This window comes from Solwaraspora sp. WMMD406 (genome assembly GCF_029626025.1).
Lineage (GTDB): Bacteria > Actinomycetota > Actinomycetes > Mycobacteriales > Micromonosporaceae > Micromonospora_E.
Genome location: NZ_JARUBF010000001.1, coordinates 5,596,647 through 5,654,317 on the forward strand (window position 1 = coordinate 5,596,647; position 57,671 = coordinate 5,654,317).

49 protein-coding genes, 1 pseudogene and 1 riboswitch (2 of these 51 cut by a window edge) are annotated in these 57,671 nt (G+C 70.9%); of the genes and pseudogenes, 19 read left to right on the forward strand and 31 right to left on the reverse strand.

The window, feature by feature from the left end; genetic code table 11:
* Positions 1-44 carry the 5' portion of a MoxR family ATPase gene (locus O7632_RS24760; protein WP_278117636.1) on the reverse strand. It extends 1,000 nt beyond the left edge of the window, so 44 of the gene's 1,044 nt are visible here — the first part of the coding sequence; it begins with the start codon at positions 42-44; its stop codon lies beyond the left edge, outside the window.
* Between the two features lie 291 nt (positions 45-335).
* Between O7632_RS24760 and O7632_RS24765 the strand changes: the two genes are divergently transcribed.
* Positions 336-1,265 (forward strand): endonuclease/exonuclease/phosphatase family protein, encoded by a 930-nt coding sequence (locus O7632_RS24765; protein WP_278120355.1) that lies wholly within the window; start codon positions 336-338, stop codon positions 1,263-1,265.
* 37 nt (positions 1,266-1,302) lie between these two features.
* Here the strand turns inward: O7632_RS24765 and cimA are convergent, their stop codons facing one another.
* The gene (gene cimA, locus O7632_RS24770; RefSeq protein WP_278117638.1) at positions 1,303-2,907 is read right to left on the reverse strand and encodes a citramalate synthase; all 1,605 of its coding nucleotides are present in this window, start codon (positions 2,905-2,907) and stop codon (positions 1,303-1,305) included.
* A gap of 427 nt (positions 2,908-3,334) precedes the next feature.
* Here cimA and O7632_RS24775 point away from each other — a divergent pair, with 427 nt between their 5' ends.
* Together O7632_RS24775 and O7632_RS24780 are read left to right on the forward strand one after the other, a co-directional pair.
* The gene (locus O7632_RS24775; RefSeq protein ID WP_278117640.1) at positions 3,335-3,811 is read left to right on the forward strand and encodes a PRC-barrel domain-containing protein; all 477 of its coding nucleotides are present in this window, start codon (positions 3,335-3,337) and stop codon (positions 3,809-3,811) included.
* Positions 3,812-3,944: 133 nt separating this feature from the next.
* A complete protein-coding gene (locus O7632_RS24780) occupies positions 3,945-4,685 on the forward strand; it encodes a tyrosine-protein phosphatase (protein WP_278117642.1) in 741 nt (246 codons plus the stop codon).
* A 41-nt stretch (positions 4,686-4,726) separates the two neighbouring features.
* Here the strand turns inward: O7632_RS24780 and O7632_RS24785 are convergent, their stop codons facing one another.
* Together O7632_RS24785 and O7632_RS24790 are read right to left on the reverse strand one after the other, a co-directional pair.
* The gene (locus O7632_RS24785; protein ID WP_278120356.1) at positions 4,727-5,824 is read right to left on the reverse strand and encodes a branched-chain amino acid aminotransferase; all 1,098 of its coding nucleotides are present in this window, start codon (positions 5,822-5,824) and stop codon (positions 4,727-4,729) included.
* A gap of 491 nt (positions 5,825-6,315) precedes the next feature.
* Complete coding sequence (locus O7632_RS24790; protein ID WP_278120357.1) at positions 6,316-7,347, reverse strand: 3-isopropylmalate dehydrogenase; 1,032 nt, start codon at positions 7,345-7,347, stop codon at positions 6,316-6,318.
* Between the two features lie 250 nt (positions 7,348-7,597).
* On the opposite strand from O7632_RS24790, the gene O7632_RS32315 reads away from it, so the two are divergent.
* From O7632_RS32315 to O7632_RS24805, 4 genes are all read left to right on the forward strand, one after another.
* A complete protein-coding gene (locus O7632_RS32315) occupies positions 7,598-7,834 on the forward strand; it encodes a transposase domain-containing protein (RefSeq protein WP_347403598.1) in 237 nt (78 codons plus the stop codon).
* A complete protein-coding gene (locus tag O7632_RS24795) occupies positions 7,822-8,955 on the forward strand; it encodes an IS4 family transposase (RefSeq protein WP_347403599.1) in 1,134 nt (377 codons plus the stop codon). Before O7632_RS32315 ends, O7632_RS24795 begins: the two co-directional genes overlap by 13 nt.
* A 116-nt stretch (positions 8,956-9,071) precedes the next feature.
* Positions 9,072-9,977, forward strand: a complete 906-nt coding sequence (locus O7632_RS24800; protein ID WP_278117644.1) for an FAD:protein FMN transferase — start codon at positions 9,072-9,074, stop codon at positions 9,975-9,977.
* Between the two features lie 404 nt (positions 9,978-10,381).
* A complete protein-coding gene (locus tag O7632_RS24805) occupies positions 10,382-10,750 on the forward strand; it encodes a hypothetical protein (protein ID WP_278117646.1) in 369 nt (122 codons plus the stop codon).
* A 57-nt stretch (positions 10,751-10,807) separates the two neighbouring features.
* On the opposite strand, the gene serA is transcribed toward O7632_RS24805, so the two are convergent.
* The 6 genes from serA to O7632_RS24835 form a co-directional block, all read right to left on the reverse strand.
* Complete coding sequence (serA, locus tag O7632_RS24810; protein ID WP_278117648.1) at positions 10,808-12,406, reverse strand: phosphoglycerate dehydrogenase; 1,599 nt, start codon at positions 12,404-12,406, stop codon at positions 10,808-10,810.
* Positions 12,407-12,671: 265 nt separating this feature from the next.
* Positions 12,672-13,907 carry a mannosyl-3-phosphoglycerate synthase gene (gene mpgS / locus O7632_RS24815; RefSeq protein WP_278117650.1) on the reverse strand — a complete coding sequence of 412 codons (1,236 nt, stop codon included), beginning with the start codon at positions 13,905-13,907 and terminating at the stop codon, positions 12,672-12,674.
* A gap of 234 nt (positions 13,908-14,141) precedes the next feature.
* Positions 14,142-15,155, reverse strand: a complete 1,014-nt coding sequence (gene ilvC / locus O7632_RS24820; protein ID WP_278117652.1) for a ketol-acid reductoisomerase — start codon at positions 15,153-15,155, stop codon at positions 14,142-14,144.
* Positions 15,156-15,300: 145 nt separating this feature from the next.
* The gene (ilvN, locus tag O7632_RS24825) at positions 15,301-15,816 is read right to left on the reverse strand and encodes an acetolactate synthase small subunit (protein WP_278117654.1); all 516 of its coding nucleotides are present in this window, start codon (positions 15,814-15,816) and stop codon (positions 15,301-15,303) included.
* Between the two features lie 91 nt (positions 15,817-15,907).
* Complete coding sequence (locus O7632_RS24830; protein WP_278117656.1) at positions 15,908-17,812, reverse strand: acetolactate synthase large subunit; 1,905 nt, start codon at positions 17,810-17,812, stop codon at positions 15,908-15,910.
* Between the two features lie 255 nt (positions 17,813-18,067).
* Positions 18,068-20,014, reverse strand: a complete 1,947-nt coding sequence (locus tag O7632_RS24835; RefSeq protein WP_278120358.1) for a bifunctional diguanylate cyclase/phosphodiesterase — start codon at positions 20,012-20,014, stop codon at positions 18,068-18,070.
* A gap of 164 nt (positions 20,015-20,178) precedes the next feature.
* Here O7632_RS24835 and ilvD point away from each other — a divergent pair, with 164 nt between their 5' ends.
* Together ilvD and dinB are read left to right on the forward strand one after the other, a co-directional pair.
* Positions 20,179-22,026 (forward strand): dihydroxy-acid dehydratase, encoded by a 1,848-nt coding sequence (ilvD, locus tag O7632_RS24840; protein ID WP_278117658.1) that lies wholly within the window; start codon positions 20,179-20,181, stop codon positions 22,024-22,026.
* Between the two features lie 89 nt (positions 22,027-22,115).
* Positions 22,116-23,378 (forward strand): DNA polymerase IV, encoded by a 1,263-nt coding sequence (dinB, locus tag O7632_RS24845; protein WP_278117659.1) that lies wholly within the window; start codon positions 22,116-22,118, stop codon positions 23,376-23,378.
* A 69-nt stretch (positions 23,379-23,447) separates the two neighbouring features.
* Here dinB and O7632_RS24850 read toward each other — a convergent pair whose 3' ends face one another.
* Positions 23,448-24,035, reverse strand: coding sequence for a hypothetical protein (locus O7632_RS24850; protein ID WP_278117660.1), 588 nt, complete (start codon positions 24,033-24,035; stop codon positions 23,448-23,450).
* Positions 24,036-24,422: 387 nt separating this feature from the next.
* Between O7632_RS24850 and O7632_RS24855 the strand changes: the two genes are divergently transcribed.
* Entirely contained in the window at positions 24,423-24,737 is a 315-nt protein-coding gene (locus tag O7632_RS24855) for a hypothetical protein (RefSeq protein ID WP_278117663.1), read from the forward strand.
* On the opposite strand, the gene O7632_RS24860 is transcribed toward O7632_RS24855, so the two are convergent.
* From O7632_RS24860 to O7632_RS24900, 9 genes are all read right to left on the reverse strand, one after another.
* Positions 24,718-25,290: a GNAT family N-acetyltransferase gene (locus O7632_RS24860; protein ID WP_278117664.1), complete on the reverse strand. Its 573-nt coding sequence runs from the start codon at positions 25,288-25,290 to the stop codon at positions 24,718-24,720. The genes O7632_RS24855 and O7632_RS24860 overlap by 20 nt on opposite strands.
* Positions 25,291-25,351: 61 nt before the next feature.
* A complete protein-coding gene (locus tag O7632_RS24865) occupies positions 25,352-26,938 on the reverse strand; it encodes a sigma-70 family RNA polymerase sigma factor (protein ID WP_278117666.1) in 1,587 nt (528 codons plus the stop codon).
* Between the two features lie 37 nt (positions 26,939-26,975).
* A complete protein-coding gene (locus tag O7632_RS24870) occupies positions 26,976-27,860 on the reverse strand; it encodes a hypothetical protein (protein ID WP_278117668.1) in 885 nt (294 codons plus the stop codon).
* 359 nt (positions 27,861-28,219) lie between these two features.
* A complete protein-coding gene (locus tag O7632_RS24875) occupies positions 28,220-30,232 on the reverse strand; it encodes a cellulase family glycosylhydrolase (RefSeq protein ID WP_278117670.1) in 2,013 nt (670 codons plus the stop codon).
* A 33-nt stretch (positions 30,233-30,265) separates the two neighbouring features.
* Complete coding sequence (locus O7632_RS24880) at positions 30,266-31,201, reverse strand: ROK family protein (protein WP_278117672.1); 936 nt, start codon at positions 31,199-31,201, stop codon at positions 30,266-30,268.
* Positions 31,198-33,669 (reverse strand): glycoside hydrolase family 2 protein, encoded by a 2,472-nt coding sequence (locus O7632_RS24885; RefSeq protein WP_278117673.1) that lies wholly within the window; start codon positions 33,667-33,669, stop codon positions 31,198-31,200. Before O7632_RS24885 ends, O7632_RS24880 begins: the two co-directional genes overlap by 4 nt.
* A 55-nt stretch (positions 33,670-33,724) precedes the next feature.
* A complete protein-coding gene (locus O7632_RS24890; RefSeq protein ID WP_278120359.1) occupies positions 33,725-34,567 on the reverse strand; it encodes a carbohydrate ABC transporter permease in 843 nt (280 codons plus the stop codon).
* A gap of 110 nt (positions 34,568-34,677) precedes the next feature.
* The gene (locus O7632_RS24895) at positions 34,678-35,706 is read right to left on the reverse strand and encodes a sugar ABC transporter permease (protein WP_278117675.1); all 1,029 of its coding nucleotides are present in this window, start codon (positions 35,704-35,706) and stop codon (positions 34,678-34,680) included.
* 100 nt (positions 35,707-35,806) lie between these two features.
* Positions 35,807-37,030 carry an extracellular solute-binding protein gene (locus O7632_RS24900; protein ID WP_347403600.1) on the reverse strand — a complete coding sequence of 408 codons (1,224 nt, stop codon included), beginning with the start codon at positions 37,028-37,030 and terminating at the stop codon, positions 35,807-35,809.
* Positions 37,031-37,400: 370 nt separating this feature from the next.
* On the opposite strand from O7632_RS24900, the gene O7632_RS24905 reads away from it, so the two are divergent.
* Positions 37,401-38,420: a LacI family DNA-binding transcriptional regulator gene (locus tag O7632_RS24905; protein ID WP_278117679.1), complete on the forward strand. Its 1,020-nt coding sequence runs from the start codon at positions 37,401-37,403 to the stop codon at positions 38,418-38,420.
* A gap of 130 nt (positions 38,421-38,550) precedes the next feature.
* A riboswitch (ZMP/ZTP riboswitch) is annotated at positions 38,551-38,636 on the forward strand.
* Between the two features lie 71 nt (positions 38,637-38,707).
* The gene (gene glyA / locus O7632_RS24910) at positions 38,708-39,973 is read left to right on the forward strand and encodes a serine hydroxymethyltransferase (RefSeq protein WP_278117681.1); all 1,266 of its coding nucleotides are present in this window, start codon (positions 38,708-38,710) and stop codon (positions 39,971-39,973) included.
* A gap of 31 nt (positions 39,974-40,004) precedes the next feature.
* Here the strand turns inward: glyA and O7632_RS24915 are convergent, their stop codons facing one another.
* Positions 40,005-43,115, reverse strand: coding sequence for a GGDEF domain-containing phosphodiesterase (locus O7632_RS24915; protein WP_278117683.1), 3,111 nt, complete (start codon positions 43,113-43,115; stop codon positions 40,005-40,007).
* Here O7632_RS24915 and O7632_RS24920 point away from each other — a divergent pair.
* Positions 43,109-43,474, forward strand: a pseudogene (locus tag O7632_RS24920) (PH domain-containing protein); the annotation flags it as partial. The gene O7632_RS24915 and the pseudogene O7632_RS24920 overlap by 7 nt on opposite strands.
* 113 nt (positions 43,475-43,587) lie before the next feature.
* Here O7632_RS24920 and O7632_RS24925 read toward each other — a convergent pair.
* Positions 43,588-44,514, reverse strand: a complete 927-nt coding sequence (locus O7632_RS24925) for a 2-hydroxyacid dehydrogenase (RefSeq protein ID WP_278117685.1) — start codon at positions 44,512-44,514, stop codon at positions 43,588-43,590.
* 87 nt (positions 44,515-44,601) lie between these two features.
* Between O7632_RS24925 and O7632_RS24930 the strand changes: the two genes are divergently transcribed.
* On the forward strand, positions 44,602-45,081 hold the full coding sequence (locus O7632_RS24930) for a GNAT family N-acetyltransferase (RefSeq protein WP_278117686.1): 480 nt from the start codon (positions 44,602-44,604) through the stop codon (positions 45,079-45,081).
* An 80-nt stretch (positions 45,082-45,161) separates the two neighbouring features.
* Here the strand turns inward: O7632_RS24930 and O7632_RS24935 are convergent, their stop codons facing one another.
* A complete protein-coding gene (locus O7632_RS24935; protein WP_278117688.1) occupies positions 45,162-45,461 on the reverse strand; it encodes a DUF1540 domain-containing protein in 300 nt (99 codons plus the stop codon).
* Between the two features lie 289 nt (positions 45,462-45,750).
* Here O7632_RS24935 and O7632_RS24940 point away from each other — a divergent pair, with 289 nt between their 5' ends.
* Positions 45,751-46,851 carry a PQQ-dependent sugar dehydrogenase gene (locus O7632_RS24940; protein WP_278120360.1) on the forward strand — a complete coding sequence of 367 codons (1,101 nt, stop codon included), beginning with the start codon at positions 45,751-45,753 and terminating at the stop codon, positions 46,849-46,851.
* 88 nt (positions 46,852-46,939) lie between these two features.
* Entirely contained in the window at positions 46,940-48,604 is a 1,665-nt protein-coding gene (locus tag O7632_RS24945) for a metallophosphoesterase (RefSeq protein WP_278117689.1), read from the forward strand.
* 126 nt (positions 48,605-48,730) lie between these two features.
* On the opposite strand, the gene O7632_RS24950 is transcribed toward O7632_RS24945, so the two are convergent.
* On the reverse strand, positions 48,731-49,162 hold the full coding sequence (locus O7632_RS24950; RefSeq protein ID WP_278120362.1) for a DUF2000 domain-containing protein: 432 nt from the start codon (positions 49,160-49,162) through the stop codon (positions 48,731-48,733).
* A gap of 71 nt (positions 49,163-49,233) precedes the next feature.
* Between O7632_RS24950 and O7632_RS24955 the strand changes: the two genes are divergently transcribed.
* Positions 49,234-50,211, forward strand: coding sequence for a helix-turn-helix domain-containing protein (locus tag O7632_RS24955; protein ID WP_278117691.1), 978 nt, complete (start codon positions 49,234-49,236; stop codon positions 50,209-50,211).
* Between the two features lie 230 nt (positions 50,212-50,441).
* Here O7632_RS24955 and O7632_RS24960 read toward each other — a convergent pair whose 3' ends face one another.
* A complete protein-coding gene (locus tag O7632_RS24960) occupies positions 50,442-50,708 on the reverse strand; it encodes a hypothetical protein (RefSeq protein WP_278117692.1) in 267 nt (88 codons plus the stop codon).
* A 246-nt stretch (positions 50,709-50,954) separates the two neighbouring features.
* Between O7632_RS24960 and O7632_RS24965 the strand changes: the two genes are divergently transcribed.
* Positions 50,955-51,746 carry a helix-turn-helix transcriptional regulator gene (locus O7632_RS24965; protein WP_278117693.1) on the forward strand — a complete coding sequence of 264 codons (792 nt, stop codon included), beginning with the start codon at positions 50,955-50,957 and terminating at the stop codon, positions 51,744-51,746.
* Positions 51,737-51,931, forward strand: coding sequence for a DUF397 domain-containing protein (locus O7632_RS24970; protein WP_278117695.1), 195 nt, complete (start codon positions 51,737-51,739; stop codon positions 51,929-51,931). The genes O7632_RS24965 and O7632_RS24970 overlap by 10 nt, the downstream gene beginning before the upstream one ends.
* A 29-nt stretch (positions 51,932-51,960) precedes the next feature.
* On the opposite strand, the gene O7632_RS24975 is transcribed toward O7632_RS24970, so the two are convergent.
* The 6 genes from O7632_RS24975 to gatC all read right to left on the reverse strand — a co-directional run.
* Positions 51,961-52,458 carry a hypothetical protein gene (locus tag O7632_RS24975; RefSeq protein WP_278117696.1) on the reverse strand — a complete coding sequence of 166 codons (498 nt, stop codon included), beginning with the start codon at positions 52,456-52,458 and terminating at the stop codon, positions 51,961-51,963.
* A 96-nt stretch (positions 52,459-52,554) separates the two neighbouring features.
* Positions 52,555-54,054 (reverse strand): Asp-tRNA(Asn)/Glu-tRNA(Gln) amidotransferase subunit GatB, encoded by a 1,500-nt coding sequence (gatB, locus tag O7632_RS24980; RefSeq protein ID WP_278117698.1) that lies wholly within the window; start codon positions 54,052-54,054, stop codon positions 52,555-52,557.
* 63 nt (positions 54,055-54,117) lie between these two features.
* The gene (locus O7632_RS24985) at positions 54,118-54,750 is read right to left on the reverse strand and encodes a DUF4276 family protein (RefSeq protein ID WP_278117700.1); all 633 of its coding nucleotides are present in this window, start codon (positions 54,748-54,750) and stop codon (positions 54,118-54,120) included.
* Positions 54,750-56,138 carry an AAA family ATPase gene (locus tag O7632_RS24990; protein WP_278117702.1) on the reverse strand — a complete coding sequence of 463 codons (1,389 nt, stop codon included), beginning with the start codon at positions 56,136-56,138 and terminating at the stop codon, positions 54,750-54,752. Before O7632_RS24990 ends, O7632_RS24985 begins: the two co-directional genes overlap by 1 nt.
* 7 nt (positions 56,139-56,145) lie before the next feature.
* Entirely contained in the window at positions 56,146-57,624 is a 1,479-nt protein-coding gene (gene gatA / locus O7632_RS24995; protein WP_278117704.1) for an Asp-tRNA(Asn)/Glu-tRNA(Gln) amidotransferase subunit GatA, read from the reverse strand.
* Positions 57,625-57,627: 3 nt separating this feature from the next.
* Positions 57,628-57,671, reverse strand: partial view of an Asp-tRNA(Asn)/Glu-tRNA(Gln) amidotransferase subunit GatC gene (gene gatC / locus O7632_RS25000; RefSeq protein ID WP_123600383.1) — the 3' end only. Its footprint extends 256 nt past the window's final position; only the last 44 of its 300 coding nucleotides appear in the window; the start codon falls outside the window, past its right edge; its stop codon occupies positions 57,628-57,630.

Genomic DNA, 57,671 nt, shown 5'->3' on the forward strand with positions numbered 1-57,671 from the left:
GTGCCAACTGCAAGGTCCGTGGTGATCTGTGGCTCGGTCGTCATAGCACCGTCCTCGACACTGGTCGTCAATGCCGGGCCGGTCCGATGTCGGGCGTGCCCGGCGCCCGCCGGGGGTTGCCCCGGATCGCCGCGGTCTAACGCCGCCGCACCGCTCCGACCGGGTGAACCGTGCCATCGGCTCGGGAGCACCGGGGCGGCTGACCGGCGGCTCCGGGTCGGGTGGCGCGGTGGAAAGCCGATACGGTGCGCGGTGTGGATGTACGGACCGAATCCGCGCCGGCAGCGGCGACCAGCGCCTGGCGGCGCGCCTGGCGGGCCTGGTGGGCCTGGCTACTGGTGCTGCCCGGCCTCGGCTGGGCGCTGATCCGCCTCGTCGGCTGGGAACCGGGTCCGCTGGTCCCGCTGCTCGCCTTCACCCCGTACGTCGCGGCCTGGGCGGTGCTGCCGCTGGTGCTGTCGGTGGCGCTGCGCCGGTGGTGGGCCGGGGCGGCGGCCGCACTGGCCGTCGCGCTGCTGGCGATCGCGGTCCTGCCCCGGATGGTGCCCGACGGTTCCGCGACGGACCAGGCGGTGACGGACCGGACCCGGATCCGGGTGGCGACGGTGAATCTGCTTGCCGGAGCGGCGGATCTGTCGGTGGTGATGGAGCTGCTGCGCCGCGAGCGGGTCGACGTGCTGATGATGCAGGAGTTCACCCCGGACGCCGAGGCCGAACTGGACCGGCTCGGGGTGGTCGAATCGCTGCCGTACCGCCGGGCGGACGCCGAGGTGGGCACCACCGGGTCGGCGGTCTACTCCCGCTTTCCGCTCACCGACGTCGGCGTGCGCCGCAACGAGGGCGGCTTCGCCCAGTCGTACGGCACGATCCAGCCGCCGGGCTCCCCGCCGCTGCTGGTCGAGTCGGCGCACCCGATGGCCCCGTACGCGTGGCACACGCTCGAGCTGTGGCGTACCGACCTGGCCGCCCAGCCGCGTCCCGACCCGGACTCGGCACCGCGGATCCTGGCCGGGGACTTCAACGCGACCCTGGACCACGCGGCGCTGCGTCGGCTGATCGCGGCCGGCTACGTCGACGCGGCGGCGGCGACCGGCCACGGGCTGGTCGGCACCTGGGGGCCGTACGACGGCAGCTGGATTCCGCCGGTGACCCTGGACCGGGTGCTGGTCGACCGCCGGATCGGGGTCGACTCGGTGGTGGTACACACGGTGCCCGGCAGCGACCATCGGATGGTCGTCGCCGGGCTGGTGCTGCCACCACCGTGAACCCGCGTCCCGGGCCGCGCCGGGTGTCCCGAAGGACTCAGACGGCGGCGGAGGTCCGGGCCCGCTCCAGACCGTAGGTAAGGGCGTCGACCAGGGCGTGCCAGCTGGCCTCGACGACGTTCTCGTGTACGCCGACCGTGGTCCAGTCCCGGGCGTTGCCGTCGACCGTCTCGACCAGCACCCGGGTGATCGCCCCGGTGCCGTGGCTGCCTTCGAGGATCCGCACCTTGTAGTCGGCCAGCTGGAAGTCGGCCAGATCGGGGTAGTGACTGCGCAAGGCGACCCGCAGCGCCTCGTCGAGGGCGTTGACCGGGCCGTTGCCCTCGGCGGTAGCGATCACCCGCTCGCCGCGTACCCGGACCTTGACGGTGGCCTCGGAGACGACCGCGCCGTCCTCGCGGTGCTCGACCAGCACCCGGTAGGACTCCAGGGCGAACGGCCGGACGGTGGCCGGGCCGCCGTCGGCGGCGAGTTCGGAGCGGACGAGCAGTTCGAACGACGCGTCGGCGGCTTCGAAGGACCAGCCCCCGGCTTCGAGTGCCTTGACCCGTTTGGTGACCCGGGACAGGGCCTCCGGATGGCCGGCCAGGTCCAGACCGAGTTCACGACTCTTCAACTCGATGCTGGCCCGGCCGGCCATCTCGGTCACCAGGATCCGCATGTCGTTGCCGACAACCGACGGGTCGACGTGGTTGTACAGCAGCGGATCCACCTTGATCGCACTCGCGTGCAGCCCCGCCTTGTGAGCGAAGGCGGCGGCCCCGACGTAGGCCTGGTGGGTGTCGGGGGCGATGTTGGCGATCTCTGCGATGGCGTGCGAGACGCGCACCATCTGCCCCAGGCAGCCGTCCGGTAGGACCGGCAGCCCGAGCTTGAGTTGCAGGTTGGCGACGACGGCGAACAGGTCGGCGTTGCCGGGCCGTTCGCCGTAGCCGTTGGCGGTGCCCTGGAAGTGGCGTACGCCGGCTTCGACGGCGGCGATGGTGTTGGCCACCGCGCAGGAGGTGTCGTTCTGGCAGTGGATGCCGAGCCGGTCGGCACCGAGCCCGGTCCGCCCGACCAGGTCGGTGATGGCCGCGCCGATCTGGGACGGCAGCATGCCGCCGTTGGTGTCGCACATCACGACGACCTCGGCGCCGGCTTCGGCGGCGGCCGCGACCACGGACGCGGTGTACGCCGGATCGTGCCGGAACCCGTCGAAAAAGTGTTCGCAGTCGAGGAAGACCCGTCGGCCCTCGGCGACGAAGTGCGCGACGGTCTCGGCGACCATCGCCAGGTTCTCGGCACCGCTGGTCCGCAGCGCCCGTTCGACGTGCCGGATGTCGGACTTGGCGACCAGGCACACGGCTGGGGTCTCGGCGTCGAGCAGGGCCCGGACCTGCGGGTCCTCGGTGATCCGTACGCCGGCCTTGCGGGTGGCACCGAACGCGACCAGGACGGCGTGCCGCAGGTCGAGTTCGGTGCGGGCTCTGCGGAAGAACTCGGTGTCCTTGGGCATCGCTCCGGGCCAGCCACCCTCGATGAAGCCGACGCCGAAGTCGTCGAGCAGCCGCGCGACCGCGAGTTTGTCGACCACCGAGTAGCTGATACCTTCCCGCTGCGCTCCGTCACGCAGCGTGGTGTCGTAGACCTGAAAAGTCATGGTGTTCCCTTTCGCTGGGGTCGTCGCGCCGCGCGCCGTCGGGGCATCGGGCCGCAGGCGTGGGTCGCGCCGCTGGATGCCGCGATCGGCCGGCTGATCGGCCGTGGAGTTCCGCCGCCCTGGTCACCTGGGTCGGCCGGCAAACGACGGCCAACAAAAAGACCCCCCGCGAATGCGGGAGGTCTGCGCGCTCGGCGGGCGGGTGCCGGGCGCGCTAGCAGCCAATAATGAGTACGAGGCGAGTCACGCTGGGTACTCTGCCACCGATCCGGGATTCGCCGGTAGTCGAATCCACATCTCGGGACGACGTGGTTCCGGTCAACGAGACGACCTGGCTCCGGTCCACCACAGGTGTAGATATCGACTGATCTGGGTACGTCGTGACGGACAACGAATTCCGTTCCGCCGAGCGAAGGAGTGAGGTCACATGGACAGGCTCGATCCGCAGACCACCCCAGCGCAGGCCACCGATCCGATGCCGTACGACGGTCAGGACACGGTTGCCGGGGGCACCCCGGCCGGCGCGTTCGATCCGTGGCGCTACCGCGACGACGCGGGGGTCGACGGAGCCAACCTGGTCGGCTACAAGGTCGAAGCGACCGACGGCGGTATCGGCAAGATCGACGCCGCCAGCGACGACGTGCAGACCCACTACCTGGTCGTCGACACCGGCCCCTGGATCTTTGGCAAGAAGGTCCTGCTGCCGGCGGGCGTGGTCAACCACGTCGACCACGACGAGGAGAAGGTGTACGTCGACCGGAGCAAGGACCAGATCAAGGAAGCCCCGGAGTACGACGAGACGCACGGCTCGGAACCCGGCTACCACGACAAGCTGGGCAGCTACTACGCCGGCACCTACGGCGGTGCCCCGGTCCCACCGATCGCCCCCGGGCGACTGCTGTAATCCACCGCCGCGGGCTGAGCACGAACAAACGCATCGTAGGCGGACGCGCGGCGGTCCGCGACGACGACGGTGACGTCGATCGTCGCGGACCGCCGCGCGTCCGTCGGGCGGCCGACTCGCTACCGTGGACGCCATGGATGTCGCCCCCGTCTCGCGTTCGCTCGCTTTCTCCACCATGTTCAACTTCCGCGACATCGGCGGCTACCAGGGCCTCGACGGCCGTACGGTCCGCTGGCAGCGCGTCTATCGCGCCGACTCCCCGCACCGGTTGGACACCGACGACGAGGCCGCGTTCACCGCGCTCGGCGTACGGACCGTGATCGACCTTCGCCGACCGGCCGAGATCGACCAGTACGGCCGCATCCGGCACGCCGACGGGCTGGACTATCACAACGTCCACCTGGTGCACCAGGACTGGAATGAGATCCCGTACTCCGAAGACCAGGGTGCCGCGCGCTACCTGGCCGACCGTTACCACGATCTGGCCGAGCAGGCGGCCGACGGCATCGTCGCGGCGATCTCCCTGATCGCCGAGGAGCAGACCGCCCCGACCGTGGTGCATTGCATGGCCGGCAAGGACCGCACCGGGGTGGTCTGCGCGATGACGCTGTCCCTGCTGGGGGTCCGGGACTCGGTGATCGCCGAGGACTACGCGTTGAGTACGGCCGGCAGCGACCGGCTGCTGGCCTGGCTGCATACCCAGCACGAGACCAAGAGCCTGGTGCCGGTGCCGTACTTCTCCTGCCCGGCGGAGGCGATGCAGATGTTCCTGACGGAACTCGGCCAGCGCCATGGCTCGGTGGAGGGATATCTGCGCGACGCCGGGCTGCCGGGCGACCGGATCGTCGCGCTGCGGGAGCACCTGCTGAGCTGAGTTCAGCCGAGCGGCTTCGCCCGCAGCGCGACCGGTCCGGATCAGGCGACCCGGTGCACCCACCCGTCCTGGTCGGCCACCCGGCCACGCTGGATGTCCACCAGCGTCTGGCGCAGTGCCATGGTCACCTCGCCGGGGCCGCCGTCGGCGACCACGAACTCGCCCTCCGGGGAACGGACCCGGCCGATCGGGGTGATCACGGCGGCGGTCCCGCACGCGAAGGTCTCCCGCAGCTTGCCGCTGGCCGCGTCGGCCCGCCACTCGTCGATGCCGACCGGTCGTTCGGTCACCTCGTGCCCGGCCCGGCGGGCCAGGGTGATCACGGATTCGCGGGTGATGCCCGGCAGGATCGCGCCGGTCAACGGGGGCGTGGCGATCGAGCCGTCGTCGTAGACGAAGAAGACGTTCATCCCGCCGAGTTCGTCGACGTATCGCCGCTGCACGGCGTCGAGGAAGACCACCTGGTCGCAGCCGTGCTCCATCGCCTCGGCCTGGGCCACCAACGAGGCGGCGTAGTTGCCGCCGCACTTGGCCGCCCCGGTGCCGCCGGGCGCGGCCCGGGTGTAGTGCGGTGAGGCCCACACCGTCACCGGTTTGACCCCACCGGAAAAGTAGGAACCGACCGGTGAGGCGATCACCACGTAGAGATATTCGCGGGCCGGTCGCACGCCGAGGAAAGCTTCACTGGCGAACATGAACGGACGGAGGTAGAGGCTGCCGTCCTCACCATCGGGAATCCACTGTCGATCAGTGGTGATCAGGTGTCGCAGGGAGTCCAAAAAGGTCTGTTCGGGTAGCGCCGGCATCGCCATCCGGGCGGCGGAGGCGACGAATCGGGCGGCGTTGGCGTCGGGTCGGAACAGGGTCACCCCGCCGTCCGCCGCCTGGTATGCCTTGAGACCTTCGAAGATCTCCTGGGCGTAGTGCAGCACGGCCGTGGCCGGGTCCATCGGGATCGGGCCACGCGGCTCGACCCGCGCGTCGTACCAGCCCTTGCCCTCGGCGTACCGAATCGTGACCATGTGGTCGGTGAAGATCTGACCGAATCCGGGATTGGCCAGCAGCGCGGCGCGTTCCCCGGCAGCTACCGGGTGCGGATTTGGACGGATCTCGAAATCGAGTTTGTCACCGCCGATCATCGGGCTGACCTCCATGGCGAGAATTGACGAAGCTGTGTCATGCAATTTACCCCGAACGTTCGTTCAGCGGGAGCCGCGACGGGCTGGCGGTCCCGCACGGTGTCGGCGTGCTCCCGGTGTACGGCCGGGACCAGTTGGCTGGCGTCAGCCGGGCCGACGAGATCTCGCCGGCCGGCGGTAGGGTCGTGATGAGGCCGTGGACGAGGAGGATGGCCGCGCGCCACCAGGTCGGCGGGCACACGACCGACCGGGCCGAACCCACCGGGGTGGGCCGGCTCGGGCGGGAATGCGGTGCGGCTGTCGACGGCACCGTCGAACTTCCGTCGACCCGACGAACCCGTCGCTCTCGCGACCCGACCAGGTCACCGATGGAGGCTGCGGTCGACTCCGACCAGTGGCCGGGTCGTCGGTCGACGTCTCGGGCGTGGTCGGCTGTCCGTCTCCGCGCCGGTCGATCGGTCATCGCCCGGTGCCGGAGACTGGATGGATGGTCAGCCCGTGGCGTGGGCGGCGAGCCGGTCGCCGATCTCGGCGGTACGCAGCGGGGCTCCCGGGGTACGGGAGGCCAACTCGGCCGCGACCGCCCCGGCTACTCGCTCGGCCGCAGCGGGATGTCCCAGGTGATCGAGCATCAGGGAGGTGGACAGGACGGCGGCGACCGGGTCGGCGACGCCCTTGCCCGCGATGTCCGGAGCGGATCCGTGCACCGGCTCGAACATGGACGGGTACCGCCGCTCGGGATTGATGCACCCGCTGGCGGCCAGTCCGATCCCACCGGTCACCGCCGCGGCGATGTCGGTGAGGATGTCACCGAACAGGTTGTCGGTGACCACGACGTCGTACCGCTGAGGGTGGGTGACCATGAACATGGCCGCGGCGTCGACGTGCTGGTATTCGGTTTCGATCCCGGGGAAGTCCGCCTTGACGGCGGCGAACGCGCGCGACCACAGCGAACCCGCGTGGGTCAGCACGTTGGTCTTGTGCACCAGTGTCACCTTGCGCCGCTCGCGGCGCTGCGCCCGGGTGAACGCGTCCCGGATCACCCGTTCGACGCCGTGCCGGGTGTTGAGGCTCTCCTCGGTGGCGACCTCGGCCGGCGTGTCGCGGTGCAGGGTGCCCCCGGCGCCGGCGTACAGACCCTCGGTGCCCTCGCGGACCACCACGAAGTCGATCTCGCCGGGCTTGACCCCGCCGAGCGGGCTGGCCGTACCCGCCCAGAGTCGGGCCGGACGCAGGTTGACGTACTGATCGAAGGCGAAGCGGAGTTTGAGCAACAGGCCTCGCTCCAGGACGCCGGGCGGGACCGTGGGGTCACCGACCGCGCCGAGCAGGATGGCGTCGTGACCGGCGAGTTCGTCGAGCACCGAGTCGGGCAGCACTTCGCCGGTACGGTGGTAACGGGCGGCACCGAGGTCGTACTCGGTGGTCTCCACACCGGGGAGCACCGCGTCGACGACCTTGCGGGCCTGCGCGGTCACCTCGGACCCGATGCCGTCGCCGGCCACCACCGCGATCCGCGCCATCGCCACGTCCACTCCCTCGCCCACATCGGTCAACGCCTAGCGAACGTTAAGCGATCATCCCGGTTGCCGGTACGGACGTCCCACCATTCGGACTGCATCGGACCAGATCCACGCCTTCCGGGCTAGGGCCAACGCCGCTCGGTTAAGCCGTTGCGGCAGCGGTCAAGGGTGTGTCGGTCGGACATGGGAAAGCGGAGTTCCTGTAACGAGGTGAGTCACTCCAAGACGCCTCGAGACCAGGAACTCCGCTTTGGTCGATCAGATTGCCATAACTCGGACGGTGCGGGTAGCCGCAGGTGTGTTCGCGCCGGGTCATCTGGGTGAGTTGACCCAGTTCCTGCCCTTCGAGATGGTCGATGAGGTCCTTGCCGCGACCCGTCGTACCCAGCAGCGGATCCGGCTACTCCCGGCCCGGGTCGTGGTCTACCTCGTCCTCGCAGGCTGCTTGTTCGCCGAACTCGGCTACGGGCAGGTGTGGCGGAACTGACCGCCGGTCTGACCGGGCTGGATCTGACCGAGCCGGCCTCAGGCACGTTACGGGAGGCGCGTCAGCGGCTCGGGTCGACGCCGTTGCGGGCCCTGTTCGATCTGCTGCGCGGCCCGGCGGTCACCACGGCGACGCACGCCGTGCGGTGGCGGGGCCTGCTGGTGACAGCGATCGACGGGACCACGATGTCGGTCGCCGACGCCGAGGCGGTCCGGGTCCGTTACCGCAAACAACGGGGTAACCACGGCGGCGCGGGCTACCCGGCACTACGGCTGAGTGTCCTGCTGACCTGCGGCACCCGCTCGATCATCGACGCCGTGTTCGCTCCACTCGGCACCAGCGAACTCGACCAGGCCCGCTCCCTGGCCCGGAGCCTGGCCGCCGGGATGCTGCTGTTGGCCGACCGTAACTACGCCGCCGCCGACCTCATCCAGACACTCGCCGCCACCAGGGCCGACCTGCTGATCCGCTGCAAGAACGGCCGCCGCCTGCCGGTGATCCGCCGGTACCACGACGGATCCTGGCTGTCGACCATCGGCACGGTACGGGTGCGGGTCGTGGACGCTGAGATCAGCGTCCAGACCATCGACGGCGTCCGCACGGGCGGCTACCGGCTGATCACCACCCTGCTCGACCCACGCACCCACCCGGCCGGCGAACTGATAAAGCTGTACCACCGCCGGTGGGAGGTCGAAACCGCCTACCTGGAGATCAAATCCAGCATCCTCGGCGGCCGGGTCCTGCGCGCGCGTACTCCCGACGGCATCGACCAGGAGGTCTACGCCCTGCTGGTCGTCTACCAGATCCTGCGTAACGCCATGACCGACGCCACCGACAGCCGGCCCGGCACCGGCCCTGACCGGGCCAGCTTCACCACCGCCCTGAACGCCGCCCGCGACCAGGTCACCCACGCCGCCGGCGTCCTCGCCGACACCGTCATCGACCTGGTCGGCGCCATCGGTCGTGCGGTTCTGGCCCACCTGCTACCTGAGCGTCGGATCCGGGTGAAGACCCGCATGATCAAACGCTCGAACTCCAAGTACCAAGCCCGCGGACCCAACGTAGACCGACGCAGCTACAAAGCCACCATAGCCATCGATATAATCACAAACACTTGCTAACCATCCACCCGCCCTAACCGAGCGGCGTTGGGGCTAGGGCAGGTCCGGAACTGCCAGACGCCCAGCAAGCACACAGCGGGGCTTAACACCACGCTCACCCCACCCGACTACCGTAGGTGACGACCGGGAACCGGGCACCGGTGAAGGAGACACGACGATGGCGACACCCCGCGCCGCCCAGCCAGTCCCACCCGACCTCGAGGTGGGTCCGGTCGGCCCGGCACACCGCGCGACGACGCGGTTCGCCGCCGGTCGTGGTCGCCCGGCACACCGTCACCACCTCGACCAGCGACTACCAACTGATCCTCGTGGCCGGCGAGCGAATCGGTCGGCGCGGCCTGAGTGAGGCGATCAGCGACGCCGTCGCCGAGCTACGGGCCATCGACGTCACCTACAGCCCGCTACGGCGCAACAGCCTGGTCTCGCTGCTGCGCCGGGGCGAGGTCTCCGCCGAGGTCTACCCGCCGCTGGCGGACATCGTCGGACGGTGCGAGGCGATGCGCACGGCGACCGACGGATGGTTCGACCCATGGGCGGTCCCCGGCGGCTTCGACCCGGCGGGCATGATCAAAGGATGGGCGATCGAACGGGCGGCGAGCCGGTTACGCGCCGCCGGGATCTGCGACTACGCCGTGGTCAGCGGCGGTGACCTGACCGTACGTGGACACGCGCCGCACGGCGGGCCGTGGCGGATCGCGCTGCGGCAGTCCTCGTCCGCCGCGTCGGGCGGCACCCGGACGACGATCGTGACCATGGTGGACGGCGCGATCGGCACGTCCGGGATGACCAACCGGCGTGGGCCGGTGATCGACCCGCGAACCGGCGCGGCGGTGCACCGGGCCGGCGCGGCGATGGTGCTCGGCGCCGACCTGGCCATCGCCGACGGGTACGCCACGGCGCTCTACGCCGCCGGGACCGCCGGCCACGCCTGGTTTCCCACAGTGGACGGCTATCGGCCCCTCGGGCTGGTGGATGTGGACAGTGCCCCGTCGGCGGCCGGGCGACTGGTGGACCCCGACTGACATCCGGCCCCGGCCAGCTCCCGCGACCTCGGCAATGATCACGGGAGCTGACCGGCGACACGTGCGCTTGGCGCGCGCACCGGGGGTGCCGGGTCACCCGACGGACGGCGGTGCGGTCGGACGTCACCCGAAGACGTGACCGCACCGAGACGACCTGCGGGCGAACCGCCTCCACAAGCTATCGATTCCGTACAACCGGGCGCAAGGCTGCGAATTCTCCGCCCGTACCGCAGCCGCAGCAGACCGCGCCACAGCCGCATCGGACCGACACCGGAGCCGGCGCGGCACGGACCGGTGCGGAGCCGGCGCGGCACGGGCCGACACCGCGACGGCGAGCGGGGCCGGACACACCGAGTAGGGACTGGGCTGGAAAGGACGACGGGGCGGATGGCACGCTGTCCGGCGTGACATTCGATCTCGTCGTATGGGCGTTGGACGATCGGTCCACGTCGGCGGACGTACACGCCGCGCATGAGTTGTGTCGGCAGGGCGAGCATAGCGATGGTGCCGCCGACCGCCGGATAACGTCGTTCTATGCCGCGCTGACCGCCCACTATCCCGATCGGGGTGCCGATTCGACCAGCGACAAATCTCCGTGGGCAAACGTTCCACTACACACCGCGACCGACCATGTCGAAATGAACCTGCGGCACAGCTGCGACGACGAGGTCCTGTTGGCCATCGAACGGCTGGCCCAGGAGCACCGGCTGCTGCTGCTCGACCCGCAGGACGGGTCGGTGTATCCGCCAGCCGCCAGCGCGCCGGCCCACTGAACTGGCCCGATCCCGGGGTGGTCCGGCGACGGCGGCTGCCGGACCACCCCGGACCGATCACTCCTCTCGGAGGTCCACCGCGCTGGCGGCGGTCGCCCCGATCGAACTGGCGGCGGTGCCCAACGACTCCGCTCCGACCGCCGAGTCGACGGTGAGCGTCATCAGGGCCTCACCGCCGGCGGTACGGCGGGCCACCTGCATCGCGGCGATGTTGACGCCGGCCTCGCCGAGGATCGAGCCGATGGTGCCGACCACGCCGGGCCGGTCGGTGTAGCGGAAGAAGATCAGGATGCCCTCGGCGGTCAACTCCAGGTCGAAGCCGTCCACCTCGGTGAGCCGGATCAGGTCCCGGCCGGCGGCGGTCACGACGGTGCCGGAGACGCTGACCGTACGGCCGTCGGGCAGCACACCCCGGACGGTGACCAGGTTGGGCTGCTCGACGGTGTCGGCGTCGGCCACCAGGTCCACCTCGACGCCCCGGTCGGCGGCCAAGTGCGGCGCGTTCACGTAGGTGACCTGCTCCTCCACCACCGAGCTGAACAGGCCCTTGGTCGCGGCCAGCTTCAACACCGACACCTCGTTGGCCACGATTTGACCGCGTACCTCGACGGTGACGCTGGCGGCGACCACGCCGGCGACCGCAGTGAAGACCTTGCCGAGCTTCTCGGCCAGCGGCAGCAGCGGTCGGACGTCCTCCGCGACCACACCCCCGGCCTGGACGTTGACCGCGTCCGGTACGAACTCGCCCTGCAGGGCCAGCTTGACGCTGCGGGCCACCGCCAACCCGGCCTTGTCCTGCGCCTCGGCGGTCGAGGCACCCAGGTGCGGGGTGGCGACCACGTTGTCGAAGGCGAACAGCGGCGACGAGGTGCACGGCTCCTTGGCGTACACGTCGACGCCGGCGCCGCCGACCCGGCCCTCGGCGAGGGCGTCGGCAAGGGCCTGTTCGTCGACCAGACCGCCCCGGGCGGCGTTGACGATCCGGACCCCGGGCTTGACGATCGCCAGTTCCTTCTCACCGATCAGACCCAGGGTCTCCGGGGTCTTGGGCAGGTGGATCGAAATGAAGTCGCTCTCGCGCAGCAGTTCTTCCAGTCCGACCAGGCGCACGCCGAGCTGCGCGGCCCGAGCCGGCTGGATGTACGGGTCGTACGCGATCAGCCGGGTCCCGAACGCGGCGATCCGCTGGGCGAAGAGCACCCCGATGCGTCCGAGGCCGACCACACCGACCGTCTTGCCCTGGATCTCGACGCCGGTGTACTTGGACCGCTTCCACTCGCCGGCCTTCAGCGCGGCGCTGGCGCTCGCGGTGTTGCGGGCCACCGCCAGCAGCAGTGCGATCGCCTGTTCGGCGGCCGAGACGATGTTGGAGGTGGGTGCGTTGACCACCATCACGCCACGGGCCGTCGCGGCAGGCACCTCGACGTTGTCGAGGCCGACCCCGGCCCGGGCGACCACCTTGAGCCGTGGTGCGGCGGCCAGGGCCTCGGCGTCGATCTGGGTGGCGCTGCGCACGATCACGGCGTGGGCGGCGGCGAGTGCGGCGAGCAGGGCGGGACGGTCGGTGCCGTCGACATGCCGGACATCGAAGTCGTGGGCGAGCACGTCGATCGCGGCGGGCGCGAGCTCTTCGGCGATCAGTACGACAGGAATCATCGGTCCTCATGGTCGTCTGGGACGGGTATCTGCGGCGGATCTCGGCGGCGGTGGGGCGCCGCTTCGCGCCCTGCGCTTCCTCCCCGGCGGGTCTCGCGCGGCACGGAGGCGGCCTACTCGCGATCGTAGGCGCACCCGTGGGCGGCATGGCTCACGGTCGGGGGTGAGTGCCCTCACAAACCAGACCTAATGCCTGTACGGCGAGTAGGCGACGCCCGGGTGAATCACCGTCAGCCAGCGGCCGCCGGTCCGACCGGTCGGCGGATCAGCCAGCGGCCGCCGGTCCGACCGGTTGGCGGGCGACCGGCCGACGCTGGATCGCCCCTTCGCCGATCTGGCGGAAGGTGGTGGCCTCCGCTTCGAGGGTGTCGTAGAGCAGATCGAAGGCCAGGGAGCCGACCGGAGGATAGATCCGCTCGCGCGGAGGTTCGTCGCCGGGTGCCAGCGCACCCTGGGCGACCATGAACTCCAGGATCGCCTCACGGACCGCCGGCAGGCAGACCGGCGAGTGATAGAGCACGTTCAGCGCCTGCATACGCATCCCTTGGACGTGCTCTTCTCCCTTGTTGTCGTGGAAGTGCGGGTTTCGGGTCTCCACCTGCAGCACCGGCACCGAACTCGCCATCACCTCGGGGCAGTCGGTGTCGAGGATGCCGCCGAACCGCTCGAAAAGGTCGACGTACTCGTAGGGCTCGACGGCGAATCCGCCCGCCAGCCGAAGCCGCAGCCCGAGGTCGAGGCTGAGGGCGTGCTCGCCCGCGTTGCCGGTGGCGATGACCTCGGTGCCGAAGCCGGAGTACTCGGCGATCAGCCGGTTGAGAAACCCGTTGGTGATCTCGGAACTGCGTCCCCGCCGACTGAAGAACAGCCGGCCGTCACGCAACTTGGGCTTGGAATGCCAGGAAATCCGCACCATCGAGTAGGGGCTGTCGGCGAGGTGGAGTCCGGCCGCGTACACCTTGCAGTACTCGTGGACCGCGCCGGGCACGTAGTTGTCGGCGTCGACGTAGCCGAGGTACTTACGGCCCGTGAGGGCGGCGACCGCCATGCCGACCAGCATGGCTTCGCCCTTGCCGGTCCGGACCAGGCCGTCGTCGTCGATGAGCTCGGGCATGCCGGCGGCCTTCATCGCCGCGGCCAGTCCCGGGTCCCGCTGATGCACGGTGATCGCCGGCCGGTCGGCGGATCGGCAGAACTGCTCGACGGTGTGTGCCTCGATTTCATAACGGTCCACCGGCTGACGGCCACTATTTGAGACGAGCACGATCAGGCAGTCGTGGGGTATACCAGAGAGCACCCCCTCGATTACCCTACGTGTTTCGTTCATGCAGGGAATGACAACTACCAGGTCACGCTCGATCGCGCGAATGGCATCCTGCGAGACGAGTCCACGGCCGCGGTCACCCGTGACATCCCCCGAGTCCAGCTCGATGACACGCTGAAGCTCATGGATGCGAACGGCACCGAAGCGCTCCGTACGGTGCGATTGCTCCAGACGCATGCGGGGCACATTACCCGAGGCGGCCATTAACTACCTGTAACCGTAGGTCAATTATCGGCGTCAGCCGCCGGATACCCCGAATCGACCCCAACCCGCAATCTTCCGGTAACGCAAACCCTGGCCAGGTCGCCGCAGAGCCCGCCGCCGACTACCGTCAGCAACGGGCTCTGCCACGACACTCGGCCTCAGGCCGGACCCGACTTCAGACCGGACCCGACCACGAGCCGGACTATCTCAGGCGGTCTCGGTGATCGGCCGGTCGACCCAACTCATCATGCCGCGCAGCTTGCGACCGGTCTCCTCGATCGGGTGCGCCGCCCCCTCCGCACGCCACTTGGCGAAGTTCGGCCGGCCGGCGTCGTCCTCGGCGATCCACTCACGGGCGAACTCGCCCGACTGCACCTCGGCCAGGATCTTGCGCATCTCCTCCTTGACCCGGGCGTCGACCACCCGTGGGCCACGGGAGTAGTCGCCGTACTCGGCGGTGTCCGACACGCTGTAGCGCATCCGCGCGATGCCGCCCTCGTACATCAGGTCGACGATCAGCTTCAGTTCGTGCAGGCACTCGAAGTAGGCGATCTCCGGGGCGTACCCGGCCTCGGTGAGCACCTCGAAACCCGTCTGCACCAGCGCGGCGGCACCACCGCAGAGCACCGCCTGCTCGCCGAACAGGTCGGTTTCGGTCTCCTCCTTGAAGGTGGTCCTGATCGCCCCGGCGCGAGTGCCGCCGATCGCCTTCGCGTACGCCAGGGCCAGCCCGAACGCGTCGCCGGAGGCGTCCTGCTCCACCGCGACCAGACACGGCACGCCCTTGCCGTCGACGTACTGCCGGCGCACCAGGTGACCGGGGCCCTTCGGGGCCACCATCGCCACGTCCACGTCGGCCGGCGGGGTGATGAAGCCGTACCGGATGTTGAGGCCGTGCCCGAAGAAGAGCGCCTTGCCGGCGGTCAGGTTAGGCGCGATCGCCTCGGCGTAGAGCGACCGCTGCGCGGTGTCCGGCGCCAGCACCATGATCACGTCGGCCTCGGCGGCGGCCTCGGCCGGGGTGAGCACCCGCAGCCCTTGCTCCTGCGCCTTGGCCCGGCTCTTGGATCCCTCCGGCAGGCCGATCACGACGTCGACACCGGAGTCACGCAGCGACAGCGCGTGGGCGTGGCCCTGGCTGCCGTACCCGAGCACGGCGACCTTCTTTCCCTGGATGATGCCCAGGTCGGCGTCGTCGTCGTAGAACACCTCAGCGGTCATGACTTCCCTCTCGTGTGCCCGGCCCGGTGGCCGGCGTTCTGTTCGGGCGGCAGCTGCCTGCCGCAGTTCATCGATGGATGCGTTACCGCACGCCGCGGTACCGCATGACGGTGGCGGGCGGCGCGCGGCGCCGACTCGACGGCGGTCAGGCGGCGCGCAGCGCCGGGCCGGTGGTGATCGCCCGGGAGCCGCGTCCGATGGCGACCAGGCCGGACTGCACCATTTCCTTGATCCCGAACGGTTCGAGATCGCGCAGCAGCGCGTCGAGCTTGTCGGACGTGCCGGTGGCCTCGACGGTGAGGGTGTCCGGTGCGACGTCGACCACCCGGGCCCGGAACAGGTTGACCGTCTCCAGGACCTGGGAGCGCATCGCACGGTCGGCCCGGACCTTGACCAGCAGCAGCTGGCGGGCGACCGACACGGCCGGGTCGAGTTCCACGATCTTCAGTACGTTGACCAGCTTGTTGAGCTGCTTGGTCACCTGCTCCAGGGGCGAGGAGTCGGCGTCCACGACGATGGTGATCCGGGAGACCTCGGGATTCTCGGTCTCGCCGACCGCCAACGAGCTGATGTTGAAGCCGCGCCGGGAGAACAGTCCGGAAACCCGGGCCAGCACGCCCGGCTTGTTCTCCACCAGCACGGAGAGCGTGTGCTTGGTCATCTGTCCCTCATCGTGTCGGCCGGCACGCCGGCTGATCCTTCATCGTGTCGGCCGGCACGCCGGCACTTGCGGTTGTCCTTGCCGAGCGTCGTCACAGATCGTCGTCGTCGAAGTCGGGTCGGACATCTCGGGCGAACATGATCTCATCATTGCTGGTGCCGGCGGCGACCATCGGCCAGACCATCGCGTCCTTGCCCACCACGAAGTCGATCACCACCGGAACGTCGTCGATCTCCATCGCCGCGGCGATGGTCTTGTCGACGTCGGCGGCGTTCTCGCAGCGCAGCCCGACACACCCCAACGCCTCGGCGAGTTTGACGAAGTCCGGGATGCGGTGCTTGTGGGTGCCCAGGTCGGTGTTGGAGTAACGCTGGTCGTAGAAGAGGGTCTGCCACTGCCGGACCATGCCCAGGTTGCCGTTGTTGATCACCGCGACCTTGACCGGGATGCCTTCGAGCGCACAGGTGGCCAACTCCTGGTTGGTCATCTGGAAGCAGCCGTCGCCGTCGACCGCCCAGACCACCGTCTGCGGCCGGCCGACCTTGGCGCCCATCGCCGCCGGCACGGCGTACCCCATGGTGCCCAGGCCACCGGAGTTGAGCCAGGTGTTGGGCTTCTCGTAGGAGATGAACTGGGAGGCCCACATCTGGTGCTGGCCCACCCCGGCGACGTAGATGGCGTCGGGACCGGCGAGCTTGCCGAGCCGCTCGATCACGTACTGCGGGGAGAGCGTGCCGTCGTCGGGCTCATCGTAGCCCAGCGGATAGCGCTGCCGCAGGTCGTCGAGCTGCGCCCACCAGTCGGTACGGTCCCCGGCGGCCCCGCCCCGCGCCCCACCGGTACGGGTCGGACCGACCGGCCGGTCAGCCGACCCCACCCGGGCCGCCGCCGCCGGGTACGCCTCGATCAATTCGTCGATCACGTGTCGGGCGTCACCGACGATCGGCACGTCGGCGGCCCGGTTCTTGCCGATCTCCGCCGGGTCGATGTCGGCGTGCACGATCGCGGCACCGGGAGCGAAGGAATCCAGCTTGCCGGTGACCCGATCGTCGAACCGCGCGCCGAGCGCCACCAGCAGATCGGCCTTCTGCAGGGCGTACACGGCGGCCACCGTGCCGTGCATGCCGGGCATGCCGAGGTGCTGCTGGTGCGAGTCGGGGAAGGCTCCCCGGGCCATCAGGGTGGTGACCACCGGGATGTTGGTCAGTTCGGCGAGCTTGCGCAGCCCTTCGGTGGCCTGCGCCTTGAGCACGCCGCCGCCGACGTAGAGCACCGGACGCCGGGCGGTGGCCATCAGCCGGGCGGCCTCCCGGATCTGCTTGCCGTGCGGATGCAGCGTGGGCCGGTATCCGGGCAGGTCCAGCGTCGGCGGCCAGGCGAAGGTCGTCTGCGCCTGCAGCACGTCCTTGGGAATGTCGACCAGCACCGGACCGGGCCGGCCGGTCGCGGCCAGGTGGAACGCCTCGGCCAGCACTCGGGGAATCTCCTCGCCCGACTGCACCAGGTAGTTGTGCTTGGTGATCGGCAGGGTGATGCCCTGGATGTCGGCCTCCTGGAAGGCGTCCGTGCCGATCATGGGCCGGGCCACCTGGCCGGTGATCGCCACGATCGGCACCGAGTCCATGTAGGCGTCGGCGATCGGGGTGACCAGGTTGGTGGCGCCCGGACCCGACGTCGCCATGCAGACCCCGACCCGACCGGTGGCCTGGGCGTAGCCGGTGGCGGCGTGCCCGGCACCCTGCTCGTGGCGGACCAGGATGTGCCGCACCGTCGAGTCGTACAGCGGATCGTACGCCGGGAGGATGGCCCCGCCCGGGATGCCGAACACGACGTCGACGCCGAGCGCCTCCAGCGACCGCACCAGCGAGCCCGCCCCGGAGACCGCTACCGGCGGGGCCGGCGGCGGTGTCACGGCGTTGGCGAGGGTAGCCGGGGTCGGCGTGGTCGACGCCGGCTGCGCGCGGTGGGCGAGGGTCTCGGGCGTTGGTCTCGTCATGACGATTCAGGCCTTCAGCTCAGTGGTCTCGTGACATGGTCTTTAAAGGACGCGGTCTCGGGACACGGTCTCGTCGCGGGTCTCGGGACGTGCTCTCGGTGTGGCGTATCCGGCGGATCGGGACCAATCAGCCGGAGATCAGGCGGTGCAACGGCAATAAAAACGGCCCTCGTGCAGATGCACGGGGCCAGCGCACTCTCAACGGGAGAGTGCGCTCAGGTAAGTACTCGAGACGACCTAGTCAGCGACATGGGGCTAAGCCTGACGCATCTCATGCGATGAGTCAACTGATCTCACATCTTGGACCACCGGTGTCGGCGTACCCCGGCTGGCCAGCCGGTCCGGAGTACGGGCCCGGCGCAGGCCGGCGGAGTTCGCCGCCACGAGCATCGCCTCCAGATGTTCGGCCGGCACCCCCCAGCCGAACAGCGCGCCCTGGCCGAACCGGCAGCCCGCCTCGACCACCACCGCCAGCTCGTCCGGGTTGGTGACCCCCTCGGCGATCACCTCCAGCCCCAGCTGGTGGCCGAGGCGCATCACCACGTCCACCATCGGGGCGAACGGCCGCCGGCCCGGCGCCGACGCTCGCGCCGGCTCCTGCCCGGCCACGCCCTGGTCCGCCACCAGACTGTGGTCGATCTTGAGGATGTCGATCGGCAGGTTCCGCAGCTGCCCGAGCGAGGAGTAACCGGCACCGAAATCGTCCAGTGCGATCCGCACGCCGGTCGACCGCAGCGCCTTGAGCCGGCGGATCAACTCGGCCAGGTCCCGGGCGACGGCGTGTTCGGTCACCTCCAGCACCAGCCGCTGCGGCGGCACCCGATGCCGACGCAGCGCCTCGTCGACCTGCACCACGTACTCCGGATCGTGCAGCTCGTGGGGCGAGACATTGACCGACGCCCACACGTCGTGTCCGTCGGCGAGCCAGCTCGACAGCTGCCGGCAGGCCTCGTCGAGCACCCACGCGCCGAGCTGGTTGATCATCCCGCACTCCTCGGCCAGCGGGATGAACTCGTCCGGCGGCACCCGGCCCAGTTCCGGGTGCTGCCAGCGGATCAGCGCCTCTGCCCCGACCGGACGCACCGACGGCACCGCCACCACCGGCTGGAACGCCAGCCGCAGCTCATCCCGGTCGATCGCGCCGCGCATCTCGTGTTCCAGCAGGGTCCGCCGCCGCTGGGCCTGGTCGTAGGTCAGGTCGTAGCGCTCGGCCCGGTTCTTGCCGCGCTGCTTCGCCGACCGCAACGCCAGGTCCGCGTTGCGCAACAACGACGGTACGTCCGCAGCCGTCGACCGGCACGCTATCCCGATGCTGACCGACAGGTAGACCGGGCCCGACTCGTGCGGGTACGGCGCGTTGAGCGCCCGCAGCAGCCGGGACGCGGTGCGGTGCGACTCGGCCGGATCGTCCAGCGGCAGCAGCGCCGCGAATTCGTCGCCGCCGAGCCGGGCCGTCAGGCCCGCGTCGCCCAGTTCCGCCGACAACCGCCGACCCACCTCGATCAGCACGGCGTCGCCGACGTCGTGGCCGCGCATGTCGTTGACATGCTTGAACCCGTCGAGGTCGAACGTGAACAGGACACCCGGGCCCTCGCCGGCCAACCGGTCGTAGAGCTCGTGCAGCAGCGCGCGCCGGTTCGCCAGGCCGGTCAACGGATCGGTGTGCGCCAGCCGACGAAAGTGCGCCTCGCTGCCGGCCAGCTGATCGGCGTAACGCCGTACCTCCAGCAGTGCGACGTACTGCCCCGCGACCAGGACCATGCCTTCGACGCTGGCGACCGCGACGGCGGCGGCCGTGAACTGGCCACCGCGCAGCACGTGATACATGCCGGCGACGGCCATCAGCGCCATCGGCGCGAAGGCGTACCCGGTGCCACGGCACGCGCCCCGGCGCCGCAGCGCGGTGACCAGGGCCACCCCGGCGGTGAAGGCGATCGTCGCGGTGCCGAGCGGCATCGCCGGGTGGCTCGTCGGGGTGCCCGCGCCCAGCAGCAGGGTCGGCGGCGACACCAGTACCCAGCCGGTGAACCAGAGCGCCGCCCCGACGGCAAGACAGTCGAGCAGGTCGCGTAGAGCCTGCCCGGACCAGACCCCGGTGCCCCGGACGCGGTCGGCGGCTGCCGCGCGGTGCCGGACGGCGGCGAACAGCAGGCCGGTGGCGAGCACAGCCGACAGTCCGCTCACCGACGCGAGCGCCTGCATGCCCGAGGGGAGGTGCACGGGACAACTCTGCCGGATCGATACCGCGCCGTGGGGCCGGGGTGGGTACCCGCGACAGGCGACATTCCGACAGGCGCCATCCCGACACGTGAAACACGCCACGGCGGCGGGCAGTCGGCCGGCAATCGTGGTGTAACACTTGTCGAATGCCTGAGCTGCGGTCGAAGACCTCCACGCACGGTCGGACGATGGCCGGCGCCCGGGCCCTGTGGCGGGCCACCGGGATGACCGACGACGATTTCGGCAAGCCGATCGTGGCCATCGCCAACAGTTTCACCCAGTTCGTACCCGGCCACGTCCATCTCAAGGACCTCGGCGGACTGGTCGCCGACTCGATCGCCGAAGCCGGCGGGGTCGGCCGCGAGTTCAACACGATCGCCGTCGACGACGGCATCGCCATGGGCCACGGCGGCATGCTCTACTCGCTGCCCAGCCGGGAGCTGATCGCCGACGCCGTCGAGTACATGGTCAACGCGCACTGCGCCGACGCCCTGGTCTGCATCTCCAACTGCGACAAGATCACCCCGGGGATGCTGCTCGCCGCGCTGCGGCTCAACATCCCGACCGTGTTCGTCTCCGGCGGCCCGATGGAGGCCGGCAAGACCGTCGCCGTCGAGGGCGTGGTGCACGCTAAGCTCGACCTGATCGACGCCATGATCGCCGCGTCGAACGACAACGTCACCGACGCCCAGCTCGACACCATCGAGCGCTCCGCCTGCCCGACCTGCGGCTCCTGCTCCGGCATGTTCACCGCCAACTCGATGAACTGCCTGACCGAGGCAGTCGGGCTGGCCCTGCCGGGCAACGGATCGACGCTGGCCACCCACGCCGCCCGCAAGTCGCTGTTCGTCGAGGCCGGCCGGACCGTCGTGGAGATCGCCAAGCGGTGGTACGACGGTGACGACGCCTCGGTGCTCCCCCGCTCGGTGGCAAGCCGGGCGGCGTTCGAGAACGCGGTCGCCCTGGACGTGGCGATGGGCGGCTCCACCAACACGGTGCTGCACCTGCTGGCCGCCGCCCGGGAGGCGGAGCTCGACTTCGGCGTCACCGACATCGACGCCATCTCCCGCCGGGTGCCCTGCCTGGCCAAGGTCGCGCCGAACACTCCGAAGTACCACATGGAGGACGTGCACCGGGCCGGCGGCATCCCGGCGCTGCTCGGCGAGCTGGACCGGGCCGGCGCACTGCGGCGCGACGTGCACGCCGTGCACTCGCCGTCGCTGGACCAGTGGCTGGCCGACTGGGACATCCGGGGCGGATCGGCGACCCCCGAGGCGGTCGAGCTGTTCCACGCCGCGCCCGGCGGGGTGCGCACCACCGAACCGTTCTCCACCACCAACCGCTGGGCCGACCTGGACACCGACCCGGCGCAGGGCTGCATCCGCGACGTGGCGCACGCCTACTCCGCCGACGGTGGCCTGGCGATCCTGCACGGCAACCTGGCCCCGCAGGGCGCGGTGGTCAAGACCGCCGGGGTGCCCGACGACTGTCTGACCTTCCGTGGCCCGGCCAAGGTGTACGAGTCGCAGGAGGACACCGTCTCGGCGATCCTCGCCGGTGAGGTCGTCGCCGGCGACGTCGTGGTGGTCCGCTACGAAGGCCCCAAGGGCGGGCCCGGTATGCAGGAAATGCTCTACCCGACCTCGTTCCTCAAGGGCCGTGGCCTCGGCCGGGCCTGCGCGCTGATCACCGACGGCCGGTTCTCCGGCGGCACCTCCGGGCTGTCCATCGGGCACGCCTCACCCGAGGCCGCCTCCGGTGGGCTGATCGCCCTGGTCGAACCGGGCGACGAGATCATCATCGACATCCCGGCCCGCCGACTGGAGCTCAACGTTCCCGACGAGGTGCTGCAGGCCCGGCGGATCGCCCAGGAGAAGCGGGACCGCCCGTACACCCCGGTCGACCGGCAGCGGCCGGTGTCGGCGGCGCTGCGGGCGTACGCGTCGATGGCCACCTCGGCCAGCGACGGCGCCTACCGTCTCGTCCCGGACTGACCGGCCGGGCGGCCGTCCAGCTGTCCCCCACCCCGGCCGTTCGGGCAGGTCGAGCCGCTTTCGTCGAACACCTGTGCGATGATGGTCGGGTGGCGGACGAGGCCAGCATCCTGCACGCCGACCTGGACGCCTTCTACGCCTCGGTCGAGCAACGGGACGATCCACGACTACGCGACCGGCCGGTGATCGTCGGCGCGGGCGTGGTGCTGGCCGCCAGCTACGAGGCCAAGACCCGGGGCGTACGGACCGCGATGCCCGGTCAGCGGGCCCGGCTGATCTGCCCGGAGGCGGTGGTGGTGCCGCCCCGGATGTCGGCCTACACGACGGCCAGCCGGGCGGTGTTCGAGGTGTTCCGGCAGACCACCCCGCTGGTCGAGCCGCTCTCCATCGACGAAGCGTTCCTCGACGTCGGCGGGCTGCGCCGCCTCGTCGGCGCGCCGGCCGACATCGCCGCGCGGCTGCGGGTCGCGGTCCGCGATCAGGTCGGGCTGCCGATCACCGTCGGGGTGGCCCGGACCAAGTTCCTGGCCAAGGTGGCCAGCGGGGTCGCCAAGCCCGACGGCCTACTGGTCGTGCCGCCCTCCGGTGAGCTGGACTTCCTGCATCCGCTGCCGGTCGAACGGCTGTGGGGCGTCGGCCCGGTGACCGCCGGCAAGCTACGCGAACGGGGCATCACCACGGTCGGGCGGGTGGCCCGGCTCGGCGAAGCGGCCCTGGTCGCCATGCTCGGCGCGGCGGCCGGCCGGCACCTGCACGCGCTCGCCCACAACCAGGATCCGCGTCGGGTGCAGGTCGGCCACCGACGTGGGTCGATCGGCTCGCAGCAGGCGCTGGGCCGGGCGGCCCGCGACGGCGCGGAGGTCGACGCGATCCTCGCCGGCCTGGTCGACCGGGTCGGTCGACGGATGCGCGCCGCCGGACGCACCGGCCGTACGGTGACCCTGCGGCTCCGGTTCGGCGACTTCGGCCGGGCGACCCGCGCCCATACCTTGCCCCGGGCCACCGCCCAGACGTCGACCATCCTGGACACCGCCCGAGACCTGCTGGCCGCCGCCGCCCCGATGATCGGTGAACGCGGACTCACGCTGATCGGCGTCTCGGTCGGCAACCTCGACGGCGGGCAGGCCACCCAGCTGACGCTGCCGTTCGACCCCGCCGACGCGCCACCGGCGGCGGTCGCACCGAAGGCCACCGACGCCGGGCAGGCGGCAGCGGCGCATCCCGGCAACCGGCAGGAGAGCCTGGACGCCGCGCTCGATGCCGTACGGGACCGGTTCGGGTCGAGGGCGGTCAACCGGGCGGTGCTCCTCGGCCGCGACCTCGGACCGGCCGTCCCGCTGCTGCCCGACTGACTCAGCCAGGCTTGTCCCGCAGCTGCCCGACCGACTCAGCCAGGCTTGTCCCGCAGCTGCCCGACCGACTCAGCCGGGCTGTCCCGCCGAGGGCCACAGCTCGACCGCGCCGGCCGCCGCCTGCCGGATCAACGCGCCGGAGATCTCCACCCGGCTGTGCGGGATGTCCCGAGCCGGCCAGGAACACTCCACTGTGACCAGACCATCAGGCGGCAGCGGCCACACCCAGAACCGGGCATCGTGGCGTTGCTCGTCGGTGCTGGCCAGCACCGGCCGCAGCAACGGGCCGGCCGGCTCCCGATCGACCGGTGACCGCTCCGCAGGCGGGCTGCTCAACGCCGTACCGTCGGCGAACCTGACCATCACCTGCAACCCGCCGACCCCGTCGACCGGGGTACGCGGTCGGGGCGGCCCGGTGGCAGCGTCCGGTCGCCGCGCCGTCTCCACGGTGGCTGCGGCTTCCGGCACCCGCAGGATCGCGCTGATCTCGAACTCGAAACCCGTCGGGTAGGCCAGCACGCTGGTCAGGATCACCGCGGCCTGGTCGCTGCGGGCCAGCGGCAACTGCCCGGCGACCACACCGGCGAGCACCGCGACCGGACGGCCCAGCCACGGACGCGGGTCGGCGGCCGACCGCGCGGGGTCTGCTGTGTCCATCGACCCACCATCCCACGATCCCGCCCGGCTCGGGGGGCACCGCCACCGGCCGCACGCCACCGCCGCCAACCGCTCCCGCCGAGCACGGCAGGATAGCTGTTGTGACGACCGAAAGCCGGCCCGAGCCGCCCATTCGACGCGATCGCCCCCCTATCACCGCCGCAGACCGAGCCGACCTGCGCGAACCTGCTACCGCAGACCCAGCGAGCTCTGCTGCACCGCCTGGCCAGCGGACAGGTCGACGGGCGGGCACCGTCGATGGTCGCGGCCGTGGTCCGCGCCGACGGCCCGGTCTGGACCGCCGGCCGAGGTGAGGTCGACGGCACCACAGCGGATTCGACGACGGCTACCGGATCGGCTCGATCAGCAAGACGTTCACCGCGACCGGTGGCACTGCGGCTGCTGGGTGACGGCACCCTGCGGCTGACCCCGATCGGCACGGCGGGCCGGGGCACCCGGTTCCGCGCGACGCCGACCGACACCTGGTACGGATTCGACGGCTTCTACGCCGGGGAGACACTGCGAGTGCGGGGACGCGACCGGTGCGATCAGCCATCTGGATCTCGGCACCCTGGTGTTGACCCGAGGGCCGTACCAACCGGAGTCTGCGGTGCCCGGTGGGGTCGATCCGGCCGGTTGGCGGACCGGGACCGGACCCCGGTGATGGGAACGGACCGGCAGGTCAGCGGATCCGCTGGCTGAGAATCTGCCCGGGCCAGGGGCCGTCGGGCTGGTTGATGGTGAACGGTTCGGCGGCGGTGAACCCGGCCCGCTCGTAGTAGCGGACCAACGCCCGGTCACCGCCGGCGTAGCAGTCGACCCGCAGCAGGGTCGCCCGGCGTTCGACGGCGATCCGTCGCGCCTCGTCCAGCAGCCGGCCGCCGATCCCGCGACCGGCCCACCGGCGGTCGGTGAGCAGCAGGTTCACGTACAACTCGGGTTCGTTCACCGGGGGTACGTAGGACCGGGCCGCGCCGACCGCCAGCACCCCGACCACCCGTTCACCGTCGGCGGTCGGCGTGCACGCCATGACCAGGTCACCATCCCTGGCCCACTGCGTGGCCATGGCGATCCGGCGCGGATTCGTCGACTGCGGCTCGGTCCCCCACTGGCCGGTGCGCCCCTGTTCGACGAGCCACCGAACGGCGCCGTCGAGCAGGGCGAGCACGGCCGGGACGTCTGCTTCGGTGCCGGCCCGATGGTAGATGGCTCCGCTGTCCTGGTGACCGGGTCCGCCGTCGGGGTTGCGCTGCATGCCGGACATCCTGCCGGTTGATCGAGGTGCCGTCGACCGGTCAGGACGTCGGTCACACAGGTCAGCGCGCGACGGGGCACGGTGTGCCCACCTGGGCCGGTCCGGTGTCGGTCTGTCGCCCGTCCGCCGCGACGATCGTGACCTGCCAGGTCACGGTCGTCCCGGTCAACCCCGTCACCCGTGCCGTGGCCGTGGTGCCGGTGACCGTCATCGTCACCTCGTCGCCGCTGACACCGTTGCCGCCCGGCGGCGCGATGTCACCCGGCCCGCCCGGAGCCGCGACGTCACCCGGTCCACCCGGCTCGGCGGTGCCGCCGGTCGGCGACGGCGGGTTCGGCGCGACCCGCGACGGACCACCCGTCCCGCTGCCGGAAGTTGCCGACCAGGTCAGGACCGCCGTGTCGAGAACGTCGGCGGCGGCGACGCTGACGGTCAGCGCGTACCGCCCGGAGGCGTCGCAGGAGGAGACCCGGCCCAGCGCCCGGACCTCCAGCGGGCTCGACGGTGCGGTGGTGGCCGGACCGCCGGGCGGCCCGTCGGTCGGCCCGTCCGGCGGGGTGGAACTCGACGGATCAACCGACTCGGTCGCCGTCGTCGGCTCCGCCGACCCGGTCGGTTCGGCCGACACCGCCGGCCCGGTCGGTTCGGCCGGCGCGGCCAAACCAGGCCCGGTGTCGGGTCCCTGCCGGGCGGCGTCGTCGGCAGCCCCCAGCCGGGGCACCACCAAGGCCGCGCCGAACAGCACCAGCAGTACGCCGGCCGCCGCCAGTGCCGCCATCGTCCGGCCGTTGCGGCGTCGCGGCGTACCGGGGAAGCCGGTCGTACGGTCGAACCGGCCGGCGCGGCGGTCGATCCGCGCCCGGGTCGCCGCCTGGCCCGGATCGGTGCTGGTCGACGTCAGTCGGAGCCAGAGCTCCGGCGGTACGGCGAGCAGCGGCAACGTCGCGTACGCGGAGAACAGCGCCGCCGGGCTGACCTGCTGCCGGCGTCGGTCGGCGCAGGTGGAACAGCTCTCGATGTGTCGGCTGACCCGTTTGCGCAGCAATACCGTGAAGCGACCGTCCCAGCCCTGCAACATTGCGGCCAGGTCGGCGCAGTCGCCGGCACCGGTACGGGCCACCAGCAGCGCGCCGATGGCCCGGTCGAGTTGTGCCCGTACCCGCGACAGCCGGGCGTGGGCGTGGCTGGCGGAGACGCCGAGCACCGCGCCGACCTCGACGGCGGACAGGTCGTGCCGGATGGACAGCTCGAACACCTGCCGGTCACCCGGATTCAGCCCGGCGGCGGCGGCCCAGATCAGCTCCCGTACCTGCTCGGCCCCGAGCCCGGTGACCGGGTCGACCACCGGAGCCGGCACCTGACCCGCCTCCTCCAACGGCAGGTGCCGCAGTCGGCCGCGCATCGCCCGCAGACACTCGTTGCGGGCGATGGCGTACAGCCAGGGTCGTAGCCGGTCCGGGTCGCGCAGCTGCGCGGCCCGCTGACTGGCCAGGACGAACGTGTCGTGGACCGCGTCGGCTGCCGCGTCGGCGTCGTGCAGCAGGAACCGGCAGTAGGTGAACAGCCGGTCGGCGTACGACCGGTAGGCACCGTCGAGGCCGCGCAGGTCACCTGCGATCAGCGCGGCCACGATGGTGCGATCGTCCACGTACGCGATGCTAGATGTCACGGTCCAGACGGTCCGTTTACTGTCGCCAATGTTCCAGCTGGAAGCGCGACGGGTCGGGCTGGTCGTTGCCGTGCCCGATCACGCAGAGCCGGGTGTTGCCGGCGGCGACGATCCGGGCGCGTGCGGCGTCGGCGGCGCTGGCCAGGAAGAGCAGCGGGGTCGCGCCGGCCCGCAGTCCCCAGCCGTCACCGTCCGGCCCGTACACGGCCAGGGTCGTCGGGTCGTACGTGATGCAGTCGAACCGGGGTGCCAGGCCGAGCGGCAGACCGGACGGGTTGGTGAAGTAGGTGACGATGTAGCGGTACCGGTCGGCCCGGTCGTTGCCCCGGCCGATGAAGCAGAGGGTCGTCCAGTTGCGGGCCACCTTGACGCCGTCCTCGGCGTCGGCTTTGGTGGCGAAGACCTTGATGGCGTGGCCGCCGTCGCGCATCCGCCACGCGTCGCCGTATTCCTCGATGGTGAGGTTCGCCGGGTCGTACGTCACGCAGTCCTCGGCTGCCGGCGTCACCTCCGGCTCGGGTCCGCCGCCGTCACCAGCGTCGCCGCTGCCGCCCCCGTCGTCGCTGCCGTCACCGCTGTTTCCGTTGCCGCTGTTTCCGTCCGGTTCGTTCGCTGCGTCGCCGTCGGCCTCGTCACCGGTGCCGTCGCCGTCGCCGGAGGCGGATTGGCCGCCGTCGCCAGGGCCGAGGCCGCCGACCCCGCCCGGTACGCCGCCGAGGCCGGCCGACCCCGTCACCGCGTCGGCGTCCGGGTCACCGCCGAACCCGCCGGCAGCTGGCCCACAGCCGACGAGCGCCAGCAGGAGCAGCCCGATCAGGGCCGCCACGGCACCGGCCGTGGCCGCCGGCCACAACTGAGTCCACCGCCGCGCCGGGCCGACACCAGAAGTCGTGTAGATCATCTCGCCACCTCGTCTGAAGTCCCTCGCCGGCCGGGTGCCGGACACCTTCTGGAGACAGCAGGCGGCCGTGGACCAACAACTTCTCGATGGTTTCTCGGTGTCTGCCGTCAAGTGCCCGCCGACGCGAGGTGGCTGCTCGTCTGGAGCGGCGTTTCCAGTCCGTCCCCGGCTACCGAACACCCGACTGCAGCGGGCCGGCTGCCGGGCTCAACAACTTCCACAGCTGGCCGAAGGGCCACTACCGCTCGTACCGGGCCAGCTGACCAGCGACCGGTGACGGTCGACTCGCCGCGCGACGAGTCCCGGCCCTACGCCGAAGAGGGCCGGGGCTCGCGCGCCACCGGAGACCGGTCGTGCCTCTACTCGACCCGGACGTTGTCGATGTGGACGGTGCCCGGGTTGACGTAGACGTAGAACTCGCGCACGTCGGCCAGCGCCTCGGCGTCGCACGACATCTCGGTCAGCAGGTCGATCTCGGCCGTGCCGGTCCAGTCCTGGTTGAGCCAGGTGAACGTCGACTGGCACCAGGTGTAGCTCGGCCCGGTCTGTACGGCGATCGCCGCGTTGGTGCCCGCCGACGGGTCGGTCCGCAGGTCGTACTTCAGGGTCACCCGGCCGGACAGGTCCACCGGCTCGGCGAACGACGTGCCGAACCAGCCGCCGGTGACCGAGTCGACCCGCAGCCCGTACGCCCCGTCGGTGGCGAACGCGTCGGACCAGGCGACGCTGCCGACGCCCGGCTCCCACGACGGCGGCCCCCACCCGTCAGTGCCGGTCTCGAACGAGAACAGCGTCTGCGTCCCGGCCGGGTCCGGTTTGACGGTGACCACCAGGTCGGCGACGTTCGACGCGCGCCAGGCCCGGTCCCACAGCCGGTAGTGGGCGGTGGCCCGGCCAGCGAAGCCGTCCGCCGGGGTGAACGTGACGACGCCGTCGCCGCCGAGCGTGAACTCGCCGCCGGTGACGGTCACCCGCTTCTGCTGGCCGTGTTCCGTCGGGTCCAGGTCGATGGTGGCGGCGCGCACCGTACCCCGCCAGGCGATGTCGTTGGCCGCCGGCCGCAGCGTCGCGGCCTGGCCGAACTCGACGGTGGTGGTGTCGTGGTCGGCGACCGGCGGCCACGGCCGGCGGTCGCCGCGCACCGCCGCGCCCGCGTTGGACAGCGTGGTGCAGACCGGGCTCGGACAGTAGACGGTGTAGCCGTCGTAGTCCGGGTAGAGGCTGCCGTCGTCCTGCACGCCGGACAGGATCCAGTAGAGGAACCCGGTGGTGCCGCCGGCGATCGCCGCGTCGGTCCATTCCCGGTAGACGACGTTGCGGGTCGACTTGTCGTGGATGCCGAACTCGCCGAGCATCACCGGCTTGCGGACCTTCTTCGCCTCGTACGCGTGCCGGCTGATCCACTCGGTGCCCCAGGGTGCGTCCTTGCCCCAGTGGTCCGGGTAGAGGTGGTAGGAGATCACGTCGACGGCGGGCAGCATGCTCAGCGCGACGCTGTCGACGCCTTCGCCGCAGTTGGTGGTCCAGTCGGCGCTGGCCGGGTCGTCGCAGAAGAAGCCTTCGTCGCCGACGCTGACCAACTGCCGGGGTGCGTTCGCCTTGACGTGCCGGGTCATCTCGTCGGCCCAGGCGGTGAGCGTGTCGGTGGTGCAGTCCGGCGAGGCCGGATAGACGCCGGATCCCTTGCAGCGTGGCTCGTTGCCCAGCTCCCAGGTCATCACCGTCGGATCGTCGCGGTATTTCACCCCGGTGATGGTGTTGGTGCGGTTGAGCAGGTGGGAAATCCAGTCTTTGTACCAGCCGCGGATCACCGGGTCGGTGTAGAAGTCGTCGTGGTACTGCCCGCCGCGCCAGCGTACGTACTGGTCCATGCCGCCGAAGTCGCGCCAGTTGTTGGTCAGCGGGATGACCAGTTTGACGCCGGCCTCACGGGCGGCGGCCAGGACGTAGTCGAGGCGTTGCAGGCCGTCCGGGCCGTCGTGGTACGCCGGCCGTTCACCGTCGAAGTACTGGAAGTAGACGCCGTCGGCGGGGCCGGCGACCGAATCGGAGCCGTCGGCGTTGCCGATGTCCAGGAAGCCCCAGGTACGCAGCACCGTGAAGCCAGCGGATTTCGCGTCGGCGAAGACGTCGTCGACCATCGTCGGTGACTTGTACATCAGGTAGTAGTTGTTGCTGCCGGCGAAGCGGAACTTCTTGCCGTCGAGTTTGAGGTCGTCGCCGTGCCGGGTGACGAATCCGGCGGTCGGCTTACCAGGCGTACCAGGCTCGCCGGGGTGCGACGGCGGGGCGGCCTGGGCGGGCCCGGCGGCGGCGAAGCCGAGGATCAGTCCGGCCAGTGCGAGTAGCAGGCCGGCGGGGCGTGGGCGCATACGGGGGTCTCCTTGACCGTGGAGCGGTGGAGGTCACTGGCGCGCGGCGGCCTCCAGGGCGAGTGCGGCGGCACCGAGCAGCCCGGCGTCGTTGCCCAGACCGCTGGTGTGAACGCGGACCCGACGGACGAAGTCGAGCCCGGCCAACTCCGCCACGGCCTTCCGTAGCGGAGCGAACAGCACGTCACCGGCGGCGGCGACCCCGCCGCCGATGACGACGTCGTCGAGGTCGATCAGGGCGGTGGCGGAGACGATCGCGGCGGCCAGGGCGGTCGCGGACCGTTCGAATGCGGCGACCGCGACCGGTACGCCGGCCCGGGCGTCCTCGGCGAGCGATCGGCCGTCCGCCGGCCGGTCACCGGCCGACCAGCCCTGGCTGGCCGCCCAGCGCACCATGGCCGGGCCGCTGGCGATCGCCTCCACGCACCCGCGCCCACCGCACGGGCAGGGCGGACCGTCGAGATCGACCACGATGTGGCCGATGTGGCCGGCGTTGCCGCTGCCGCCGGGGTGGACCCGGTCGTCGAGGACCAGCCCGCCGCCGACCCCGGTCGAGACGACCATGCCGAGCAGCGCCGGGCCGGGGTAGCCGCCCCGCCAGTGTTCGCCGAGCGCCATGCAGTGTCCGTCGCCGGCCAGCACGGCGGGTCGGCCGGGCAGCACCGTACGCAGGGCGTCGAGGATCCGGAATCCCCGCCAGGCACCGATGTTCACCGGGCTGACCGTGCCGGCGACCGGGTCGAGCGGCCCGGCCGAGCCGACCCCGAGGCCGACCAGCCGATGCGCGTCCCGGTCACCGATCACCTGGCGGACCACCCGGTGCAGGGCGGCGGTGACCGTCGCCTCGTCCGGGCCGGCCGGCGTGGGCACGGCACCCTGTACGGCGATCGTGCCGTCCGGCTCGACGACGGCGGCGGCCAGTTTGGTGCCGCCGACGTCCACGGCGAGCACCGAACCGGTGGTGGTCACGTGACACCTCCGGCGACGATGTCGTTGACGCAGCGCAGCACCGGGCGGCTGGTCGACGCCGCCGGGTCCAGGTCGGCGGCACCACGTACGGTGAACACTGCCGACTCCCCCGGCAGCAAGGTGACCAGCGCCTGGTCGACCTCGGCGGCCGGGTCCAGGCGGTCGGCGTACAGGGTCAGGTCACGCAGGATGGTCCGGGCGGTGACGGTCACCGCCACTGCGTCTCCTGCGGGCGCGACGGTCGCTTCGAAGTCGGCGGCCGGGTAGTCGAGGTCGCGGTCCGGGGCGAAGAACCACCAGGCCCGCTGGCCGACGGCGTCGGCGAACAGCACCTCGCGGCGGGGGTCGTCGCAGGCCGCCACCTCGATGGGGATCGGCACGGTCAGCGCCGAGTGGGCGGGTACAGCCAAGTCCACGCTGGACTTGGCGCGCGGCTCACCGGCCAGCGTCGACCGGACGATCGCCACCTCCCCGCGCCATTCGACGTCGGTGTCGTTGACGGCGACCAGGGCCAGGCCGTCGTCGCGCGGCTGGATGGTGAGCAGCCGGTCGGCGTAGGCGCGCCGCAGCGCGTACCACAGGGGTTTGCGGCGGCCGTCGCCGTCGACGGCGGCCCACGAGGTGACCGGCCAGCAGTCGTTGAGCTGCCACAGGATGGTGCCCATGCAGACGCCCCGGTGGGAGCGGAAGTGTTCCACGCCGACGGCGATCGCCCGCGCCTGGTTGACCTGGGTCAGGTAGTGCCAGTCGTCGAAGTCGCGCGGAGCGGGCAGGTGGGCGTCCAGACCACGCCGGAGCTTCAGGTCGCCGTCGACGGCTTTCTGGTGGTGGACCATCCCGGATGAGTCGGGGGCGAGCGGGGAGTCGCTCAACGCCCGGCGCAACGTGGCGTACGTCGGCGGGGCCTGGTAGCCGAACTCGGCGAGGAACCGGGGCACGTACTGGCGGTATTTCAGGTAGTCGTCGGTGTTCCACACGTCCCAGATGTGCATGGTGCCGTGCTCCGGGTCGTTGGGGTGCAGGTCGTCGCGGCCGGAGTACGGGCTGCCCGGCCAGTACGGGCGGGTCGGGTCGAGTTCGGCGACGATTGCCGGCAGCACGTCGAGGTAGTAGCCGCTTCCCCAGGTCCGTCCGTCGAGGGTCTCCTGCCAGCCCCAGTCGTGCCAGCCCCAGATGTTCTCGTTGTTGCCGGTCCACAGCACCAGACTGGGATGCGGGGTGAGCCGGGTGACCTGGTAGCGGGCTTCGGCGGCGACTTCGCCGGCGATCGGCTCCTCCTCGGGGTACGCCGCGCAGGCGAAGAGAAAGTCCTGCCCGACGAGCAGTCCTCGCTCGTCGGCGAGGTCGTAGAAGTCGTCCGACTCGTAGCGGCCGCCGCCCCAGACCCGCAGGAAGTTGACCCCGGCGTCGACGGCCTGGCCGAACCGCCGCGCGTAGCGGTCCCGGGTGACCCGGGTGACAAAGGCGTCGTCGGGGATCCAGTTGACGCCCCGGACGAAGACCGGCGTCTCGTTGACGATCAGTGTGAACGCGGAGCCGTGCTGGTCGGCGCTGGTGTCCAGGCGTACCGACCGGAATCCGATCCGGCGCTGCCAGGTGTCGAGTGTTGTTCCGTCCGACCGGTGCAGGGTGACGTCGAGGGCGTGGCGGGCGGGTTCGCCGTACCCTCGGGGCCACCACAGTTCGGGGTCGGCGACGGTGAGGGTCACGGCGGCGCTGCGGTGCCCGGCCGGGACGACTGCCTCGGCGCGGGTTCCGGCGACGGCGGCGACCAGGGTGAGGTCCTCGTCGGTGTCCCGGTCGACCTCGACGCGCACCTCGACGGTCGCCTCGGCGCAGCCGGTCGGGTGGTGGGTGACGGTGACCAGCGGTCGGACGGTGCTCAACCGGGCCGTGGTCCAGCTGTGCAGGCCGATGTCCTGCCAGATGCCGGCGGTGACCAGGTTGGGACCCCAGTCCCAGCCGAAGTTGCAGGCCATCTTGCGGATGAAGTGGAACGGTTCGGGGTAGGCGTTGGGGCGGTCGCCGAGCTGGTCACGCAGCTGTTCGGCGTGCCGGTACGCCGAGTCGAACCGTACCCGCAGGGTGTTGGGTCCGGGGCGCAGCGCGGGTCGGGCGTCGAAGCGGTAGCCGCGGTGCATGTTGGCGGTGCGGCCGAGTTCGACGCCGTTGAGGGTGATGGTGGCGATGGTGTCGAGGCCGGCGCAGACCAGGTCGACCCGGGGGTCACCCAGGTCGACCCAGTCGAAGGTGGTCTCGTAGACCCAGTCGGTTCGCCCGATCCAGGACAGCCGGGTTTCGTTGTCGTCCAGGTAGGGGTCGGGAATCAGGCCGGCGGCGAGCAGGTCGGTGTGCACGCAGCCGGGTACGGTCGCCGGGACGTCGCGGTCCCCGATGCCGTCGGGTACGGCGAATCCCTCCGCCGGTCGTACGGTCCAGCCCTCGTGGAGCGGTCGTACGGTGTTCATGCCATACCTCACTAGTGCGGGAGCGGGACTGGGCCACGGTACGGGTCGGCGCCGGTCAGTTCTTGACGGCGCCTTCCATGATTCCCCGGACGATCTGCCGGCCGCCGATGAAGAGCATGATCAGTAGCGGGATGGTCGCCACGAACGCGCCGGCGAGCACCCGCCGGTAGAGCACGTAGTTACCGCTGGCCAGGTCGGACAGGGCCACCATCGAGGTCGGATAGTAGGTGCCGCCGAGGGTGATCAGCGGCCACTGGAAGTCGTTCCAGGTGGCCACGAAGGTAAGTAGGCCGAGGACGGCCATCGCCGGGCGAACGGCGGGCAGCACGACGCTCCAGTAGATCCGCATGGTGCTGGCGCCGTCGATGCGGCCGGCCTCGATCAGTTCGTCGGGTACGGCTTCGAGGATGAACTGTCGCATGTAGAACACGCCGAACGCGGTGACCAGGCCGGGCACGATGACCGCGACCAGGGTGCCGTTCCAGCCGAGCTCGCCCATCAGGATGTAGAGGGCGACGACGCCGAGCTGGTTGGGCACGGTGAGGGTGAGCACCACAACGACCATCAGCGCGTTGCGACCCTTGAAGCGCAGCTTGGCGAAGGCGAATCCGGCCAGTGAGCAGAAGAACAGCACCGAGAACGTCACGATCGTGGAGACGATGAAGCTGTTGCCCAGCGACTGGGCGAAGTAGACGTTGCGGAGGGTGAAGACCTCGTTGAGGTTGGTGAGCAGTTGGCCGCCGGGTAGCAGCTGCGGCGGGATCTTCGCCAGGTCGGCGTCGGTGCCGCTGGCGATGACCACCATCCAGTAGAGAGGGAAGGCGGAGAACAGGATGACCAGGCTGAGGAACAGGTAGTTCCAGAAGCTGCCCGGTGTACTGGCCGGGGCCCGGCCCATCAGGGCGGCGCTGCGGCGGCGACGGCCGGGTGGCGTGCCGCCGCCGGACTGGCCGGACCGATCCGGCCGGCCGGGTTGGCCGGTGGGCGGGCGGCCGATCGTGGTGGTGCTCATTTGCGCCCCCCGCCGAGTCGGTTGGCGACCAGCGCGTTGACGACCGCGATGATCACGATGATCAGGAACAGTGCCCAGGACATCGCGGCGGCGTAGCCGAGGTTGAGGTCCTTCCAGCCGACCTTGTAGATCAGTTGGGCGATGGTCTGGAACTGGCCGTTGGATCCGCCGGTGGCCGCCTGCGAGTTCTGTTCGAACAGCATCGGCTCGGTGAACAGTTGCAGCCCGCCGATGGTGGACAGGATGACGGTGAAGACCACCACCGGCCGGATCATCGGTACGGTGATCCGCCAGAGCTGCCGCCACGGGCCCGCGCCGTCTACCGCGGCCGCTTCGTAGATGTCGCGGGGGATCGACTGCATCGCGGCGAGGTAGATCAGCGCGTTGTAGCCGATCCACTTCCAGTTGACCATCGTGGCGATCGCGATCCAGGAGGCGGTCTTGGTGGAGCGCCAGTCGATCGGCGCCTCGCCGCGCAGGTTGAGCACGTCGAGCACCCAGTTGGCGATGCCGAAGTCGCGGGCGAAGAAGACCGCGAAGAGCAGGGTCGACGCGGTGATCGGGGTGATGTACGGCAGCAGGATGCCGACCCGGAACCAGGTTTGCGCGCGCAGCTTGCGGTTGAGTAGCGACGCGATGATCAACGCCAGGAACAGTTGCGGCACGGTGGAGAGCAGGAAGATGCCGAACGTGTTGTAGAGCGCGTTCCAGAACCGGTCGTCGGTGAGCAGCCGCTCGAAGTTCGCCAGCCCGGCCCAGCCGGTCAGGTCGGCGTTGTCCAGCCGCCAGTGCCGCAGCGCCACCACGCCGTTGAAGATGATCGGGAAGAGCCCGAAGGCGATGAAGAGGAGGAAGAACGGGGAGATCAGGATGTACGGCATGTACCGCATGTCGAAGCGGTGCAGCCGGTCTCGCCAGGTCAGGGTGGTGCGGCCGGGGGTTCGCTGCGGATGAGCGGGTGCGCCGGGGCGCGAGCGCGACGACGGCGGCGGTGCGGGCGGCGGTGCGGCACGCGTAGCGGACATGGTTGCCTCCAGAGATGGCCGGGTGGCGAGGCGGCCGCGCGACGGGGCGGCTCCGGTGACGCGGGCCTGCTCCCGCCGCGCGGCACGGCGGCGCGACTGGTTACGCGTTCGTCGCCTTCTCGGCTTCCGCGACGGCTTCCGTCCATGCCTCGTCGGGCTTGCCTTCCAGGTCACCGCTCTGCAGTCGGTTGAGGACGTTCTCCACCGCCACCCGGACCGGGCCGTTCTTGCGGCCGAGGTACTGCGGGGTGAGGTTGGCCGCGGTTTCGGAGAAGATCTGGCCGACCGGGGCGTCGCTGAAGAACGGGTTGGAGAACTCGACGATCGCAGGGTCTTCGTAGAGTGCCGGCTGCGACGGCAGGTTGCCGACCTTCTTGAAGATCTCGATCTGCTGCTCCGGCTGGATCAGCCACTCCAGGAACTTGTACGCCTCGTCGACGTTGGCGCCCTGCGCCGGGATCGTGAGGAACGAACCGCCCCAGTTGCCGCCGCCACCGGGGATCGCCGCCACGTCCCATTTGCCGGCGGTGTCCGGCGCGGTGTTCTGGATGTGGCCCATCATCCAGGCGGGGCACGCCAGTACGGCGAAGTCGCCGTTGACGAAGCCGTTGTTCCATTCCGGGGAGAAGGCCGCGAGGTTGGCCGACAGTCCGGCACCGACCACGGCGGCGGCGGTGTCGAAGGCGACCTTGGGGCCGCCGTCCATGGCGAGGGTGTCGCTGGTGTCGAAGAGGCCGACCGGCTGCTGGCCGAGGACCGGGTTGAAGATGTTGGTGGCGGAGTCGACGAACTTCTTGCCGCTGGCCGCCACGTACTCCTCACCGGTGGCGATGAAGGATTCCCAGTCCGGCCAGAGCGCGGAGACCTCGTCGCGGTCGGTCGGCAGCCCGGCGGCGGCGAACAGGTCGGTGCGGTAGCACATGGCCAGGCCGCCGACGTCGGTGCCGAGACCGATCTGGGTGGAACCGTCGGCGGAGAGGGTCTGCTGCCACTTCCAGTCCAGGTAGCGGTCCTCGTACTGGCCGGCGCCCTGGTCCAGCAGGTTGACGAACTTGTCGGCCTGTTCGCGGAACTGGACGACGAAGCCTTCGTCGATGGCGGCGATGTCGGCGGCCCCCGAGCCGGCGATGAGCTTCTTCTGCAGGTCCTCATGCTGGGCGTTGTACTCCCCCGAATTGAGGTTGATCCGGACGCCGGGGTTCTCCGCCTCGTACGCGGCCTTGAGGTCGTCGAGGCCGAAGTCACCCCAGAACGCGATCGTCAGGGTGGTGCCGTCGTCGTCGCCGCCGCCGGGTTCGCCACTGCAGCCGGCGACCAGAAGCACGCTGGCGGCACCTGCGGCCGCCAGGCGCGCCCAAGGGGTCCTACGCCGTTCCATGCCATCCTCCGAACACATGTGAAACGCTCCTGACATCGAGGAACGTCGACTGAACCGGATAAGTAGAGCCACCGTACGAGCGCACCTGCCGAGTGTCAATGGCGGGTTAACACCGTGGCCTACCCGTAATCTCGACGTCGTCGGACAGCGTCCGGGGATGCGCGGTAGAGCTCCCCGGCGCACGTCGGGACAGCCGTCCGGGGTAGGGGCGTCGCCGGTCCCACCGACGGCGGATATCGTTTACGCGAGCAGACTTAACCGGACAAGCGCACCAGCGGGTCGCCCGCGCCACCGACTCGACGAAGGAGTTCCGCCGGTGAAACGGCCGACCATCGCCGACATCGCCCGCCGCGCGGGCGTCTCGAAGGGCGCGGTCTCGTACGCGCTCAACGGCCAGCCCGGCGTCTCCGAAGCGACCCGGCAGCGCATCCTCGCCATCGCCGCCGAGATCGGCTTCAATCCCAACAGCGCGGCCCGCGCGCTGTCCGGCGCGAGTGCCAACGCGGTCGGTCTGGCCCTGAGCCGGCCAGCCCGCATCCTGGGCATCGAACCGTTCTTCATGGAGCTGATCAGCGGGGTCGAGGCGGAGTTGTCGGCCCGCTCGTACGCCCTGACGTTGCAGGTGGTGGCCGACCCCGACGCCGAGATCGCGGTCTACCGGCGTTGGTGGGGTGAACGTCGGGTGGACGGTGTCTTCCTGTGCGACCTGCGGGTCGACGACCACCGGGTGCCCGCCCTGGAACGACTGCAGCTCCCGGCGGTGGTGATCGGTGGACCGGCGTACACCGGTTCGCTGGCCAGCGTGTGGTCCGACGACGCGGCCGCGCTGGTCGAGACCGTCAAGTACCTCGCCGCGCTCGGCCATCGCCGGATCGCCCGGGTCGGCGGGCTGCCGGGGCTGCTGCACACCGAGATCCGGGCCGCCGCGTTCACCGACGTCTGCCGCGAGCTCGGCCTGGTCGACTGTGTGACGGTGGCCTCGGACTACACCGGCGAAGAGGGGGCGCGGGTGACCCGACGGATGCTCAGCACGTCGGCCCGGCCCACCGCGATGATCTACGACAATGACGTGATGGCGATCGCCGGCTTGGCGGTGGCTCAGGAGATGGGGTTGTCGGTGCCCGGCGATCTGTCGATCATCGCCTGGGACGATTCCCCCCTCTGCCAGCTCGTGCATCCGCCGCTGACCGCGGTGAGCCGGGACATCCCGGCGTACGGCGCACGGGCCGCCCGGCAGTTGCTGTCGGCGATCGCTGGCCAGCAGATCACGACATATCAGGACGAGACCCCTCATCTCACCCCGCGCGGCAGCACCGCGCCGCCGCAGCGCGGTTGAGCTGTCGGTCGTCCGCCAGCCGAGATGCGCAATTCCGGACCAACCAGAGCTGAACCGATTAAGTGCGCGCTGGGAGACCCGTGAGTCCGACACGGCCGCGCCGATCATCGGCCCCGACCCGCTATGCTCGATCCGGTCACGCGACTGGCGCAGCGAAGGTGGAACCGACCACCGGGGAGCGACCAATGACGTGCGCCGCGCGCCTGGGTGCACCGTCGACGGCACCGTCGTGCCCGGTTGAGCCAGCCGGGCCTCGCCGGCACGCCCCGACCGCCAGGAGGCACCTCGTGCACGTACCGCAGATCCCGCAGTTGACCGCCACCGATCCCGACCTCGCCGCGCTGATCGAGGGCGAGGCCCGCCGTCAGCACGACAAGCTCCGGATGATCGCGTCGGAGAACTACGTCTCCACCGCCGTCCTCGAAGCCAGCGGAAGCGTCCTGACCAACAAGTACTCGGAGGGCTACCCCGGCCGGCGCTACTACGAGGGGCAGCAGTTCGTCGACCCGGTCGAGACGCTCGCCATCGAGCGGGCCAAGGCGGTGTTCGGGGCGGCGCACGCCAACGTACAGCCGTACTCCGGATCCCCCGCGAACCTCGCCGTCTACCTGGCCTTCCTCTCCCCGGGCGACACCGTGATGGGGATGGCGCTGCCGATGGGGGGGCACCTCACCCACGGCTGGTCGGTCTCGGCCACCGGCAAGTGGTTCAACTCGGTCCGCTACAACGTCTCCCGGGACACCGGCCTGATCGACTTCGACGAGGTCCGCGACGTGGCCCGCCGGGAACGACCGAAGGTGATCTTCTGCGGTGGCACGGCGGTCCCCCGGACCATCGACTTCCCGGCCTTCGCCGAGATCGCCCGTGAGGTCGGCGCGGTGCTGGCCGCGGACATCGCGCACATCGCCGGCCTGGTCGCCGGTGGCGCGCACCCGTCGCCGGTCGGGCACGCCGACGTCGTCACCACCACCACGCACAAGACGCTGCGCGGCCCGCGCGGCGCGATGATCCTGACGACCGAGGAGTACGCCGCCGCGATCGACAAGGCGGTCTTTCCCGGCCTGCAGGGCGGCCCGCACAACCACACCACCGCCGGCATCGCCGTCGCGTTGCGGGAGGCGCAGAGCGAGGACTTCCGCCGGTACGCCCACCAGGTGGTCGCCAACGCGAAGGCGCTGGCCGCCGCGCTGGTCGACCGGGGCTTCGACCTGATCTCCGGCGGCACCGACAACCACCTGATCCTGGCCGACCTGACCGGCAAGGGGGTCGCCGGCAAGCCGGCCGCCCAGGCCCTGGACCGCGCCGGCATCGAGCTCAACTACAACACCGTGCCGTACGACCCGCGCAAGCCGTTCGACCCGTCCGGGATTCGGCTGGGCACCGGCGCACTCACCACCCGGGGCCTCACCGAGGCCCAGATGCCGCAGGTCGCGGCGTGGATGGACGACGCGGTGACGGCGGCGGTCAAGGACGACGAGGCCGCGCTGGACCGGATCGCCGGCGAGGTGGCCGACCTGCTGGCCGGCTACCCGATGCCCGGCTACGCCGGCTGAACCCGGTCGACGGATCGCGTCCGGGCGGCGGTCAGTACGACGGCGCCTGGAACTCCGCGATGTACGCCTCGGTCCGCTCCGCTGGTGCGGGGCGGGCCAGGGCGTACCCCTGGCCGTAGCGGCAGCCGGCCGCCCGCGCCTGACCGACCTGGCGGACCGTTTCCAGGCCCTCGGCGACGAGCTCCAATCCCAGCCGTCGCCCCAGGCCGACCACGACCTCCATCGTCGGCCGGTTCGGGTCCGTTCCGGCCGCCGCGTCGGTGACCAACGATCGATCGATCTTCAGGATGTCCAGCGGCAGCCGGCGGAGCTGGGCGATCGGCGCCTGACCGGCCCCGAAGTCGTCCAGGGCGACCCGGATCCCCCGGGCCCGCAGGTCCGCCAGCGCGACGACGATCCTGGGCTGCTCCTCGGCGACCAGCGCCTCGGTCACCAGGGACTCGGACACCTCGACAATCAGGCCGTGCGGCGGGATCCCGGTGGCGGCGAGTGTCGACGCCAGGTCGGCGGCGAAGTCAGGAGCCGCCAACTCCATCGGAGACACGTTGACCGACAGCCACAGCTGGTGCCCCTCCCTGGCCCAGGAAGCCACCTGCCGACAGGCCGTCGCCCGCAGCCAACCACCGATGTGCGTCAGCAGCGACAGGTCCCGGGCCACCGCCAGCACCTCCGCGGGCAGCACCGTCCCGAGCGCCGGGTTACGCCAGCGCAGCAGCGCTTCGACGCCGACCGGCTGTCCGTCGCCGAGGTCCAGCACCGGCTGGTAGACCACGTCCAGCTCACCGCGCTCGGCCGCGCCGGGCAGTTCGCGTTCCAGGTCGAGGCGGCGGACCAGCTGCTCCTCCAGATAGGAGTCGTACCACTCGATCCGGTTGCCGCCCAGCTGCCGGGCCCGGCGGCGGGCCAGGTCGGCGCGGCGCAACACGTCGTCGACCCCGTCACCGCCGGACACGTCGGCCATCCCGATGCTCGCCCGCAGGTGCACCACCGACCCCGGCAGCTGGCAGGGCTCGCGCAACGCGGCGATCAGCCGCGCACCGGTGCCGTACGCCAGCATCGGCCCACCCACGGTGATCACCGCGAACTCGTCGCCGCCGAGCCGGGCCACCACGTCGTCCGGATCGACCGAGTCGCGCAGTCGGCGGCCGACCTCGATCGAAACCGCGTCGCTCACCTCCCGGGTGTGCCGTACCTCGTGTGGTTCCCGCCCGTGTGGACCGGGAGTGCCGGACAGCCCGTGCAGATCGATGATCAGCAACGTGCCGGGGTACCCGGCGACGTCGCGGGCGGCGGCGATCTGGCGCGCCAGCTCACGGCGGTTCGCCAACCCGGTGAGCTGGTCGGTGAACCCCAACTTGTGCAGCCGGCGTTCCAGGTGCAACCGCTCCCCCACGTCCCGTACGTGCACCACCAGGGCGGCGACCTCCGGTGCCCCCCGCTGGTCGGTGATGGTCGACTCGGTGTCGCGCCAACGGCCGTACCCGTCGCGTAGCCGGGCGGTGACCAGCGGAGTCCGACCGGTGGCCGAGATCCGGCCGGCCACCACCGCGCTCAGCGCGGCGGCGACCTCGGCGGCGTCCTCGGGATGCATCAGGTCGTCGAAGGTCCGGCCGACCACGTCGGCGTCGGCGAGCCCGAACAGCCGGGCGGCGGCCGGCGACTGCCAGCGGACCCGTCGGTCGTCACCGACGATGAGGGTCAGGTCGTTGCCGCCGGAGACCAGGGACCGGAAGTGGGCTTCCTGAGCGCTCAGTCGCCGGGCGAAGGCGCGCACGTCGGCGGCGGCCATCATCTCCCGGATCACCAGGGTGGGGATCACCGCCAGTCCGAGCAGGATCGACGTCCGGTCGAACCCGCCCACCGTCACGAGGTGGTAGACGGCCGCCACCGTGGCGACGACCGCAGGGATGGTCAACAGTGGATACGCCGACAGCGGGCCGCGCGGCGCACCACCTCCGGCGGTGCCACCGCCAACGCCACCGGCGGTTCTACCGGCGGCCCGGACCGGCCAGGTGCCCCGGCCGACGCCACAGGCGACGGCGGTCACTCCGACGACGACCGGTGCCATGGCCACGCACCAGGTCCACGGCGCGGCCGCGTACGCGAACAGGATCGTCGACGCGGTCAGTCCCAGCACCGCCGCGATCGCCCCGCCGCCGCAGAGCAGCACGGCTCGGTGCTGACGGATCACGCTCAGCGCGGTGACCGCGATGACCGACACCACGCCGATCGCGCCGACGCCGGCCACGAGCGCCACCACCGGCAGCTCACCGACCGGGCGCAGCAGCCATCCGACGAAGGTGAGACTGACGCCCAGGCTCACCCCGTCCACCAGCCGACGCAGCCGGACCGCCGAGCCGTCGGCGGCGGCCGGCAGGAGCAGGATGCCCGCGAGGTAGCCGAGCAACGTGGGGACGAGCCCGCTGAGCGCGATGTCGGCGCGGATGTCGGCCGGGGCGAACACGGCGACGCAACAGGTGCCGGTGCCGAGCAGGGTGGCGAACGCGACGAGGCCGGCGCCCCGGCAGGCCCGGAAGTCACCGGTCCGTCGATGCGCGGTCGACGCGATCCGCAGCAACCACCAGGTCGGCCCGGACACCCCGATCGACGCCGCCCCCACCAGGGCCACCACCGGGGGCAGCAGATCGGCGACACCAAGGGTGAGTCCGACGAGCGCGACGGTGCAGCAGGCCAGCAGGATCGTCGCGGCGACACCGGCGAGCCCGATGGCGCCGCGCCCGGCGGAGCGGGCAGCGGTGAACACGCCGGTCAGGCCACTGGACGGCGCTCGGTGCCGCCGTCGGGACCAGTGCGGGTCCGTACGGGGCGAGGACGGGTCCGTACGGGACCGGCGCGCGTCGCCGCCGTCGGGGTGGTACGGGGGCGGACCGGACGGAGCTGACGACGCGGGACGGAACTCGGGTGATGCGGGGAACGCCTCGGGCACGGCCAGGGTCGCCTTCGCGGGAGGGGGCAGGGCACAGGCGATGCCATCGGCTCCGCCCGCACCCGGCACAACGAAGCGACCCGGCATCCGGTTACGGGTCGACGCGAACCGACGCCGCCGGTTCGCCGCCACGAGCGTACGCACCGCCCGCCGCCCGGCGACGCCCGCCGGGATGTCAGGATTGTCGGGTGACACGCAGGGAATCCGTGCGGTTCCGGCCGCACCAGGCGATCATGCTGGCGGCGGTGCTCGGTTTCGTCGGCGCGCTGCCGTTGGCCGCCACCCGGTGGTATCTGCTGCCGATCCTGCTGATCCCGCTGCTCGTCGTCGGTTGGACGGTCCGCGCCGGCACCGACGCCGACACCGACGGGCTGCGGTTGCGCGCGCTGATCGGGCAACGCCGGATCCCGTGGTCGCAGGTGGCCGAGCTCGGTGCAGACCGGCACGGCCGAGCGCTGGCGCTGCTGCACGACGGCCACCACGTGGCGCTGCCGGCCGTACGCGGCACCGACCTGCCCCGGCTGATCGAGGCGAGCGGACAGCAGCTGGGCGGCCCGACCGAGCCGACCGAAGACGAGCCGACCAAGGACGAGCCGACCAAGGACGCCCTGCCCGGGTCGGCCCACGACGGGCCGGCCCGGGCGAAGTCCAGCCAGGATGGCGCGGCTCAGTAGCCCTCGGTCACCACGTTCCGCAGCTCGTCTCCGGCCACGAACCGGCGGATCTGCCGCTCCGCCAGCCCGTACGCCCGGGCCAGTAGCCCACGGACCGAGCCGGCGATGTGCGGGCTGATCACCACGTTCGAGAATGACCATAGTGGATGATCGGCGGGCAATGGCTCGGGATCGGTGACGTCCAGCACCGCCGAGATCCGACCGGTGGCCAGTTCGGCGGTGAGCGCCGCCGTGTCCACCACCGGGCCACGCGCCGCGTTGACAAGTAGCGAACCGTCGCGCATCGTGGCTAGGAACGCCGCGTCGACCAGGCCGCGGGTCGCGGCGGTGAGCGGCACGAGCAACACCACGATGTCCGCGTACGGCAACAGTCGCGGCAACTCGGTGACCGCGTGCACCTGCTCCGCCGGCCGGGCGTTGCGGGCCACCAGGGTGAACTCGACCTCGAACGGTGCCAGCCGGGACCGTACCGCCGCCCCGATCGACCCGGCGCCGACGATGAGAATCCGTTTGCCGGCCACCTCGTCGGTCGGGGCGAACGTCTCGTACGACCATTGGCGGTGACTCTGCGCCCGGACGAACCCGGCGAAATCCCGCACATGGGTCAGAACCGCGGTGGCCACCCACTCGGCGGTGGACGAGTCGTGCACCCCGCGCGCGTCGCAGAGCGTCACCTGCTCCGGCAACCGCCCCGCCCACGCGTCGGCCCCGGCGGAAAGCAACTGGACCACCCGCAGGTCCGGCAGTTTGCCGGCGAGCTCGGCGACCCCCGGTCGGGCCAGGAACGGCGGCACCCAGAATCGGACTCCGGCCGGGTCGGAGGGCAACCGGGTGGGGTCGGTCATCACCTCGACCGTCACCTCCTCGGATAACCGTCCGAGGAGTTCGCGGCCCTGCTGGTGGGGGATCCAGACCTTCACGGCACCGACGATAGTCGGACGGCCCGGTTGGGTTAGTTTCATCCCATGCGTGGGGATGACCGGGCAGGCGACGTCACGGTGCGCCCGATGACCGCCGCCGACGCCGCCGAGGTGTTGGCGATCTACCAGGCCGGGTTGGACACCGGTCTGGCGAGCTTCGAGACGGTCGCGCCGGACTGGGCGACGTTCGACGCCGGGCGGTTGCCGCGGCACCGGTGGGTGGCGACCGGGGCCGGCGACGACGACCGGGTGCTCGGCTGGATCGCGGTCACCCCCGTGTCGACCCGGCCGGTCTACGCCGGAGTGGTCGAGCACTCGGTCTACGTCGCCGAGTCCGCGCGCGGGCTGGGCGTCGGGCGGCTGCTCCTAGACGCCGCGATCGGCTCGACCGAGGCCGCCGGGATCTGGACCATCCAGTCCGGAGTGTTCCCGGAGAACGCGACGAGCCTGGCCCTGCACGCCCACGCCGGATTCCGCACGGTCGGCACCCGGCACCGGATCGCCCGCCGCGACGGCCAGTGGCGCGACGTGGTGCTGCTGGAACGGCGTAGCCCGCTGATCGACTGATCAGCGGGCTACGGTCGGGTCGGCAGGCTACGGTCGGGCGGCGGGCCACGACCCGGGCCCGTCGACCCGCGTCGATCGACTCAGGCCGGCTCGTACGTCATGCAGTCGGCCATGTCCCGGCTCGGGCCGACCCGGATGGCGGGGGCCCGGCACTCCAACTCGGCGTTGAACCGGCAGTCGGCCCGTTTGCACGCGCCGACCTGGGCAATCACGGCGTCGAGCCCGCCCTTGGTCGAGATATCGAAGAAGGTGGTGCAACTGGCGTGGTCGGCCTCCGTACCGATGGTGATGGCGAAGGCGTGACAGCCTTCGTGCTGGTTGTACGCACAGTCGATGGCGGTGCACTCCTGCACCCGTGGCATCTCCATCATCGCGGTCATGGTGACTCCTTCTGGCTCTCGTCGCCTGTCAGGAAGAACCGTATTACTTGACCCACCTTTGGTGTGTTTTTATTGAATTCAGATGATTTTGGGCATCCTTACCTAACTGCGAACATCGCCGTACCGCCGCCGAAAGGGCGACCGGCCCCCACGGACCACCGGGCCGGCCGGCCGTGCGGATCTGGATGAGCGGGCTACCCTGGTGCGGGTGAACGCTGGACGCCCCCCGTACCGCCGATCTCCGCGCCGCCCGACCACGGCGAGCCTCGCGGCCGGTCTGGCGCTGACCATGCTGATCAGTGGGTGCGCGTTCGGCGAACCGGAGCCGGACCAGGCCGGCGCGCCACCGACCTTCCCCGCCCCGACCGAGACCCCGACCAGCGGCGGCGTCGAGCAACAGATCGCCGTCACCGTCCTGGCCAGCGGCCTACAGGTGCCCTGGGGCGTCGCGTTCCTGCCCGACGGAGCGGCCCTGGTGACCGAACGGGACAGCGCCCGCATCCTGCGGGTCGGTCCCGGATCGGACCCCGACGGGCTGACCATCGACGAGGTGCAGACCATCGACGCCGTCGACGGCGGCGGCGAGGGCGGCCTGCTCGGCATCGCCGTCTCCCCCGAGTACGCCACCGACGAGACGGTGTTCATCTACTACTCCACGGCGCAGGACAACCGGATCGCCCGGCTGACCCTCGGCGGCGAACCGGAACCGATCGTCACCGGCATCCCGTTGTCCGGCATCCACAACGGCGGTCGGCTCGCCTTCGGCCCCGACGGATTCCTCTACGCCACCACCGGCGACGCCTCCGACACCGGGCTGTCCCAGGATCCGGAGAGCCTCGGCGGCAAGATCCTGCGGATGACGCCGGACGGCGAGCCGGCCCCCGGCAACCCGACGGCCGACTCGCTGGTCTGGTCGCTCGGACACCGCAACGTGCAGGGCATCGCCTGGGACGCCGACGACCGGCTGTACGCCACCGAATTCGGCCAGAGCGCCTGGGACGAGATCAACCTGATCGAACCCGGCAAGAACTACGGCTGGCCGGAGGTGGAGGGAGAGGGCGGCGACGAACGCTTCGTCGACCCCCTCGTGGTGTGGCCGACCGAGGAGTCGTCCTGCTCCGGCGCGGCGGTGCTGGACCGGGTGCTGGCCGCCGCCTGTCTGCGCGGCGAACGCCTCTGGCTGGTCGAGCTGACCGGGTCCGGCACCGTGTTCGGTCAACCCCGCGCGCTGCTCACCGGCGAGTACGGGCGGCTGCGGACCGTCACCCAGGCACCGGACGGTTCGCTGTGGGTGACCACCTCCAACAACGACGGCCGGGGCGAGCCGGCCCCCGAGGACGACCGAATCCTGCGGCTGGTGTTCGCCGACGGCGGAGCGGGCCGCAGTTGAGGCCCCGTTCGTTGGCTGAGCCAGCGCACCGCACGCCGTTGCCCCCACACCGCACGCCCCACCCCGACCAGACAGGCATGATCTCACCATGAGTGACGAGCACCGGCTCGCGCCGGCACCCTCCCGAGGAGTCCGGCTGGGGCGTCGGCTACGTACGGCGGCACGCGGGACCGGTCGCTGGCTCGACCGCGTCGCCCGGTCCACTCCGGCACGCCGGATCAGGACGATCCTGGCCATCGCGGCGGTCAGCGTCGCCGGGGTGGTGATCGGCATCCTGCTCGGCGCCCGTACCGAGGTCGACATCGGCCCCTTCACCGCCGAGATGACCGTCTCCCCGGCGCTCGACGGCGGCACCACGGTCGCGATCCCGCCACTCGGGTCACTGCACGTGGACAGCCACCAGGGGCCGGTCCAGCTCTCCATCCGGCTCGGCTCGCTCGACCAGGTCCGGACCCTGGCGCTGATCGACGACCCGGCCGGGATCACCCAGGCCAGCCAGACCGTGGTCGGCGACGTCACCGAGGGCGTGCTGCGGCTGGGCATCCGTACCCTCGCCGTCGCGGTGCTGGCCACCCTGGTCCTCGCCGCGCTGGTCTTCCGCGACGTCCGCCGGGTCGCCTGGTCGGGCAGCCTCGCGCTGCTGCTCACCGGCGGGAGCATCGGGGTCGCCGCGTCGACCATCCGACCCGAGGCGATCCAGGAGCCACGGTACGAGGGGCTGCTGGTCAACGCCCCGGCGGTGGTCGGCGATGTGCAACGGATCGCCACCAACTACAACCTGTACGCCGAGCAGCTGCAGAAGATCGTGACCAACGTGAGTCGGATCTACACGACGGTGTCGACGTTGCCGGTCTACCAGCCGGCGGAGGGCACCACCCGGGTACTGCACGTGTCGGACATGCACCTCAACCCGACCGGCTGGCCGATGATCCAGACGGTGGTCGAGCAGTTCAACATCGACGTGGTGATCGACACCGGGGACATCACCGACTGGGGCAGCGAACCGGAGGCGGCCTTCGTCGCTCCGATCGCCGAGCTGGAAGTCCCGTACGTGTTCATCCGGGGCAACCACGACTCGATCCGTACTCAGGAGGCGGTGGCCGGCCAGCCGAACGCGATCGTGCTGGACGACCAGGTGGCCACGGTCGCCGGGCTGACCATCGCCGGGATCGGAGATCCCCGGTTCACCCCGGACAAGCAGACCAGTCCGGCCGACAGCGGGTTGTCCAAGCCCGCCGCCGAGCAGGTCATCGGGGTCGGCGAACAGCTCGCCGCGACGATCCGGGCCAATCCGGAACCGGTCGACATCGCCTTGGTGCACGATCCGCTCTCGGCCGGTCCGCTGTCGGGCACCTGCCCGCTGGTGCTGGCCGGACATATCCACAACCGGGAGGTCCGGATGCTCGCCGAGGTGCCCGGCCAGCAACCGACCCGGCTGTTGGTGGAGGGCTCCACCGGCGGCGCCGGCCTGCGCGGCCTGGAGGGTGAGGAGCCGACGCCGCTGGCGATGTCGGTGCTCTACTTCGACGAGGCCCATCAGCTGCAGGCGCACGACGACATCCGGGTCGGCGGCGCCGGCCAGGCACAGGTCACCCTGGAACGGCACGTGGTCGCCGAGGCCGTCGAGGAGCCGGTGGATCCGTCGCCCGATCCGTCCGTGAGCCCGGGCGGCCCCGGCACCGACCCGAGCACCGACCCGAGCCCGGGGCCGGCCAGCCCGGTCCCCGGCCCACCGGTGCCGAGCCCGACCTGACCAGCCCGACCTGACCAGCCCGCGCTCGCCGGCGACCACCCGCGATCTAGAAGGATCTGGCCGGTATACCGACCATAATCCTTCTAGATCGCCCCCGTTGTGATTCGCTGGCCGGCTCACGGGTGCTCACGCGTGCATCCGGGCACCCTTGACGACCTTGTCGACCGGGTTGCGCGGCCCGTAGACCGCCAGACCGACCAGGTCGAGCTGATCCTTCGGTACAGCGCGCACCGCCGCCCGGTTCGCGTCGTCGTGGCCGGTGGCGAACAGGTCGCCGGTGAACACCGACATCGTCAGCCCCCGGTCGACGGCGCGCCGGTGGGCGGCGGTCAGCATTTCCTTGCCGCCGCATAACACCAGCACCGGCTGACGGAACATCGGCAGATAGCCGGTGCCGTCGGCGTCCGCGTACGGCCCGCCGATCACCTCCGGCGCGGCGGTGCCGATCCCGCTGACCAGGAACGCCGTGGCGTTGAGCCGCTGCCAGGTGGCCAGGTCGTCACGGATCAGCACCGCGATCTTGGTGTCGAACCGTACCGGTGGGGTCGCGTCGTTCATGCCGTCAGCGTCGTCGTTCATGCCGTCAGCGTCGCCCGGCCGGGGCGAGCCGGTCTTGTACGATTCTGACCATGTCGGCTGCTCCAGCCGAGTCGGTGCGGGCTTGGCGGCCTCCGGTCCCCGGGGTCGCCGAGGTGTTCCACGCCCGGTTCACCGCCCACCAGTACCCGATGCACACGCACACCGCCTGGACGTTGCTGATCGTCGACGACGGGGCGGTCCGCTACGACCTGGACCGACACGAACGCGACGCGCTGACCGACCTGGTCACCCTGTTGCCGCCCGGCGTGCCGCACAACGGGGCGGCGGCCACCAGCGGCGGCTTCCGTAAACGGGTGCTCTACCTCGACGACAGCCAGCTTCCGGCCGATCTGGTCGGGGCGTCGGTGGACACGCCGGGGGTGCCCGACGCCGAGCTGCGGCGGCTCGTCGACCGCACCCATCTGGCCCTGGCTCACCGGGGTGACGAGTTCGCCGCCGAGAGCTACTTGAAGCTGGCGTTGGAGCGGCTGCGCCGGCATCTTGGGCACGCGGTGCCGTCGCCGCTGCCGGCCGGTCAGGATGCCGGGTCACGGCAAGCCGGGTCACGGCAAGCCGGGCCACGGCGGGTCGGGCCCGCCTACCGGCTGCGCGAGCTGCTGGACGCGCGGATCACCGCCGGGCTCACCCTCGACGAGGCGGCTGCGCTGCTGCATTTCGATCCGGCATATCTGGTACGCGCGTTCAACCGCGAGTACGGTATGCCGCCGCACCGATACCTGACCGCCTGCCGGGTGGACCGGGCGCGGCGGCGGCTGCTCGACGGGGTCCCGGTCGGTGTCGCGGCGACCGAGGCGGGGTTCTTCGACCAGTCGCACCTGACCCGGCATTTCACCAGGATCGTCGGCCTCCCGCCGGGCCGTTTCGCCCGCTCTGATCGTCCGTCGCGGGATCGACCGTCGCGGGATCGACCGTCGCGGGATCGACCGTCGCGGGATCGACCGTCGCGGGATCGACCGTCGCGGGATCGACCGTCGCGGGATCGACCGGCCGCGCCGCTGGCCGAATGACCGCGCCTGGACGGCGAAGCGCCGACGCACGTACGGTGACCATCATCATCTGACCTTCTCGGGTGCCGTGCAGTCGGGTGCCGAGCAGATGGATCCATTCTATGTTCGGATGGGCGGCCTCGGCGCGGACGTGAATGACGCGTAGTCGCAGTACGCCGTCGCCATTCAGATAGTCGGCCGCACCGATCTCGATGATGTCCCACGGCCGCACCAGCGGCGGTGTGCGCGGCTCAGTCATCGCCACCCGCCTTTGTCATCGGGTCACCGGCCAGAACCAGCCCGACCGAGGCGAGTAGCCGGCGAATGGTGCGAGCGGCGTCCCGGTCGTACCGGTCCAGATAGGCCACCGCGAGCTGTAGTCCCGGGCAGATGACGGTGCCGCAACGCGGGCAGCCGGTGACCGGATCGGGCAGATGCATCGCCGCCAGACGCCGGGCGCGGGCGATCACCGGATGGTTGATGTAGCCGGGGATGGCGCTGCCGATCGGCACCGACATCCACCCGAGTGCGCCGGGTCGCCGTACCAGACCGACCAATCGTGATTGATCTTCACCATTCATTCGTGCGCCACAGATACCCCATCGGGACAACGATGGACGCCTTCTCAGATTTCCCACCCCTCCACCCTGGACTCCTCCCCCTCCCCATTGGAAGATGAACGCCACACCCGTAACACCCGCATCCGGGCCTGGGTGAGCCCTGCCCACCGCCGCTCGATTCTGTGGTGAAGATGGAGGAGACGAATGTCTGGAACCGCAAGCGCTTACCTGATAAAGGAGCTACGCCGCCGCCGTGAGTTGGCCGGGCTCACCCAGGAGCAGTGGGGTGCCACCCTGCACTGGTCGGCCCAGCACGTCGGTTCGATCGAGCGCGGTGACCGGCCGATCCGGCTCGACTACCTGACCGCCATCGACAAGGTCTTCAACTGCGACTACTCGACCCTTTACACGCTGCTGCTGCGGGCCGAACGGGCCCCGGTCTGGCTGCGTCCGTGGCTGGAGCACGAGCGGGAGGCGATCATGCTGCGCTGGTTCGAGCCGATCCTGGTGCCCGGCCTGCTGCAGACCGAGGCGTACGCCCGCGCGGTCCTCACCCAGGCCGGCGTGGCGATCGACGACGTCGACACCACGGTCGCCGACCGGCTCAGCCGTCAGGAGATCCTGCACCGCGAGGAGCGGCCGTGCCGCTTCGTCGGGGTGATCGACGAGGCGGTGCTGACCCGGGCGGTCGGCGGCCCGGCGGTGATGCGCGAGCAGATCCTGGCGCTGATCGCCGCCTGTGCCCGGCCGAACATCTCGATCCAGGTGGTGCCGGCCCGGGTCGGCGCCTACCCGGGGCTCAACGGCCCGTTCATTCTGGCCAGTATGGAGGGCCGGTCGGCGGGTTTCGTCGACGGGCCGTTGGAGGGCCAGACCATCGAGTTGGAGGCCGATCTGACCAGACTGGAGCACACCTGGGAGTCGCTGCGGGAGTACGCTCTGCCCGGTGACCAATCCGTGGCGTTGATGCAGGAGGCGGCTGACAAATGGGCATGACCACCGATCCCCGACCGGCCTGGCGGACCAGCAGTCGCAGCAACGGCACCGGCGGCGCGTGCGTCGAAGTCGCCGACAACCTGCCCGGCCGGGTCCTGGTCCGCGACAGCAAGGACCGCACCGGCGGCACGCTGACCTTCTCCCCCGCCGCCTGGCAGACCTTCGTCAGCCAGGCCATCCGGTAGCCGCGACGGTTCGGCCCCGATAGATCAGATCAGACCGCAGACCGTGCCCGCGTCCGCTCGGAGTCGGCGAACCACTCCCGTGCGGACGCGGGCACGAGCAGAAGCAGGATCGGGATCAGGCCGAACGGCAGCGACACGATGCCGAAGATGATCGCGACGATCAACGATCCACGCCGGCCCTGCCACAGTCCCAGCACCACCGAGCCGAACAGAGCGCCGTAGATCCCGCTGACCACCGCAGCCCCGCCGAGTCCCTGGATCGCAGCGACAATGACACCGGCCAGCCCCACGACGGCTCCGAACGCGAAGACGAGGGCGGCGCCGACGACCCACCCAGGCGGCGTCCCCCGTCGCGCGTTCAGCTCTTCGTCGGACATCGGCTGCCCGGACAGTCGCTGCTGCGCCTGGTAGGCGACCAGCCACTCGATCTCGGCACGACTCAGGCCGTACTGTCGCTCCAGCTCAGCGACGTCACGGCCGGCCGCGTACTCCGCGACCACCTGCTCGTACTCGGCGTCCCACTGCATGTGCAAAAAGTAGCCGACCGCATGATGAGGCGATAGGTCCGGTTCGATGCCGCCGCCCCCGATCACGCGGCGGCACCGTACCGAATGATGTCAGCCCTACGCGCCGAGGCGGGACAGGATCAACTCACGGACCGTACGGGCGTCCGCCTGGCCCTTGGTCGTCTTCATCACCGCGCCGACCAGCGCCCCGGCCGCCGCGACCTTGCCGTCGCGGACCTTCGCCGCGATGTCCGGGTTGGCGGCGATCGCCTCGTCGACGGCGGCGGTCAACGCGCCGGTGTCGGAGACGACGCCGAGACCGCGCGCGGTCATCACCTCGGTCGGGGTGCCTTCTCCGGCGACCACCGCTTCGAGCACCGTACGGGCCAGCTTGTCGTTGAGCTTGCCGGCGTCGACCAGGCCCTGCAGTTCGGCCACGTGCGCCGGGGTGACCCCGAGCGCCGCCAGCTCGGTGCCGGTCTCGTTGGCCCGGCGGGCCAGCTCACCCAGCCACCACTTGCGGGCACCGGCCGGCGTGGTGCCGGCGGCCACGGTCTGCTCGATCAGCTCGACCGCACCGGCGTTGACCACCGACTGCATGTCGTGGTCGGTCAGCCCCCACTGCTCCTGCAGCCGCTTACGGTGCAGCCGGGGCAGCTCCGGCAGGGCCGCCTTGAGCTCGGCCACCCAGGCGGCGTCCGGGGCGAGCGGCACCAGGTCCGGCTCCGGGAAGTAGCGGTAGTCGGTGGCGGTCTCCTTGGACCGGCCCGACGTGGTGTCGCCGCTGTCCTCGTGGAAGTGCCGGGTCTCCTGCGTGATCCGGCCACCGGCGTCGAGCACCGACGCCTGGCGCAGCATCTCCGCGCGGACCGCTCGCTCCACCGACCGCAGCGAGTTGACGTTCTTGGTCTCGGTACGGGTGCCCCACTCGGTCTGCCCGGCCGGGGTCAGCGACGTGTTGACGTCGCAGCGCAGCGAACCCTGCTCCATCCGTACGTCGGAGACGCCCAGCGAGCGGATCACGTCCCGCAGCTCGGTGACGTACGCGCGGGCCACCTGCGGGGCCCGGTCCCCGGTGCCGGGGATGGGCTTGGTGACGATCTCCACCAGCGGGATGCCGGCCCGGTTGTAGTCGACAAGCGACTCGGTCGCCCCGTGGATGCGCCCGGTCGCGCCGCCGACGTGCAGCGTCTTGCCGGTGTCCTCCTCCAGGTGCACCCGCTCGATGCCGATGCGCACCAGCTCGCCGTCGACCTCGACGTCCAGCCAGCCGTCCACGCACAGCGGCTCGTCGTACTGGCTGATCTGGTAGTTCTTCGGCATGTCCGGGTAAAAGTAGTTCTTCCGGGCGAACCGGCACCAGTCGGCGATCGAGCAGTTCAGCGCCAGCCCGATCCTGATCGTCGCCTCGATCGCCGCCTTGTTGGCCACCGGCAGCGAGCCGGGCAGCCCGAGGCAGACCGGGCAGACCTGGGTGTTGGGCTCGGCGCCGAACTCGGTCGGGCAGCCGCAGAACATCTTGGTGTTGGTGCCCAGCTCGACGTGCGTCTCCAGGCCGATCACCGGCTCGTAGCGGGCGACGACATCCTCGTACGTGGGCAACGCGGTCGTGCTCATCTCACAGCTCCAACTCTCGGCGCGGCACCGACCGCACCAGCCTAGTGTCCACCTGGGCCCCGCTCATCGACCCGGCCGGTACCCGAGCGCCGTCAAGGCCTCTCGGGTGTCGTCCCACCACCGCCGGTACGCCGGCACCTGCTGCAACTTGTCGAGATCGACGTAGTCGCCGAGCTGGCCGAGGTAGTCCCCGACGGATCTGCTGACCCGGCGCGTCACGTCGTTGAGCACCTTCTTCGGGTCGGCGATCTGCTCCACCTGACGAGGGCTCCCCGGGAGCCCCATCTCGACATCGGTCCACCGGACACCGAGGGCGTCGCGTAGCGCCTGCCCGTCGGCGAGCAGCCAGGCCTCGGTCTCCCGGACCGGAACCACCGCGACGAGTTGCTCCCGACGATCGGTCCAGCGTTTTCGCAGCGGCTCCAGCCACTCTTTCCGGACCCGCTCGGGGTTGGCACCCTGATCGCGGTGGTAGAAGATCATCGAGAACGCGCCGTCGTTGCGCTCGACCATGGCGATCGCCTCGTCGACCGTGCTGGGGCCGGGCCGATCCCGCAACGGCTGGACATTCGCCACCTCGACCTGATCGATGAACTCGGCCTCGCACAGCTCGGTCAACGCCCGTCCCAGCAGGTTGGGCAGGAACTGATCGTCGCTGACGCCCTCGGAGAGCAACGCGGTGGAGAGATAGCGCATCAGCGGTCCAGCATCTCCAGGACTTCGAACTCGGCGATCTCGGCCTTGCTGACCACGCCGCTCGCGTCGGGCAGGTCCAGCGCCAGCTGCCCGCCACCGATCGGACGAATCCGGGTTACCCGGCTGCGCGGCTCCGGCTTGTTGACCCGGGTGACCACGTCGAGAAACACCGCGTCGGCCCGACCTCCGTCGCGGCCAGGTGCCAACGCCCGCAGGATCGCCGGCGAGTGGCTGCTCAGGATCAACTGGGTCAGCCGACGGCCGTCCGCTTCGTCGTGCTGCTCCAACGACCGGTCGACGAGCGCCCGCAGATACCGCACGAACTGGGCCAGCCGCTGCGGGAAGATGCCGTTCTCCGGCTCCTCGAAGCAGATCAGCCCGGCACCACGCGGATCGTAGAGCGCGGCGAGCAGCGCGATCGCCCGCAGCGTCCCGTCGGAGGCGACCCGGGCCGAGAACGGTGCCTCGTCGCGGGTCACCACCTCGACCTGCCGTTGCCGGCGTGCCTCGTCCTCGGCCAGCCGGACCCGGAGCACTCCGGGGATCACCGCCGCCACATCGGTGGACAGATCGTTCAGCGCGCCGTCGGGCCGATCGTCGGTGCCCGTCGCCGCCGCCAAGTAGCGCAACGTGTTCGCCAGATGGGCTCCGTTGGGCGCAAGGCTGTCTGGATCGTCGTACGAGTCCGGGGTACGCAACGCGCTGGGATCAAGGTGCAGCAACCGCCACGACTGCAGCTCCCGCTTGAGCGCGTACAGCAGCGGAAAGTCAGTGGCGGTAGTGAGGCTGGACAGCACGGTCGCGGTCGCCGCCGTCGCCGGCAGTTTCCGATTGCGGCCCGCGACCCTCGGCCGGATGAGGAAGACCGCGCGCCCCTGCTCGTCCTGCACGGTCTCCAGCAGTTCCCGGCGCTGGCCGCTGTAGTCGGCCAGTTCCCGCCACTGGCGGGTGCGGTTCTGCCAGGCGTCGTCGTCGGCCTGGCGAATCCGGTACGCCGCCTCCCGCACCACGTACGGCCGACGGGATCCGCCCGGCCCGGTCGACCGCAGCTCGATCGCCAGCTCATAGCGCAGTCGGGAGTGGTTCACCTCGGCGGTGTCGCCGAACGCGTCGGTCACCGACGGCCCCAGCAACACCTCGACCGCGAAGGTCATCACCGGCACCTGACTGCCATCGGTGTGCCGATGGAACAGGTCGGCGACGTCACCGCGCATCTGCTGGGCGGCCTCCAGTAACGGATCGTCGGCGAGCCGGGACAGGAACTGGATCGCGTCGAACAGGTTCGACTTACCGGCCGCGTTCCGCCCGATGATCACGAGAAACGGCGGCACGTCCAGCGTGAAGTCGCGGAACGACTTGAAACCGTCGATCTCGATCCGGGTCAGCACTCGCGGCTCAGAGCTCCGGCGGGGTGAGGGTGCCGACCGCCGACTCCAGGGCCGCCGCGACCCGGTACATCCGGTCGTCGGCCATCGTCGGCGCCATCACCTGCAACCCGACCGGCAGCCCGTCGGCCAGCCCGCACGGCACCGAGATGGCCGGGCCGCCGTACAGGTTGGTCGGGATGGTGAACAGGTCGGCCAGATACATCTGGTACGGATCGGCGGTGCGTGCCCCGAGCGGGAACGCCACGAACGGCGTCGTCGGCGAGATCAGTACGTCGACCTGCTCGAACGCGGCGGTGAAGTCCCGGGTGATCAGGGTACGGACCTTCTGCGCCTGCCCGTAGTAGGCGTCGTAGTAGCCGCTGGACAGCGCGTACGTGCCGAGCATGATCCGCCGTTTGACCTCCGGGCCGAAGCCCTGGTCACGGGTCAGCGACATGACCTCTTCCAGCGACCGGTTGCCGTCGTCGCCGCTGCGCAGCCCGTACCGGACGCCGTCGTAGCGGGCCAGGTTGGACGAGCACTCGCTCGGCGCGATCAGGTAGTACGCCGGCAGCGCGTAGTCGAAGTGCGGGCAGGAGACCTCGACGACCTCGGCCCCGAGCTTGGTCAGCGCGTCGACGGCGTCGCGGAACGCGGCCTGCACGCCCGGCTCGACGCCTTCGCCGGTGGCGAACTGGGTGACCAGGCCGAGGCGGACCCCGGTCAGGTCGCCGGAGGCACCGGCGCGGGCGGCGGCGACGACCGGCGGTACGGCGGCCGGGATGGAGGTGGAGTCGCGCGGGTCGTGCCCGGCGATCGCCTCGTGCAGCAGCGCGGCGTCGAGCACGGTCCGGGCGCACGGGCCGGGGGTGTCCAGCGAGGAGGAGAAGGCGATCAGCCCGTACCGGGAGGTGCCGCCGTACGTCGGTTTGGCGCCGACCGTACCGGTGACCGCGCCCGGCTGGCGGATCGAGCCGCCGGTGTCGGTGCCGATCGCCAGCGGCGCGGTGTGGGCGGCGATCGCGGCCGCGCTGCCGCCGCCGGATCCGCCGGGGATCCGGGTCAGGTCCCACGGGTTGTACGTCGGCCCGTACGCCGAATACTCGGTCGACGAGCCCATCGCGAACTCGTCCATGTTGGTCTTGCCGAGGATCGGCATCCCGGCGGCGCGCAGCCGGGCGACGATCGTGGCGTCGTACGGCGGCCGCCAGCCGTCGAGGATCTTCGAGCCGGCGGTGGTCGGCACGCCCTTGGTGGTGACGACGTCCTTGACCGCGATCGGCACCCCGGCGAGGGGGCCGAGCGGCTGCCCGTCGGCGCGGGCGGCGTCGACAGCCTGGGCGGCGGCGAGCGCCCCCTCGGCGTCGACGTGCAGGTAGGCGTGCACCCGTTCGTCGACGGCGGTGATCCGGTCCAGGTGGGCGCGGGTCACCTCGACAGCGCTGGTGCTGCCGTCGGCGATCAGGCCGGCGAGCTGCGCGGCGGTCATCCCGGTGAGTTCGGACATGGCTCAGACCTCCTCGTCCAGGATGCGCGGCACCCGGAACCGGCCGT

Bases quoted from the DNA above. Each gene is read 5' to 3' on its own strand.
- cimA (WP_278117638.1), bottom strand. From the start codon at position 2,907: ATGACTTTTCAGGTCTACGACACCACGCTGCGTGACGGAGCGCAGCGG.
- O7632_RS24775 (WP_278117640.1), top strand. From the start codon at position 3,335: ATGGACAGGCTCGATCCGCAGACCACCCCAGCGCAGGCCACCGATCCG.
- O7632_RS24780 (WP_278117642.1), top strand. From the start codon at position 3,945: ATGGATGTCGCCCCCGTCTCGCGTTCGCTCGCTTTCTCCACCATGTTC.
- O7632_RS24785 (WP_278120356.1), bottom strand. From the start codon at position 5,824: ATGATCGGCGGTGACAAACTCGATTTCGAGATCCGTCCAAATCCGCAC.
- O7632_RS24790 (WP_278120357.1), bottom strand. From the start codon at position 7,347: ATGGCGCGGATCGCGGTGGTGGCCGGCGACGGCATCGGGTCCGAGGTG.
- serA (WP_278117648.1), bottom strand. From the start codon at position 12,406: ATGATTCCTGTCGTACTGATCGCCGAAGAGCTCGCGCCCGCCGCGATC.
- mpgS (WP_278117650.1), bottom strand. From the start codon at position 13,907: ATGCGTCTGGAGCAATCGCACCGTACGGAGCGCTTCGGTGCCGTTCGC.
- ilvC (WP_278117652.1), bottom strand. From the start codon at position 15,155: ATGACCGCTGAGGTGTTCTACGACGACGACGCCGACCTGGGCATCATC.
- ilvN (WP_278117654.1), bottom strand. From the start codon at position 15,816: ATGACCAAGCACACGCTCTCCGTGCTGGTGGAGAACAAGCCGGGCGTG.
- O7632_RS24830 (WP_278117656.1), bottom strand. From the start codon at position 17,812: ATGACGAGACCAACGCCCGAGACCCTCGCCCACCGCGCGCAGCCGGCG.
- O7632_RS24835 (WP_278120358.1), bottom strand. From the start codon at position 20,014: ATGCAGGCGCTCGCGTCGGTGAGCGGACTGTCGGCTGTGCTCGCCACC.
- ilvD (WP_278117658.1), top strand. From the start codon at position 20,179: ATGCCTGAGCTGCGGTCGAAGACCTCCACGCACGGTCGGACGATGGCC.
- O7632_RS24850 (WP_278117660.1), bottom strand. From the start codon at position 24,035: ATGGACACAGCAGACCCCGCGCGGTCGGCCGCCGACCCGCGTCCGTGG.
- O7632_RS24860 (WP_278117664.1), bottom strand. From the start codon at position 25,290: ATGCAGCGCAACCCCGACGGCGGACCCGGTCACCAGGACAGCGGAGCC.
- O7632_RS24870 (WP_278117668.1), bottom strand. From the start codon at position 27,860: ATGATCTACACGACTTCTGGTGTCGGCCCGGCGCGGCGGTGGACTCAG.
- O7632_RS24875 (WP_278117670.1), bottom strand. From the start codon at position 30,232: ATGCGCCCACGCCCCGCCGGCCTGCTACTCGCACTGGCCGGACTGATC.
- O7632_RS24885 (WP_278117673.1), bottom strand. From the start codon at position 33,669: ATGAACACCGTACGACCGCTCCACGAGGGCTGGACCGTACGACCGGCG.
- O7632_RS24890 (WP_278120359.1), bottom strand. From the start codon at position 34,567: ATGGGCCGGGCCCCGGCCAGTACACCGGGCAGCTTCTGGAACTACCTG.
- O7632_RS24895 (WP_278117675.1), bottom strand. From the start codon at position 35,706: ATGTCCGCTACGCGTGCCGCACCGCCGCCCGCACCGCCGCCGTCGTCG.
- O7632_RS24930 (WP_278117686.1), top strand. From the start codon at position 44,602: ATGACCGCCGCCGACGCCGCCGAGGTGTTGGCGATCTACCAGGCCGGG.
- O7632_RS24935 (WP_278117688.1), bottom strand. From the start codon at position 45,461: ATGACCGCGATGATGGAGATGCCACGGGTGCAGGAGTGCACCGCCATC.
- O7632_RS24940 (WP_278120360.1), top strand. From the start codon at position 45,751: ATGCTGATCAGTGGGTGCGCGTTCGGCGAACCGGAGCCGGACCAGGCC.
- O7632_RS24945 (WP_278117689.1), top strand. From the start codon at position 46,940: ATGAGTGACGAGCACCGGCTCGCGCCGGCACCCTCCCGAGGAGTCCGG.
- O7632_RS24950 (WP_278120362.1), bottom strand. From the start codon at position 49,162: ATGAACGACGCGACCCCACCGGTACGGTTCGACACCAAGATCGCGGTG.
- O7632_RS24955 (WP_278117691.1), top strand. From the start codon at position 49,234: ATGTCGGCTGCTCCAGCCGAGTCGGTGCGGGCTTGGCGGCCTCCGGTC.
- O7632_RS24960 (WP_278117692.1), bottom strand. From the start codon at position 50,708: ATGTCGGTGCCGATCGGCAGCGCCATCCCCGGCTACATCAACCATCCG.
- O7632_RS24965 (WP_278117693.1), top strand. From the start codon at position 50,955: ATGTCTGGAACCGCAAGCGCTTACCTGATAAAGGAGCTACGCCGCCGC.
- O7632_RS24970 (WP_278117695.1), top strand. From the start codon at position 51,737: ATGGGCATGACCACCGATCCCCGACCGGCCTGGCGGACCAGCAGTCGC.
- O7632_RS24975 (WP_278117696.1), bottom strand. From the start codon at position 52,458: ATGCAGTGGGACGCCGAGTACGAGCAGGTGGTCGCGGAGTACGCGGCC.
- gatB (WP_278117698.1), bottom strand. From the start codon at position 54,054: ATGAGCACGACCGCGTTGCCCACGTACGAGGATGTCGTCGCCCGCTAC.
- O7632_RS24985 (WP_278117700.1), bottom strand. From the start codon at position 54,750: ATGCGCTATCTCTCCACCGCGTTGCTCTCCGAGGGCGTCAGCGACGAT.
- gatA (WP_278117704.1), bottom strand. From the start codon at position 57,624: ATGTCCGAACTCACCGGGATGACCGCCGCGCAGCTCGCCGGCCTGATC.